Annotated in this window: 42 protein-coding genes and 3 tRNA genes (1 of these 45 running past the window's edge); 14 read left to right on the top strand and 31 right to left on the bottom strand. The window is 68.3% G+C overall.

Going from position 1 to position 57,671, the window contains the following annotated elements:
* Nucleotides 1–228 precede the first annotated feature (228 nt).
* Both glgB and G6034_RS11745 read right to left on the bottom strand, forming a co-directional pair.
* Complete coding sequence (glgB, locus tag G6034_RS11740) at nucleotides 229–3,864, bottom strand: 1,4-alpha-glucan branching protein GlgB (protein WP_176635309.1); 3,636 nt, start codon at nucleotides 3,862–3,864, stop codon at nucleotides 229–231.
* A gap of 67 nt (nucleotides 3,865–3,931) precedes the next feature.
* Nucleotides 3,932–5,932: an alpha-1,4-glucan--maltose-1-phosphate maltosyltransferase gene (locus tag G6034_RS11745; protein ID WP_218063854.1), complete on the bottom strand. Its 2,001-nt coding sequence runs from the start codon at nucleotides 5,930–5,932 to the stop codon at nucleotides 3,932–3,934.
* Between the two features lie 330 nt (nucleotides 5,933–6,262).
* On the opposite strand from G6034_RS11745, the gene glgP reads away from it, so the two are divergent.
* Nucleotides 6,263–8,878: an alpha-glucan family phosphorylase gene (glgP, locus tag G6034_RS11750; RefSeq protein WP_176635311.1), complete on the top strand. Its 2,616-nt coding sequence runs from the start codon at nucleotides 6,263–6,265 to the stop codon at nucleotides 8,876–8,878.
* Between the two features lie 86 nt (nucleotides 8,879–8,964).
* On the opposite strand, the gene glgX is transcribed toward glgP, so the two are convergent.
* From glgX to G6034_RS11780, 6 genes are all read right to left on the bottom strand, one after another.
* A complete protein-coding gene (gene glgX / locus G6034_RS11755; protein WP_176635312.1) occupies nucleotides 8,965–11,112 on the bottom strand; it encodes a glycogen debranching protein GlgX in 2,148 nt (715 codons plus the stop codon).
* Between the two features lies 1 nt (nucleotide 11,113).
* Entirely contained in the window at nucleotides 11,114–12,115 is a 1,002-nt protein-coding gene (gene rlmB, locus G6034_RS11760; protein WP_176635313.1) for a 23S rRNA (guanosine(2251)-2'-O)-methyltransferase RlmB, read from the bottom strand.
* 294 nt (nucleotides 12,116–12,409) lie between these two features.
* Entirely contained in the window at nucleotides 12,410–13,828 is a 1,419-nt protein-coding gene (cysS, locus tag G6034_RS11765) for a cysteine--tRNA ligase (RefSeq protein WP_176635314.1), read from the bottom strand.
* Entirely contained in the window at nucleotides 13,825–14,391 is a 567-nt protein-coding gene (gene ispF / locus G6034_RS11770) for a 2-C-methyl-D-erythritol 2,4-cyclodiphosphate synthase (protein ID WP_176635315.1), read from the bottom strand. Before ispF ends, cysS begins: the two co-directional genes overlap by 4 nt.
* Nucleotides 14,388–15,170, bottom strand: coding sequence for a 2-C-methyl-D-erythritol 4-phosphate cytidylyltransferase (gene ispD, locus G6034_RS11775; protein WP_176635316.1), 783 nt, complete (start codon nucleotides 15,168–15,170; stop codon nucleotides 14,388–14,390). Before ispD ends, ispF begins: the two co-directional genes overlap by 4 nt.
* A gap of 106 nt (nucleotides 15,171–15,276) precedes the next feature.
* Nucleotides 15,277–15,759 carry a CarD family transcriptional regulator gene (locus G6034_RS11780; RefSeq protein ID WP_176616856.1) on the bottom strand — a complete coding sequence of 161 codons (483 nt, stop codon included), beginning with the start codon at nucleotides 15,757–15,759 and terminating at the stop codon, nucleotides 15,277–15,279.
* Between the two features lie 275 nt (nucleotides 15,760–16,034).
* On the opposite strand from G6034_RS11780, the gene G6034_RS11785 reads away from it, so the two are divergent.
* A complete protein-coding gene (locus G6034_RS11785; protein WP_176635317.1) occupies nucleotides 16,035–16,547 on the top strand; it encodes a hypothetical protein in 513 nt (170 codons plus the stop codon).
* Between the two features lie 137 nt (nucleotides 16,548–16,684).
* On the opposite strand, the gene G6034_RS20315 is transcribed toward G6034_RS11785, so the two are convergent.
* From G6034_RS20315 to G6034_RS11805, 4 genes are all read right to left on the bottom strand, one after another.
* Nucleotides 16,685–18,820 (bottom strand): beta galactosidase jelly roll domain-containing protein, encoded by a 2,136-nt coding sequence (locus G6034_RS20315; RefSeq protein ID WP_176635318.1) that lies wholly within the window; start codon nucleotides 18,818–18,820, stop codon nucleotides 16,685–16,687.
* Entirely contained in the window at nucleotides 18,760–20,340 is a 1,581-nt protein-coding gene (locus G6034_RS11795) for a beta-galactosidase (RefSeq protein ID WP_176635319.1), read from the bottom strand. The genes G6034_RS20315 and G6034_RS11795 overlap by 61 nt, the downstream gene beginning before the upstream one ends.
* Before the next feature lie 145 nt (nucleotides 20,341–20,485).
* Nucleotides 20,486–21,166 carry a response regulator gene (locus G6034_RS11800; protein ID WP_176635320.1) on the bottom strand — a complete coding sequence of 227 codons (681 nt, stop codon included), beginning with the start codon at nucleotides 21,164–21,166 and terminating at the stop codon, nucleotides 20,486–20,488.
* 52 nt (nucleotides 21,167–21,218) lie between these two features.
* A complete protein-coding gene (locus tag G6034_RS11805; RefSeq protein ID WP_425485517.1) occupies nucleotides 21,219–22,493 on the bottom strand; it encodes a sensor histidine kinase in 1,275 nt (424 codons plus the stop codon).
* 169 nt (nucleotides 22,494–22,662) lie between these two features.
* Here G6034_RS11805 and phoU point away from each other — a divergent pair, with 169 nt between their 5' ends.
* Entirely contained in the window at nucleotides 22,663–23,325 is a 663-nt protein-coding gene (gene phoU / locus G6034_RS11810) for a phosphate signaling complex protein PhoU (RefSeq protein WP_176635321.1), read from the top strand.
* 185 nt (nucleotides 23,326–23,510) lie between these two features.
* Here the strand turns inward: phoU and G6034_RS11815 are convergent, their stop codons facing one another.
* A complete protein-coding gene (locus tag G6034_RS11815; RefSeq protein ID WP_176635322.1) occupies nucleotides 23,511–24,257 on the bottom strand; it encodes a phosphoglyceromutase in 747 nt (248 codons plus the stop codon).
* 135 nt (nucleotides 24,258–24,392) lie between these two features.
* Between G6034_RS11815 and G6034_RS11820 the strand changes: the two genes are divergently transcribed.
* Nucleotides 24,393–25,268: a class I SAM-dependent methyltransferase gene (locus tag G6034_RS11820; RefSeq protein ID WP_425485518.1), complete on the top strand. Its 876-nt coding sequence runs from the start codon at nucleotides 24,393–24,395 to the stop codon at nucleotides 25,266–25,268.
* A gap of 9 nt (nucleotides 25,269–25,277) precedes the next feature.
* Here the strand turns inward: G6034_RS11820 and G6034_RS11825 are convergent, their stop codons facing one another.
* Both G6034_RS11825 and G6034_RS11830 read right to left on the bottom strand, forming a co-directional pair.
* Complete coding sequence (locus tag G6034_RS11825; protein ID WP_176635323.1) at nucleotides 25,278–25,637, bottom strand: DUF2516 family protein; 360 nt, start codon at nucleotides 25,635–25,637, stop codon at nucleotides 25,278–25,280.
* A 95-nt stretch (nucleotides 25,638–25,732) separates the two neighbouring features.
* Complete coding sequence (locus tag G6034_RS11830; protein WP_176635324.1) at nucleotides 25,733–26,905, bottom strand: trans-sulfuration enzyme family protein; 1,173 nt, start codon at nucleotides 26,903–26,905, stop codon at nucleotides 25,733–25,735.
* 173 nt (nucleotides 26,906–27,078) lie between these two features.
* Between G6034_RS11830 and tmk the strand changes: the two genes are divergently transcribed.
* The 4 genes from tmk (at nucleotide 27,079) to G6034_RS11850 (ending at nucleotide 30,665) form a co-directional block, all read left to right on the top strand.
* The gene (gene tmk, locus G6034_RS11835) at nucleotides 27,079–27,744 is read left to right on the top strand and encodes a dTMP kinase (protein WP_176635325.1); all 666 of its coding nucleotides are present in this window, start codon (nucleotides 27,079–27,081) and stop codon (nucleotides 27,742–27,744) included.
* Nucleotides 27,741–28,916 (top strand): DNA polymerase III subunit delta', encoded by a 1,176-nt coding sequence (locus G6034_RS11840; protein ID WP_176635326.1) that lies wholly within the window; start codon nucleotides 27,741–27,743, stop codon nucleotides 28,914–28,916. The genes tmk and G6034_RS11840 overlap by 4 nt, the downstream gene beginning before the upstream one ends.
* A 19-nt stretch (nucleotides 28,917–28,935) precedes the next feature.
* Entirely contained in the window at nucleotides 28,936–30,492 is a 1,557-nt protein-coding gene (locus tag G6034_RS11845; RefSeq protein WP_176635327.1) for an alpha/beta hydrolase, read from the top strand.
* Between the two features lie 97 nt (nucleotides 30,493–30,589).
* Nucleotides 30,590–30,665, top strand: a tRNA-Thr gene (locus G6034_RS11850).
* A 226-nt stretch (nucleotides 30,666–30,891) separates the two neighbouring features.
* Here the strand turns inward: G6034_RS11850 and G6034_RS11855 are convergent.
* Nucleotides 30,892–31,941 (bottom strand): serine hydrolase domain-containing protein, encoded by a 1,050-nt coding sequence (locus G6034_RS11855; protein ID WP_176635328.1) that lies wholly within the window; start codon nucleotides 31,939–31,941, stop codon nucleotides 30,892–30,894.
* A 309-nt stretch (nucleotides 31,942–32,250) separates the two neighbouring features.
* Nucleotides 32,251–34,269: an MDR family MFS transporter gene (locus tag G6034_RS11860; protein ID WP_246295737.1), complete on the bottom strand. Its 2,019-nt coding sequence runs from the start codon at nucleotides 34,267–34,269 to the stop codon at nucleotides 32,251–32,253.
* A gap of 192 nt (nucleotides 34,270–34,461) precedes the next feature.
* On the opposite strand from G6034_RS11860, the gene G6034_RS11865 reads away from it, so the two are divergent.
* Nucleotides 34,462–35,628 (top strand): low temperature requirement protein A, encoded by a 1,167-nt coding sequence (locus tag G6034_RS11865; RefSeq protein WP_176635329.1) that lies wholly within the window; start codon nucleotides 34,462–34,464, stop codon nucleotides 35,626–35,628.
* A 72-nt stretch (nucleotides 35,629–35,700) separates the two neighbouring features.
* Here the strand turns inward: G6034_RS11865 and G6034_RS11870 are convergent, their stop codons facing one another.
* From G6034_RS11870 to G6034_RS11925, 12 genes are all read right to left on the bottom strand, one after another.
* Nucleotides 35,701–36,852, bottom strand: a complete 1,152-nt coding sequence (locus tag G6034_RS11870; RefSeq protein WP_176635330.1) for an ABC transporter ATP-binding protein — start codon at nucleotides 36,850–36,852, stop codon at nucleotides 35,701–35,703.
* Complete coding sequence (locus tag G6034_RS11875) at nucleotides 36,849–38,447, bottom strand: ABC transporter permease (RefSeq protein ID WP_176635331.1); 1,599 nt, start codon at nucleotides 38,445–38,447, stop codon at nucleotides 36,849–36,851. Before G6034_RS11875 ends, G6034_RS11870 begins: the two co-directional genes overlap by 4 nt.
* Before the next feature lie 5 nt (nucleotides 38,448–38,452).
* The gene (locus G6034_RS11880; RefSeq protein WP_176635332.1) at nucleotides 38,453–39,502 is read right to left on the bottom strand and encodes an iron ABC transporter substrate-binding protein; all 1,050 of its coding nucleotides are present in this window, start codon (nucleotides 39,500–39,502) and stop codon (nucleotides 38,453–38,455) included.
* A 143-nt stretch (nucleotides 39,503–39,645) separates the two neighbouring features.
* On the bottom strand, nucleotides 39,646–40,134 hold the full coding sequence (locus G6034_RS11885) for a hypothetical protein (protein ID WP_176635333.1): 489 nt from the start codon (nucleotides 40,132–40,134) through the stop codon (nucleotides 39,646–39,648).
* A gap of 36 nt (nucleotides 40,135–40,170) precedes the next feature.
* A complete protein-coding gene (locus tag G6034_RS11890; RefSeq protein WP_176635334.1) occupies nucleotides 40,171–40,824 on the bottom strand; it encodes a bacterial proteasome activator family protein in 654 nt (217 codons plus the stop codon).
* A 113-nt stretch (nucleotides 40,825–40,937) separates the two neighbouring features.
* Nucleotides 40,938–41,138 (bottom strand): YbdD/YjiX family protein, encoded by a 201-nt coding sequence (locus tag G6034_RS11895; protein ID WP_176635335.1) that lies wholly within the window; start codon nucleotides 41,136–41,138, stop codon nucleotides 40,938–40,940.
* Nucleotides 41,139–41,140: 2 nt separating this feature from the next.
* The gene (locus G6034_RS11900) at nucleotides 41,141–43,411 is read right to left on the bottom strand and encodes a carbon starvation CstA family protein (RefSeq protein WP_425485519.1); all 2,271 of its coding nucleotides are present in this window, start codon (nucleotides 43,409–43,411) and stop codon (nucleotides 41,141–41,143) included.
* A 255-nt stretch (nucleotides 43,412–43,666) separates the two neighbouring features.
* The gene (locus tag G6034_RS11905; RefSeq protein ID WP_176635337.1) at nucleotides 43,667–43,996 is read right to left on the bottom strand and encodes a hypothetical protein; all 330 of its coding nucleotides are present in this window, start codon (nucleotides 43,994–43,996) and stop codon (nucleotides 43,667–43,669) included.
* Nucleotides 43,987–44,436: a hypothetical protein gene (locus G6034_RS11910; RefSeq protein WP_176635338.1), complete on the bottom strand. Its 450-nt coding sequence runs from the start codon at nucleotides 44,434–44,436 to the stop codon at nucleotides 43,987–43,989. The genes G6034_RS11905 and G6034_RS11910 overlap by 10 nt, the downstream gene beginning before the upstream one ends.
* Nucleotides 44,397–44,741, bottom strand: a complete 345-nt coding sequence (locus G6034_RS20155; protein ID WP_425485520.1) for a hypothetical protein — start codon at nucleotides 44,739–44,741, stop codon at nucleotides 44,397–44,399. Before G6034_RS20155 ends, G6034_RS11910 begins: the two co-directional genes overlap by 40 nt.
* Before the next feature lie 13 nt (nucleotides 44,742–44,754).
* Complete coding sequence (locus tag G6034_RS11920) at nucleotides 44,755–45,375, bottom strand: PadR family transcriptional regulator (RefSeq protein WP_176635339.1); 621 nt, start codon at nucleotides 45,373–45,375, stop codon at nucleotides 44,755–44,757.
* Nucleotides 45,376–45,676: 301 nt separating this feature from the next.
* Nucleotides 45,677–46,660 (bottom strand): NAD(P)H-quinone oxidoreductase, encoded by a 984-nt coding sequence (locus G6034_RS11925; RefSeq protein WP_176635340.1) that lies wholly within the window; start codon nucleotides 46,658–46,660, stop codon nucleotides 45,677–45,679.
* Nucleotides 46,661–46,744: 84 nt separating this feature from the next.
* Between G6034_RS11925 and G6034_RS11930 the strand changes: the two genes are divergently transcribed.
* Nucleotides 46,745–46,832, top strand: a tRNA-Ser gene (locus G6034_RS11930).
* 356 nt (nucleotides 46,833–47,188) lie between these two features.
* Nucleotides 47,189–51,706 carry an ExeM/NucH family extracellular endonuclease gene (locus tag G6034_RS11935; RefSeq protein WP_246295739.1) on the top strand — a complete coding sequence of 1,506 codons (4,518 nt, stop codon included), beginning with the start codon at nucleotides 47,189–47,191 and terminating at the stop codon, nucleotides 51,704–51,706.
* A 41-nt stretch (nucleotides 51,707–51,747) separates the two neighbouring features.
* On the opposite strand, the gene G6034_RS11940 is transcribed toward G6034_RS11935, so the two are convergent.
* Nucleotides 51,748–53,724: an FAD/NAD(P)-binding protein gene (locus tag G6034_RS11940; protein WP_343038031.1), complete on the bottom strand. Its 1,977-nt coding sequence runs from the start codon at nucleotides 53,722–53,724 to the stop codon at nucleotides 51,748–51,750.
* Between the two features lie 140 nt (nucleotides 53,725–53,864).
* Between G6034_RS11940 and G6034_RS11945 the strand changes: the two genes are divergently transcribed.
* The 3 genes from G6034_RS11945 to G6034_RS11955 all read left to right on the top strand — a co-directional run bounded on the left by G6034_RS11945 (nucleotide 53,865) and on the right by G6034_RS11955 (nucleotide 57,081).
* Nucleotides 53,865–56,015, top strand: coding sequence for a prolyl oligopeptidase family serine peptidase (locus G6034_RS11945; protein ID WP_176635341.1), 2,151 nt, complete (start codon nucleotides 53,865–53,867; stop codon nucleotides 56,013–56,015).
* A 102-nt stretch (nucleotides 56,016–56,117) separates the two neighbouring features.
* A tRNA-Ser gene (locus tag G6034_RS11950) sits at nucleotides 56,118–56,205 on the top strand.
* A 204-nt stretch (nucleotides 56,206–56,409) separates the two neighbouring features.
* Nucleotides 56,410–57,081: a FadR/GntR family transcriptional regulator gene (locus G6034_RS11955; protein ID WP_176635342.1), complete on the top strand. Its 672-nt coding sequence runs from the start codon at nucleotides 56,410–56,412 to the stop codon at nucleotides 57,079–57,081.
* 82 nt (nucleotides 57,082–57,163) lie between these two features.
* Here G6034_RS11955 and G6034_RS11960 read toward each other — a convergent pair whose 3' ends face one another.
* A protein-coding gene (locus G6034_RS11960; protein ID WP_176635343.1) for an ABC transporter substrate-binding protein crosses the window boundary here: on the bottom strand, nucleotides 57,164–57,671 show its 3' portion. 467 nt of this gene lie beyond the right edge of the window; the window shows 508 of its 975 coding nt (coding positions 468–975); its start codon lies beyond the right edge, outside the window — the gene reads right to left on this strand; its stop codon occupies nucleotides 57,164–57,166.

The following is a 57,671-nucleotide window of genomic DNA, read 5'->3' on the forward strand; positions in this document are numbered from 1 at the left end:
CCTTACCCGTCAGACTTTCAGGAAGTCAAATCCATGTTTCAGACCCGCATTCAATTTCAGGCAATTCACATTGACTCAATTTGAACACATGTCATCGAGCCTATTTTCAAGGCCTGATGTATGGGTCTTATCCAGGACCGGACTGTTTGCCCGGCGGGGTACTAACTCTAACACCATGCTGCCGGGTTCACCAAACGGCAGGAAGGTGTTCATCCGTACGTGGGCGTGTCAGTCCTGGGAGGGCTGGAGGTAGACCGCGCCGAGCGGCGGAATGCGCAGGGCGAGCGAGAACTCCTGGCCGTCCCGGGCTTCATTCCCTGCGGCGAGCCGGCCCTCATTGAGCACGTTGGATCCGCCAAATTCGGCGCGGTCCGTGTTGAGGACTTCCTCCCAGGGACCCGCCTGCGGCAGGCCCACCCGATAGCCCTCATAGGCGACGCCGGCAAAGTTGACGATGCACACGAGAGGGTTTCCGCTGTTGTCCCACCGGATGAATGACACCACGTTGTGGGCGGTGTCTCCGCCGTTGATCCAGGTAAAGCCTTCCGGCTTGTTGTCCAGGTCGGACAGTGCAGGCGTGCCGGAGTAAACCCGGTTCAGCTCCTTCACCAACAGCTGCACCCCGCGGTGCGGCGGGTTCTCCGCCAGCCACCAGTCCAGCCCGTGCTGCTCGCTCCATTCGGCCTCCTGGCCGAACTCGGTCCCCATGAAGATCAGCTGCTTGCCCGGGTGCGCCCATTGGAAGGCCAGGTAGGCGCGGAGGTTGGCCAGTTGCTGCCAGCGGTCCCCGGGCATCTTCCGCAACAGCGAGCCCTTGCCGTGGACCACCTCGTCGTGGCTGATGGGGAGCAGGAAATTCTCCGTGAACGCGTAGACCATGGAGAAGGTGATCTGGTTGTGGTGCCAGCCGCGGTTCACCGGGTCCTCGGCCATGTAGGTCAGGGAGTCGTGCATCCATCCCATGTTCCACTTGATGCCAAAGCCCAGTCCATTGACGCTCGTTGGCGCCGTGACGCCCGGAAACGCCGTGGACTCTTCGGCTATGGTGACGATGCCCGGGTTGCGGCGGTAGGCGGTGGCGTTCATTTCCTGCAGGAAGCTGATGGCTTCCAGGTTTTCCCGTCCGCCGAAACGGTTCGGGCTCCACTGGCCGTCTTCGCGCGAATAGTCCAGGTACAGCATGGAGGCCACCGCATCCACCCGCAGCCCGTCGATGTGGAATTCCTCAAACCAGTAGAGGGCATTGGCCACCAGGAAATTGCGCACCTCGTTCCTGCCGAAATCGAAGATGAGGGTGCCCCAGTCGGGGTGTTCGCCCAGCCGGGGATCGGAGTGCTCGTACTGTGCGCCGCCGTTGAAGTTGGCGAGGGCCCATTCATCCTTGGGAAAATGGGCCGGGACCCAGTCCATGATGACGCCGATCCCTGCCTGGTGCAGGGAATCGACGAGGAAGCGGAATTCATCGGGGTGCCCAAAACGTGACGTCGGCGCGTAGTACGACGTGACCTGGTACCCCCACGATCCGCCAAACGGGTGCTCGGACACCGGCATGAACTCGACATGGGTGAACCCGAGCCATTTGACGTATTCGACCAGTTCCGCGGCCAGCTCGCGGTAGGAAAGACCCTGTCGCCATGACCCCAGGTGGACCTCATACACGCTCATGGGTGAGTTGTGCGGATCGCGCGCGGCGCGCGCCGCCATCCATGCGGAGTCCTGGAAGGCATAGTTGGACTCCACGACCCGGGACGCCGTCAGCGGCGGGACTTCGGTGCCGTACGCCATGGGGTCGGCCTTCTGAAGCCACTGGCCGTGTTCGGTCAGGATCTCAAACTTGTAGCGGTCCCCTGCTGCCGCATCGGGAATGAACAGCTCCCAGACTCCGCTGGTGCCGAGGCTGCGCATGGCGTGCGACCGGCCGTCCCAGTTGTTGAATTCGCCGATGACCCGCACTGCCCGGACCGCGGGAACCCATACCGCAAAGCTGACGCCTGAAACGGCGCCCAGGCTGGAGTGGTAGCGCTGCACATGCGCTCCCAGGGCCGTCCACAATGTTTCGTGCCGCCCTTCCGCCATCAGGTGAAGGTCCAACTCCCCCACGGTCGGCAGGTAGCGGTAGGGATCGTCGACTTCATGGGTGCCGTCGGCATAGCGGACCTGCAGCCGGTAGTCCGGGACGTGTCCCGCTTCCTCCACCGGCACCACGGCAACCCAAATGCCGCCGAACTCGTGCGTCATGGCGTAGCTTCGACCGTCGGTCAGCACCTTCACGGATTCCGCCAGATGGCGCAGCGTCCGGATGGTGGCGAAGCCGTCAGAGTCCAAATGGGCGCCCAGCACCGAGTGCGGCGCGTAATAGGTGCCGTCGGAAACACTGGCCAAAACGCCTGCGTCGACTGCCAGAGGCGCTGTCTTCTTCGGTCCCATGTCCACACTGCTTTCCCTTGATTCAAACAATTCCCGCACGGCTTTCACCGGCACCCCAACCCAATCGGGCCGGTTCTGCAATTCATAGACAACCTCGTACAACGCCTTGTCCAACCACAAGGACACAAAAAGGATTGAATTTGGATCAATGCTGTTGGGCCGGACACCTTGATATCCGTCGATGAACGCGCCGCTGGCCTCCCTGACCCACGCAGCCGCCTCCTCCTCCGTGGCGTTTCCCTGGCTGGCAGCCTGCGCCCCCGCATAGTCGAGCGAACGGAGCACGCCCACCACGTCGCGCAGGGGCACGTCCGGGTCGCTGCGCCCGGCCATCGGCCGGAGCGGTTCGCCCTCAAAGTCCAGAAAGTACCATTTCACCCCGCCGGGCTCCTCGGCCTGAAGGAGCTGCCCGAGGTGCAAGTCCCCGTGGATGCGCTGCAAGGAGGGAAACTGGTCTATTTGGCGCAACTGTGCCACAACCTCGCCGAATGCCTTCTCGTAGGGCCCGACGGTGGCCCCCGCCAGGCCCCACGCCCACGTAAGCCGGGCGATGAGCGCCTCCACAAACGCGCCGGGCCGGCCGTCCGTGCCGGACGCCCCCAACGAGGTCAGCAGGTCGGCATGCAAGTGGGCCAGGCCCGCGCCGATGGTGCGGGCCTGGCGGGAAAAGTCGCTGCCCCCGGCCGCCGCGGCCAGTGCTGTTTCCCACCCGTCCTTCCCGCCGGAGATGAAGGAGTGGATGACAAACAGCGTGGTTCCCGCGGTTTCGCCGCCCAGCCCGCCGGCGTCCCGCCGAATGCTGGCCGTTGCGTGCAGGGCCGGGACCACGGTGCATCCAACCCGGGCCAGCGCCCGGCCAACTTCCACTTCGGGGTGCGGGCCGGACTGGAGCACGCGAAAGAATTTGGCGACGAGCGGCTGCCCCGCCAGTTCAAAGACCACCGAACTGTTGGACTGTTCAGCCGTCATGGTCCGAACGGCCGCCACGGACACGGGCGTTGGAGCGCCCCCCGCACCCTCCGCACCGGCCGCGGGGATTGCCGCGCCGCTGTTCCACGTCGCGACCCCCTCAAGCGGCGTGGCGCCGGAAACGACCCCCAGCCACGCCGTCATGAAGGCCGGATCGGCGGGGGCGTCGTACACCCAGTCGCCGGAGGCCAGCTGCCCGAGCACCGCGCCGCCCGGCAGCCCGGCAGGGCGGCGCGGGGACACGCCCAGGGGAACCTGCAGCGTGACGGGCGGTCCGGCGTCGCCCGCGGTCGGGGCGGGGACAACGTCAACGAACAGGACGGTGAAGCCGCCGCCCGCCGCGGGCGGGGGCAGCTCCAGGGAGCCGGCGAGGCGCAGGGTGGCGCCGTGGCCGGCGTCGCCCTTGAGGGGATACCAGCGCTGTGCGGGGAGCCAGTCCGCCATCAGGCCAAGGAGTGGATTGTCCATCAGCTGGTGGCCGATCCGGAACCGGCGCTGGGGCGGGTTCCGCGGCGGGGAGACGGGGAGGGCATTCCTACCGCCGAACGTGCAGGATGTGGGCCGGTTCCAGGTGCGCGTCCAGGCGGAAATAGTTTTGTTTGCCCCAGTTCCAGGTGGCGCCGGTGATGAGCTCGTCCACTATGAACGTGCCGTCCGGGGACAGCCCGTCCAGTTCCAGGGCATCCAGGTCGAGGGTGACCTGGCCCTCGCGCATGCTGTGCGGGTCCACGTTGATGACCACGATGATGGTGTCCTTGCGGGCCGGGGCATCCGCCGTGGCCGCGATGGTCTTGTGCTTGCTGAACACAAGCGTGGAATCGTCGGAGCTTTGGTGCAGGGTCAGGTTTTCCAGGTCCAGCAGGGCCGGGTGCGCGCGGCGGATGCTGTTCAGCAGCGTGACGAAGGGCGCCAGCGACTTGCCGGAGGCCTCGGCGCCGGCGAAGTTCCGGTCCTTGTATTCGTACTTTTCGTTGTCGATGTACTCTTCCGAACCGGGGCGGGCCACGTGCTCGATCAGCTCGTAGCCGGCGTACATGCCCCACAGCGGGCTGCCCATGGCCGCGAGCACGGCACGGATCTTGTAGGCCGCGGGGCCGCCGTACTGCAGGAATTCGGTGAGGATGTCCGGGGTGTTGACGAAGAAGTTGGGGCGGAAGTAGCCGGCGGATACGCGGCTGACGTGGTGCAGGTACTCCTCCAGCTCCTTCTTGGTGTTGCGCCAGGTGAAGTAGCTGTAGGACTGCTGGAAGCCGGCGCGGCCCAGGGCGGCCATCATGGCCGGGCGGGTGAAGGCCTCGGCCAGGAAGACGACCTCCGGGTTTTCGGCGTTGACCGTGCCGATGAGCCACTCCCAGAACCAGACGGGCTTGGTGTGCGGGTTGTCGACGCGGAAGATCTTCACGCCGTGGCTGATCCACAGGCGCACGATCCGCAGGATTTCCGCCGACAGCCCGGCGGGATCGTTGTCAAAGTTCAGCGGGTAGATGTCCTGATACTTCTTCGGCGGGTTCTCCGCATAGGCGATGGTCCCGTCCACGCGGGTGGTGAACCATTCCGGGTGCTCCGTGGCCCAGGGGTGGTCCGGCGCGCACTGCAGGGCCAGGTCCAGGGCCACTTCCAGTTCAAGTTCCCTGGCGGCGGCCACAAACGCGTCAAAGTCCGCAAAGGTGCCCAGGTCCGGGTGGATGGCGTCATGCCCGCCGGCGGCGGAGCCGATGGCCCAGGGCGAACCGGGATCCGCCGGGCCCGCGTTTAGCGTGTTGTTGGGGCCCTTGCGGTTGACGGTGCCGATCGGGTGGATGGGCGGCAGGTAGATGACGTCAAAGCCCATGGCGGCGACGGCCGGGAGGCGCCGGGCCGCCGTGGTGAACGTCCCGCTGGTCCACGCGCCGGTGTCCGGGTTGCGGCGGGCGCCCTCGGAGCGCGGGAAGAACTCGTACCAGGCGCCGCGGCCGGCGGCGTCGCGCTCCACCTTCAGCGGGTAGCTTCGGCTGCGGGTCACCAGGTCCCGCAGGGGAAAGCGGACGACGGCGGCACGCACCGCAGCGCCGGTGCCGGCGGCCAGGCGGTCGTTGGTGTTGAGCGAGACGTCCGCGAGCGCCTTGGCCGCATGCTTGAACGTCCTGGCGTCCTCGGGGTGCGGGGTGTCCCGGGCCGCCTTGGACAGCAATTGGTGCCCCTCGGCCAGCATGACCTCGACGTCCACGCCGGCGTTGATCTTGACCTGCGCGTTGTGGGCCCAGGTCGCGTAGAGGTCGGCCCAGCCCTCCACGGCAAACGCCCAGTCGCCCTCCGCGGTGGGCGTGAGCGTCCCGGCCCAGGCGTCCGAGCCCTTGCCCTGCGGCGCCATCCGCGTCCGCTGGACCTCCGTCCCGCAGGGGTCCAGGAGGACGGCGGTGACGCCGACGGCGTCGTGCCCTTCACGGAAAACCACGGCGCGGACCGTCACCCCTCCCCCTCGCACGGCCTTGGCCGGGAACTTGCCGTCCTCGATGACGGGCTGGACGCCGGTGATGGGGATGCGCCCGAAGCGCAGGCCTTCGGCCGGGGACGGAGCGGCCGGGAACGGCCGATTATTGGCCGGCCCAACGGTGGACGGCGAGGCCGCTTCGCCGGCGGGGTGGGGCGCCGCCCGGCGCGCTGGGGGGGCGGCAGTCGGATCGGGCTTCGAGGTAGTCACAAACACGACGTTAGCGACTCCGCCCCCATAATGCGAAGGCCTGCGCCGATATTGGACGTTTCCGTGCCGTCATGAAGGGGCTGCCCGTGCGGGGATGGCGGGCGCGGACGGTTCGTTACGCCACGGAACGATGTTTATGTCACAAGCGTCGCCGGACCGAAACGTTCATGGGCTAGGGTGACCGGCATGAAGGCGATACGCAGGTTCACAGTCCGCACCGTAGTCCCCGGACCGATTGGCGCGCTCGCGCGGCTGGCCACCAACCTGCGGTGGTCGTGGCACCTGCCGACCAGCCAGCTCTTTGAATCGCTGGACCCGGCGCTGTGGGACGAGGTGCGGCACGATCCGCTGGCCCTGCTTGCGGCGATATCCCGCGAAAAATTGGAGGCGCTCGCGGCGGACCCTGACGTGGTGGCGCGCGTGGCAGACGCCGACCGGAACCTCACCGCGTACCTGGGCGAACCGCGCTGGTACCAGTCCCTCGGCGCGGACGCCCCCCACACGATTGCCTACTTCTCCCCCGAGTTCGGCATCAGCGAAGTGCTGCCGCAGTATTCCGGGGGCCTGGGAATCCTGGCCGGCGACCACTTGAAGACCGCCTCCGACCTGGGTGTGCCGCTGATCGGCGTCGGGCTGCTTTACCAGGCGGGCTACTTCAAGCAGTCGCTGTCCAAGGACGCCTGGCAGCAGGAGACGTACCCGCTCCTGGATCCCGACGCGCTGCCGCTGACCCAGCTGCGCGAAGACGACGGCACCCCGGTGCGGATCTCACTGCCGCTGCCCGGGGGCCGCGTGCTCCACGCACACATCTGGCGCGCCGACGTGGGCCGGGTGCCCCTGCTGCTGCTGGATTCCAACGTGGCCGAAAACGACGCGACCGCCCGCGGTGTGACGGACCGCCTGTACGGCGGCGGCGGGGACCACCGGCTGTCCCAGGAGCTCCTGCTGGGCATGGGGGGCGTGAAGGCGCTGCGCATCCACTCCCGCCTGACCGGGACGCCGGAGCCGGAAGTCTTCCACACCAACGAGGGCCACGCCGGATTCCTGGGCATCGAGCGCATCCGCGAGCTCATGGACCCGGCCCTCACGCCGCACCCGCTGTCCTGGGACGAGGCCCTGGCGGCCGGCCGCGCCTCCACGGTCTTCACCACGCACACCCCCGTGCCGGCCGGCATCGACCGCTTCCCCCGAAGCACCATCGAACATTTCTTTGCCGGCGAGCTGGCCCCGGGCGTCCCGGTGGAGAAGATCCTCGCGCTGGGCGCGGAGAACTACGACGGCGGCAACCCCGAGGTGTTCAACATGGCGGTCATGGGGCTGCGCCTGGCCCAGCGCGCCAACGGCGTGGCCAAGCTCCACGGGGTGGTCTCCCGCGAAATGTTTTCCGGACTCTGGCCGGGCTTTGACCACGACGACGTCCCCATCACGTCCGTGACCAACGGCGTCCACGTGCCCACGTGGGTGGACCCCCGGCTGGCGCAGCTGGCCCGCGAGAAATTCGGCGCCGACGTCCTGGACGGCCCGGACTGGTCCAAGGTGTACGACGTCAGCGACGGCGAAGTGTGGGAGCTGCGCCGCCGCCTGCGCACGGCCCTGGTTGAGGATGCCCGGCGGCGCCTGCGCGCGTCATGGAAGAAGCGGGGGGCCGCCGATGCGCAGCTGGCCTGGACCGACTCGGCGCTGGACCCGGACGTGTTGACAATCGGCTTCGCGCGCCGTGTGCCCACCTACAAGCGTTTGACGCTCATGCTGCGCGACCCCGCCCGGCTCAAGGCCCTGCTGCTCCACCCGGAGCACCCGATCCAGCTGGTCATCGCCGGCAAGTCGCACCCTGCCGACGACGCCGGCAAGAAGATGATCCAGGACCTGGTCCAGTTCACCGACGACCCCGAGGTCCGGCACCGGATCGTTTTCCTGCCCAACTACGACATTGCCATGGCCCGCACCCTGTTTCCCGGCTGCGACGTGTGGCTGAACAACCCGTTGCGGCCGCTCGAGGCCTGCGGAACGTCCGGGATGAAGGCCGCCATCAACGGTTCCCTCAACCTGTCCGTCATGGACGGCTGGTGGGATGAGCTGTACGACGGCGAGAACGGCTGGGCGATCCCCACCGCCAACGCGGGCACCGGCGAGGCGGAGCGCGACGACATAGAGTCGGCGGCGCTCTACGAGCTGCTGGAAACGCAGGTGGCGCCGCGCTTCTACGGCGACCTGGTGTCTGCCGGCGCCGGGGCGGCCGGCCCGTCGCAGCCAGGTCGCGGCGGCCTGCCGTCACATTGGATCTCCATGATCAAGCACACCCTCGCCACGCTGGGCCCCGAGGTTGCGGCCGAGCGCATGGTCAAGGAATACGTGCAGCGCCTCTACCAGCCCGCGGCGGCCGCCGGCCGGGCGGCCAGGGCCCGCGACTACGCCGCCACAAGGGACCTGGCGGCGTGGATCGGCAATGTGCGCAGTGAATGGTGCGGCGTCCGGATTGAACACGTGGAATCCCACGGACTCGCGGATGAGCCGCACATCGGACAGTCCCTGCGGGTCCGCGCCAACGTGTACCTGGGCACCCTGAGGCCCGGGGACGTCTCCGTCTCCGTGGCCTACGGCCGCGTGGGCAGCAGCGACGAACTCAGCGACACCCGCTCCCTGGAATTGCTGCACGCCAGGGACCTGGGCGACGGCCGGCACCAGTTTGAGGCGGAGCTGGTCATCGACCGCTCCGGCAGCTTTGGCTACGGCGTGCAGGTCCTCCCCTGCCATGCCGGCCTGGCCAGCCCCGCGGAACTGGGCCTGATCGCCACGGCCTGACGACAGGCCCGGGCCTCGACAGGCTCTGGCCTCGACAGGCTGGACCAGCGGGCCCCGGCCTGAAAGGCTCGACCAGCGGGCCCCGGTCAGCGGCTGGGGAGCAGGTTGCGATAGATCTGGACCGTGTTGGCCTCGACGGGGACCGATTCCCCGGCCGGGACGCGCGGGACGGCGCGGGACAGGCGGAAGGTGGGTTCGCCGTCGTCCGCCAGGTGGGGCGCGGAGGTCGTCATGCGCAGCTTGTAGGGGTGCGGCGCCGCGGCGGCGTCCCCGGAGAAGCGCGGGTTGGCCGGCAGTGTCACGAGTTCGTCGGTGATGCCGGTGTTGAAGACGACCAGTCCGTCCACGGTTCCGTTGGGCGAGCCCATCAGCATGGTGAGGACGCGTTCGTGCGGGTTGGTCCACCGTTCCGGCGTCATGGGCGCTCCGTCGGCGCCAAACCAGTGGATGAAGGCCTCGCCGCCACGGGTGGGGAAGCCGCTGGGCTGCTCATTCAAAAAGTCCCGGCGGATCTGCACCAGCCGCTTGGTTGCCGCCAGCATGGTCCGCGCCTCGGGGTCCATGGACCAGTCCAGCCAGGCGATCTCGTTGTCCTGGCAGTAGGCGTTGTTGTTCCCGCCCTGGCTGCGGCCCAGCTCATCGCCGGCGCCAATGAGCGGGATGCCCTGTGCCAGCAGGAGGGTCGCCATCATGTTGCGGGCGGTGCGGGCGCGCTGGGCCAGGATCAGCGGATCGTTGGTGATGCCTTCGACGCCGTGGTTCCAGCTGCGGTTGTCCCCGTGCCCGTCCCGGTTCCCTTCCTGGTTGTCCTCGTTGTGCTTCTCGTTGTAGGCGGTGAGGTCCGCCAGCGTAAAGCCGTCGTGGGCCGTGATCAGGTTGACCGAGGCCATGGGGCTGCGCCCGGACTGGGCAAACAGGGCGGCGGATCCGCCCAGGGCGTCGCCGAGCTTGGCCAGGCTGCCGTGGTGGTGGCCGTCAAACCTGGCGGCACGGTCGGTCAGCCAGACCTCGCGGACGCTGTCGCGGAAGGAGTCGTTCCAGTCCGACCAGCCGGTGGGGAAGTTGCCCGTCTGCCAGCCGCCGTAGCCCACGTCCCACGGTTCGGCGATCAGCTTGGCGGAGGCCAGGACGCCGTCCGTGGCCGCGGCCAGCAGGAACGGGTGCTGGTTGGTGAATTCGTGGGCGCCGTCGCGGGCCAGGGAGACGGCCAGGTCGAAGCGGAAGCCGTCGATGTGGAACTCCTCCACCCAGTAGCGCAGCGAATCCATGGCCATTTTGATGACGTGGGGATTGCCAAAGTTCAGGGTGTTCCCGCAGCCGGTGGTGTCGACGTAGCTGCCGTCCCGCATGCGGTAGTACTGTTCCTCGCCGAGTCCGCGCCAGCTCAGCGCGGGGCCCCCCGGCCCACCCTCGGCCGTGTGGTTGTAGACCACGTCCAGGATCACTTCGATCCCGGCCAGGTGCAGCAGCTTCACCATGCCCTTGAGCTCGGCCTGCACGGCCTCGGGGCCGCGTTCACGGGCCCCTGCACTTGCATACTTCACGTGCGGGGCGAAGTAGCCCAGGGTGTTGTAGCCCCAGTAGTTGACCATGCCGGTGCCTTGCAGGTGCGGCTCGTCAATGTGGAAGTGGATGGGCAGCAGCTCCACGGCAGTCACGCCCAGCTCCTGCAGGTGCTTGATCACGGCCGGATGCGCCATGCCCGCGTAGGTGCCGCGGATCTCCTCGGGGACGTCCGGGTGCAGCATGGTCTGGCCGCGCACGTGCGTCTCATACATGACCGTGTCGCGCCGCGGGGTCCGCGGGCTCCTGGAATCGCCCCAGTCAAAGTCGGACTGCATGCGCACGGAGGTGTACTTCACGGTGCCGTCGGCGCCCGTGCCCTCGTCAATGTAGCGGCCGTAGGGGTCAAGCAGCAGCTGCACCACGTCGGGGTCGATGTTGCCCGCCGTGCCGTCCGGCGCGCCGGCGTAGAAGCCGTAGCGGCTGCCCACGGGCATGCCGGAGACCAGTCCGTGGTGCACGCCGTCGGTCATGTCCGGCAGCAGAATGGCCTTCCAGGTGCCTCCGGGCGGCTCGAAGCACAGCACCACATGATCCAGGGCGGGGGCGTACACGGCCACGTTGACCGTGTCCTGCCCCGGGCCGCCGGGCCGCGCGGTGACACCCAGGGGGAAGCGCCGCGAGAGCGCCGTCCCCAGCGTGCCCACTTCCTCAACAAGAGTTTCGGGCATGCTACTTCTGGGCCGCCCGCTGCTTGGAAACCTCGTACAGGCTGATCCCCACCGCCATCGAGGCGTTCAGCGACTCCATGGCGGAGTTGATGGGGATGGAGACGATTTGGTCGCAGTTTTCACGCACGAGCCGGGAGAGGCCCTTGCCTTCCGAGCCGACCACAAGGCAGATGGGGTCCTTCGCGAGGGCGAGATCGGGCAGCGAAACGTCGCCGTCGCCGTCGAGCCCCAGGACAAAGTAGCCCATCTTCTGGAACGCGGCGATGGCGCGGTTCAGGTTGGGCGCCTTCGCCACGGGCACGCGCACGGCAGCGCCGGCGCTGGTCTTCCAGGCCGACGCGGTCACTCCGGCGCTGCGGCGCTCGGGGATGACGACCGCCTGCCCGGAAAAGGCCGACACGCTGCGGATGATGGCGCCGAGGTTGCGCGGATCGGTGATGCCGTCCAGCGCCACGATCAGGGGCGCGTTGGTGATGTGGCCCTTTTTCCAGCTGGCCATGATGTCCGCGGCCGTGTCCACCGCGTCCTCGTAGTCGTAGGGCGGGATCTGCAGGACCAGCCCCTGGTGGACGGCGTCCTCCGTGAGGCGGTCCAGTTCCGGCTTGTGGGCCTCCAGCAGCGGGATGCCGCGTTCGGTGGCCAGCTTGATGGATTCACGCACGCGCTCGTCCATGTCGACGCGCACCGCAACGTACAGCGTCTTGGCCGGGATGCCGGCGCGCAGCGCCTCCACCACGGAGTTGCGGCCGGTGACCAGCTCCTCCGTGGCCTTGCCCTTGGGGCCGCTGCTGCGGCGCGGCGCTGCGGTGCCGCCGCCGGGTCCCCGCTTGGCGGCGGACCGCTCGGCCAGCTGCTTGTTCTTGAACGCCTTGTGGTAGGTGCGTTCCTCGGCCTTCGGAGTGGGACCCTTGCCTTCAAGTGCCTTGCGGCCCAGTCCGCCGGTGCCCTTGACGGGGCCCTTCTTGAGCTTGCGGACTGCGCCGGAGCGGGAGCTGTTGGCCATGGTAAAACCCTTACGATTGGTGCGGTGCCGGTATTTGTCCAGGGCCCCGAAGTCGTCAAACTGATGGTCCGTGCGCGCATTTTTGGCACACGACAATACGGGAACTGCAAACCCGTAGCTAACAGCTTACGGCCTGAATCCATATTTCCCGATATGCGGCGCCAAAAGTGCGGACTCTCACGGGTCCCGCCGGCATGGACGTTCGGTTGCAATCGGGGCAAAAAACGGCAACGCTTCCACACCCATTGAGGGAGGGTTGGCGAAAAGTGCCCCGATTGCAACCGAGGGTTGGGGTCAGTGCTTCAGGGACCAGGTGGCGCCTTCGGCCGTGTCGGCAACGTCGACGCCGGCAGCCGCCAGGAGGTCGCGGATCCGGTCCGACTCCGCCCAGTCCTTCTCCGCCCGGGCCCGGGCACGGGCCTCCAGCTGCGCCTTGACGAGAACGTCCAGGGCGGCCGTTTCGGCGCCGGAACCGTTCCCCCGGGCCCAGTGCCCGTCTGTCGGGTTGACGCCCAGCGCCGAGGTCATGCCCATGGCGCCCTGAAGCGCGTGGAGGGTTCCGGCGTCGTCCCTGGCGGCCAGCGCCGTGTTGCCGGCCCTGACGGTCTCATGCAGCACGGCGAGGGCGGCGGGGATGTTCAGGTCGTCGTCCATGGCGGCACGGAACCCGTCCGGGAGCTTCTCCTCCAGCCCAAAATCACCGCCCGGAAAGAGCCTGGCCACCGCCGCGTGCATGAACGTTTCAATGCGTTCGACGGCGGCCGCGGCCTCCCCGAGCGAGCCCGGCCGGTAGTCGAGCACCGAGCGGTAGTGCGCCTGGCCCAGGTAGTAGCGGACCACGAGCGGGCGGGCGATGGCCAGCATTTCGCGCGGGTTGATCGTGTTGCCGATCGACTTGGACATCTTTTCACCCTCGTAGGTGACCATGCCGTTGTGCATCCAGAAGTTCGCGAAGCCGTGGCCGGCGGCCTGCGACTGCGCCATTTCGTTCTCATGGTGCGGGAAGCGCAGGTCCAGGCCGCCGCCGTGGATGTCGAACTCGGTGCCGAGGTACTTGGTGACCATGGCCGAGCACTCCAGGTGCCATCCGGGGCGCCCGGCACCCCATGGCGACTCCCAGCGGGCCGTCTCCGGCTCGCCGTCCTTAAAGCCCTTCCACAGCGCAAAGTCACGGGGGTCGCGCTTGCCCCGGGGATCGGCGTCGGGCGCGGCCTGCATGTCATCAATGTTCTGGTGCGTCAGGGAGCCGTACCTTGCCCAGGAGCGGACGTCGAAATACACGTCGCCGGACCCGTCGGGGGCCGGGTAGGCATGGCCGCGCTCGATGAGCCTGGCGATGAGGGCGTGCATCTCGGGGATGTGCCCGGTGGCGCGGGGCTCGTAGGTGGGCTTGAGGATGCCGAGGGCGTCGTAGGCGTCCTCGAAGGCCTGCTCAAAGCGGTAGGCAAGGGCCCACCAGGGCTCGTTGCTTTCGGCTGCCTTGAGCAGGATCTTGTCGTCGATGTCCGTCACGTTGCGTACCACCGTGACCTCCAGGCCGCTGCCCTGCAGCCACCGGGTCAGCTGGTCAAACGCCAGCGCGGAGCGGACGTGCCCGATGTGCGGCTCGCCCTGCACCGTGGCGCCGCAGTAGTAGAGGGAGACGCGGCCGTCCTGCAGGGGAACAAAGTCACGGACGGCGGCGGTGGCGGAATCATAAAAGCGCAGGGTCACGGCTCTAGGTTATCCTTTCGGGCCGCGGCCCGCCCCTCCGCCGGGCCGCCGCCCCCGACCACGAGCGCCGTGGCGACGGCCGTGATGCCTTCGCCGCGGCCGGTGAAGCCCAAGCCGTCGGAGGTGGTGGCGCTGACGGACACCGGCGCGCCGGCCGCCGCGGTGAGCGCGGCCTCCGCCTCCGCACGGCGCGGGCTGAACGTGGGCCGGTTGCCGACAAACTGGACGGCGATGTTGCCAATGTCAAAGCCCGCCGCACGGACAATGCGCGCGGCCTCGGCCAGCAGGGCGACACCGCTGGCCCCCTTCCATTCGGGCCGGTCGGTGCCAAAGTGGGTGCCGAGATCGCCCACCCCGGCGGCCGAAAACAGGGCGTCCGCGGCGGCGTGGGCCACGGCGTCGCCGTCGGAGTGGCCGGACAGGCCGCGCTCGCCTTCCCACAGCAGGCCCGCCAGCCACAGCGGAACCGGGGTGCCGGCGTCGTCCGCCTCCGGCGCGAAGGCGTGCGTGTCAACACCGATTCCGGTGCGCGGCAGCCCTGCCGGGGGCCGGGGCGCGGTCATCCCTCCACCCAGCGCGGGCGCAGCGGCCCCTGCAACATGGCCTCGGCAAGGAGCAGGTCCAGGGGCGTCGTGATTTTCAGGCTGTGCGTGGACCCCTGGACCACGTAGACGTCCTCGCCGATCGCCTCAACGAGCATCGCATCGTCCGTGATCTGCGCGGCCGCGTCGGCGTCCAGGGTCTGGGCATGGGCGTGGGCGCGGCGCAGCGTGTCGACGTCAAAGCCCTGCGGTGTCTGCACGGCGCGCAGCCGGTTGCGGACGGGGGTGCCGGACACCCTTTCCACGCCGGCGCCGGTGGCAGGCAGTTCGGCGGGGACCACGGTCTTGATGGTGTCCGCCACGGCCAGGGCCGGGATGACGGCCTTGGCGCCGTCGCGCAGGGCCGCCACCACGCGGTCAAAGACGCCGGTGGGCGTCAGCGGCCGGGCGGCGTCGTGCACCAGCACCGTGGAGACCCGGGCGTCGACAAGCTCCAGGGCCGCCCGGACGGAGGCGGCCCTGTCGGCCCCGCCATCCACCACGCTCCACCGCATCTCGGGCCCGGCACCGGATCGTGCCGCCACCTGGTGGCACAGCTCAACCATGGCGTCATCCCCGGCCGGGACGGCGATGCAGATTTGCGCGGCGACTCCCGCCGCCACCACGCCCTGGACGGCGTGGGCCAGCATGGTGGCGCCGCCCAGCGGAACCCTGGCCTTGGGCATGCCGTGCCCCAGGCGCTGCCCGGAGCCGGCGGCAACAATTATGACGGCGCAGCGCCCGCCCACATCCTCGATCATGACTCCACAGTAGTCCCGGCATGAAAAGAACCCCGGCACCGCAGTGCCGGGGTTCTTCCTGGGGTCCATCCCGCCGCGGGTGCGGCCGGAACCCTTCTAGGTGCTGCTATGAGGCCAGGACCTCGTCAAGGACTTCGGCAGCCTTGTCCTCGTCCGTCTTTTCGGCCAGGGCAAGCTCGGAAATCAAGATCTGCCGGGCCTTGGCCAGCATCCGCTTCTCGCCGGCGGACAGGCCGCGGTCGTGGTCGCGCCGCCACAGGTCGCGGACAACCTCGGCAACCTTGATGACGTCGCCCGAGGCCAGCTTTTCCAGGTTGGCCTTGTACCGGCGGGACCAGTTGGTGGGCTCCTCCGTAAATTCGGCGCGGAGTACGTCAAAAACGTGCTCCAGGCCTTCCTTGCCGACAACGTCGCGGACCCCGACCAGGTCAACGTTTTCTGCCGGCACCTCGATGGTTAGATCTCCTTGGGCAACCTTGAGCTTGAGATACATCTTCTCTTCACCCCGAACCGTGCGCATCTTGATCTCTTCGATCTTTGCCGCACCGTGATGTGGGTAAACTACTGTCTCGCCGACCTCAAAAAGCATGTGGATTCTCCCTTTCCAATAGTCCTACTTTACCACGTCCGGCCGCCTTCTCCCTTGAGTTTCCGCAGGTCAGGGCCGCTTGGAGCTACGCCCAAGGCGCAATTGCTCCAACAAGTGGAGATTTTTGGAGGCCTTGACTAAATGCCTCCGGGGTGCAGGGGCGGGGGCACACAATACACTCCTTGTCCGCGAAGCCGCCGCAAAGGCGGGGTTTCGCGACGTTTGCGGATAAGCTGGTGCCAGATATTTGTCTTTTTCCATGAGGAGTTACTGACGTGAGAATCGCCGCCGGCGTCCCCGGAGCCAAACGAGCACAGCGCTTGGGCCTGATTGCCGCCATTGGCATCGGTGCCATGGCATTTACCGGCTGCAGCGCCATCAACGAGCAAAGCACCACCAAGATCGTCGCCGTCTCCGACGGCGTCGAAGCGACCATGGGCAGCCTGGAACTGCGCAACGTGCTGGTCATCTCCAACGGCAATGACGCCCCGGGCCGCGTGCTGGGCACGTTCTACAACAACTCCCAGTCCGACATCACCCTGACCATCAGCGGCGACCAGGGGTCCCAGACGGAGGTCACCGTCAAGCCCGGCGTGCCGCTGGTGCTCAATGGCGACACGGACACCGCCATTCTCAGCACGGTCACGGCCCCCGCCGGCGCCACCGAGGTCCTGCAACTGCGCCAGTCCGGCTCGGACACGGCCGCCAAGTCCCTGACCGTTCCGGTGCTGGACGGCACGCTGGCCGAATACAAGAACCTGGTGCCGACCGCGGCCGCCACCCCGTAAGCGGTCCTCCAAGGCGCCCTTCCCGGAGCGCTGTCCGCGGGCACGCTGTCCGCGGCAAAGCTGTCCGCGGGAACGCTGTCCGCGGCAAAGGCCGGCGGCCCCGTGCGGGGCCGCCGGCCTTTGCCATTGGGAGACCCCTACGGCCGGCGCGCCGCCGTGGAGGTGCACACGTGGTGGATGTTGCAGCTGCCGCCGGCCACGGCCACCGACGCGGTCCCCAGCACAGCCTGCGACACGGCATCCCTCACCGTCGCGACGACCTGGTAGTTGCCCTTCTTCGCGTAGCTGTGGACGGCGCTGAACGTGCCGTCCGAGACCGGCACCGGCACCGGCTCGCTGCCGTCGCCAAAGTCCAGCAGTGCGGTGGTGGCCGCGCCGTCCCCCAGCTTGTCCAGGGTCACCGCCCCGCTCGCGGTGATGGACAGTCCCGGCCCCTTGGACGGGGTGGTTTCCACAGCCTGCGTGCTGACCTTGGCCGGCTCGTAGTTGGGTGCCTCGATCAAGGCGGTGGGCACCCCGCCGAGGCTGGTGCCGCGGTCCACCAGGGTGAAGGAGTCCGGGCCCTCGCCGTCGCGCTCGGACGTCAGCGCCACGGCCAGCGTGTTGGATCCCGCCTTGTCCAGAAACGAGCTGGGGATGGTGAAAACGTCCTGCGGCCCCACATTGCCCACCCAGGTGCCGATGTTCCAGCCGTTGACGTAGATCACGGCCCGGGCGTAGGACTGGCGGCCGGCGTTGAACTTGGCGTCGTTGACCTTCAGGGCAATGGCGGTGTCGGTGCCGGCGGGCACCTGAAGCTCAAAGCTGCTGCGGTACCAGGTGACCACGGCCTTGGCGGGCTTGAAGGAGCCCGCGTCGGCCCAGGCCGCGTCCGGGTAGCCCGGGAGGTACCAGCCGGCCCGTTCGCCGTACAGGCCGCCGGTGTTGTACATGGTCCGGGCCGTATCCACGGGCGCGGCCTTGTCCTTGGCGCCCTGCAGCTTCCAGGTGACAGGCCCTGCACTGGGCAGGATGGCGTCGAACAGGCCGCGGTTTTGGCGGGACAGGCCGTCGTCGGACCAGTCGAGGTTTTGGCCGTTGTTGCGGACCACGGTGGACACCACCGTGTCCGCACCGGCCGTGATGACGCCCGCCGGGACGGCGAACGTCATCACGGTGCCGTTGGCTGCCGCGGCGCCGACGTAGCGGCCGTTGACCCAGACCAGCATGTTGGCGGCGGCGCCGCCCTGGCCCCTGAGCTGGATGCTGGTGGCGCTGGAGGACGCCTTGAAGTGGGCCCTGTACCAGGTGTCGCCTTCATAGAAGCCGTAGTAGGCCGTGTCCAGGACCTTGCCCTGGTTGGGGCCGGGGCCCTGGCGCGGGTTTTCCGCCGTGGTGGCCGTGGCCGCGGTCCACGCGGAATCGTCGAAGGCTGTGGCGGACTCCGGGTTTTCGCCTGCGGCCTTCCAGTGGTCCAGGACCGGGAGGGCGGAGGCCGCCGGCCCGGCCAGCCGCGCCACGAGCTGGCCGTTGGCCCCCCGGGTCGTGGCCACGGGCACGCCGTTCCAGGTGGCCTGGGTGATGGCGGCCGGGACGTAGATGTTCGCGGTGCGGGCCGTGGTGGTGTCTCCCGCCAGCTTGACGGTGCTGCCGTCGAACTGCGCCGTGCGGAGCAGGTCGACGCCGGTGACCAGGACGGTCTTGTTGCCGGTGCCGCCCGTGACGGCCCCGTCGACGCTCCACTGCAGCCCCGTCCGTGTCCGGTCGGTGGTGAGGATGGTCAAATCTGGTGCGCCGCCGCCGGAGATCCGGACGGCCGTGTTGTTGCCGTGGACGTAGTTCAGGCGCAGGGTCTTGGCGTCCGGGTCCCAGGTGGTCTCCACGGGTGTGCCGCCCAAGGTGGTGACCTCGGGTTCGGAGGCGTACTGCAGGACGGTCTCGCCGGCGTCGTTCCTGGCGCCGTTGAGCGCCAGGAGGGTGCCGTTGGCCACGGGCATCCTGGCGAACAGTTCCGAGGTCGTGTACATCAGGCGCTGGCCGTCGAAGGCGTAGTCGGCAATGACCATGCTGGCGTCGCGGCCGTGCAGGCTCATGAAGGTGCCGGCCTTCTGCGGGACCCGCGGGAAGGTGATGGCGTTCCCAACCGGCGGGGCGGTGCCGTCCGGGGCCTCGATGATGTCAAAGGCGTCGATGCTGACGAACGTGCCGGCGCTGGCGGCGTCCTTCTGGCCCGTCACCACAATCTTGATGGTGTGCTCCACGGACGGGTCGAGGCCGTCCTTTTGGAAGGCCACGTACTGGTAGGACGCGTTTTGGCCGCCGTGTCGGTGTCGTCCGTGGTGTAGCTGGCCGCGGCCACGTCCTTGCGCGGGGACAGTGACAGGGGAAAGGAGTATTTCAGCTCGGCCGTGCTGTTGCTGTCGCTCTGGCGGAAGCCCAGAAAGCGCGCGCCGTTGCCGGAGACGGACGCGGCGGCCTGGTCCTCCGTGGCGATGCGCTGGTAGGACTTGACGGTGCCGGCGCCGCCGTCCACCGCGACCGGCACGGGGGCCTGGGGCACCATGGCGGAGATCGGGGCGAAGTCCTTTTGAAAGTAGCCCAGCTCCTTTTGCACCGTGGCCTTGGGGGTCAGCCGGCGGTCCTCGTTGACGGCCGCGCCGTAGTCGTAGGACGTGAAGCCCGACGACGGCGATCCCGTCCAGCCCCAATTGGTGCCGCCGTATTCCATGTAGTAGTTGAACATGGTGACGCCGTTGGCCAGGTTGTTCACCCCGTATTGGCGGGTGAAGGCGGGGTCGACGAAGTCGGCGCACTTGTCGGTGTTGAAGCTGGCGCCCCACGGGGTGAACGCGCCGCCCTGCCCCTCGGCGATGAACAGGGGGCTGGTGGCGGTCAGGGCCCGCACGCGTGGTTCCATGTCCGGGACCTGGCCGCGGCCGGCCGAGCAGTTGAAGCCGAGCGGGTAGTTGTCAAAGGCGTAGTAGTCCAGGCCCACGTTGCCGCCGGCGCTGCCGCTGCCGGGCACGTAGGCGCCGTTCGCTCCGTAGTCGTTGTGGAAGACGGGGACAGTGATGCCGTCGCCCTTGATCTTTGTCACGAGCGCCTTCATGAACGCCGGGCGGTCGCCGCCCTCGTTGAGCAGCTCGTTCTCGGCCTGGTAGGTGACGATGGAGCCGCCGCCGTCGGCCACCTGGTGCTTCCGGGCGATCCGGTCAAAGGCGCCGATCCAGTCCAGCGACTCCTTCAGCACCGCGGGGTCCGTGCTGCGCAGCGAGCCCGCCCCGCTCTTGGTCAGGTACGCCGGCAGCCCGCCCATGGAGATTTCGGCGTTGACGTACGGGCCCGGCCGGGCGATCACGTACAGCCCCTCCTGCTCGGCCATGGTCAGCAGCAGGTCGATGTCCTTGATGCCCGTGAAGTCGAACCTTCCCGGCTCCGTGGAATGCAGGCCCCAGAAGAAATACAGGGACACGGCGTTGAAGCCGCTGGCGCGCATCTTCTGGAACACGTCCCGCCAGTCCCCGGGGCTGGGGAGGCGCCAGTAGTGGAACTCGCCGGAAAACACGTTGAGCCGCCTGCCGTCCACCATCATCGACCGGGCGTCGGTGGTGACGGTGTGGGGCTTGCCGTCGTTGCCCGGGAAGATGACACTGGGCCCGGCGGAGCCCGGCGAGGCGGAGGGCGGTCGCGGCGCGGGGCCGTCGGCCACTGCCGGGCTGGAAATGGCCATGAGCCCCATGGCGGCGGTGACGAGGATGGCGGCAGCCTTCGTCGCACCCCCGCGCCGCGGCCCCTGCGATGATCGGACAGTCATAAAGGTGGATTCCCTTGTCTCGGCGGTCCCCAGTCCCGCGACAAATGTTATCCGTATCACACTAGAAGCTGTCGACGGCAAATACAATCAAAACCAAACAATTTGGCTCAGATGACGCAAGGGGCCCGCCTGGTCCCGCCGGGGCCTAGGGCTCGAACTTGTAGCCCAGCCCGCGGACCGTCACCAGGAACCGCGGCGCGGCCGGATCGGGTTCGATCTTGCTGCGGATCCGCTTGACGTGCACGTCCAGGGTCTTGGTGTCACCGACGTAGTCGGCGCCCCAGACCCGGTCGATCAGCTGCCCGCGGGTCAGCACCCGCCCGGCGTTGCGGAGCAGCATTTCCAGCAGCTCAAATTCCTTCAGCGGGAAGGACACGCCCTCGCCGTGGACGGTGACCACGTGCCGCTCCACGTCCATCCGCACGGGCCCGGCATGCACGGTGGAGCTGACCAGCTCCTCCGGTTCGCCCTGCCGGCGCAGCACCGCCCGGATCCGTGCAATCAGCTCGCGGGAGGAATACGGCTTCGTGACATAGTCGTCGGCACCCAGCTCGAGGCCCACCACCTTGTCGATCTCCGAGTCCTTGGCCGTCAGCATGATGATGGGGACGGTGGAGCGCTGGCGCAGCTGCTTGCACACCTCGGTGCCGCTCATGCCCGGCAGCTGCAGGTCCAGCAGCACCAGGTCGGCGCCGCTGCGCTCAAAGGCCACCAGGGCGTCCAGCCCGTCGTCGGCCACCTCCACCTCGTATCCCTCCCGCCCCAGCAGGAAGGACAGGGGGTCGCTGATGGATTCTTCGTCTTCGACAATCAAGATCCGGCTCACGCGTGCTTGCTCCTTGTGACTGCGCTGCGCCGCGGCGCGGCTGCGGTGTGGGTCAGCGTTGCTGCCGCTCGGCCGGAAGGCTCCGGCCGGCGTCGCTGTTGGACGGGGAAAGTTCGGGCAGGCGCAGGGTGAACGTTGAGCCTGTCTTGGGGGACGACCAGAGCGTGACCTCGCCGCCGTGGTTGCCCACAATGTGCTTGACGATGCTCAGCCCCAGGCCCGTGCCGCCGGTGTGGCGGGACCGTGCCGCATCCACCCGGTAAAACCGCTCGAAGACGCGCTCCTGGTCCTCCGGGGACATGCCGTCGCCCTGGTCGGAGACACTGACGCTGACGACGCCGTCCCGCACCGAGAGCCCGATGCCCACCTGGGTGTTCTCCGGGGAATAGCGCACGGCGTTGTCGATCAGGTTCCGCAGCGCTGTCACCAGCTGGGGCGCGTCGCCGTGGACCCGGGCGGGGATGGGCGGTCCCACCGCAATGGCAATGTTCTTGCTTTGGGCCGGCAGGCGGGTCCGGTCCACGGCCTCGGCGATGACCGCATTCATGTCCACGTCGGTGCCTGCCTGCGCGACGTCCTTGCTTTGCAGCCGCGAGAGTTCGATGATGTCCTGGACCAGCGCCGCCAGCCGGGCGGACTCGGTGATCATGCGGGAGGCGAAGCGGCGCACGGTGGCCTCGTCGTCGGGGGACGACTCCAGCGCCTCCGCGAGCAGCGAGATGGCCCCGACCGGCGTTTTCAGCTCGTGCGAGACGTTTGCGACGAAGTCGTTGCGCACGGCCTCGGTGCGGGCGATTTCCGTGCGGTCGTCGGCCAGCAGCAGGATGTACTCCTCGCCGAGCGGGGCCACGCGGACCTGGATGACCAGGGTGCCCTGGCCGGGCGCATGGCCGGACGAGGGGGGCGCACCGGCGGTGCCCGGGGCGGGCTGGGCGCCCGGGCCGGCGTCCGGCGTCGAACTTGGGGAGGCGCCCTGGCCGGGCAGGACGACGCGCGGCAGGAGCAGGTCGCGTTCCTCAATGACGCCGTCGCGGCGCACCCGGTGCGCCAGGTCCAGCAGTTCCTTGTGGACCACGGTGTGGCCCCGGACCAGGCCGAAGGCGTAGGCGCCGGGGCTGGCGCGGACCACGCCGTCCACCACGTCAAGGACGATGAATGCCTTGCCCACCACCGAGAGGATCTCGGCGGAGCCCTCCGGCAGCGACGGCTCGCGGACGTCCACCGTGCGGCGGCGGGACCGCTCGCTGGCGCTGAAGGCGAGCATGCCGAACACGCCCATGGCCAGGCCCACCAGACCCGCCGCAACTCCAATCAGCAAAGGATTCACACCCCAAGACTATGCGCACTTTCTGCCCCGTTTACCCCCAAGTGTGCCCATGTGGCCGGCCGTTCAGCTAACGTTCACTTGGTAGTGCCGCCGCGTTCATACTCGGATGGCAGGGTAGGTCATGATCGAGCCCACCTCTGTGTTGGGCTGTCCATGAAAGGAAACACGCGTGCGCAAAGTTTTTCAGGCCGAACTTCACCAAATCGGAGAGGGCTTGATTGAGATTTCGTCACTGGTGATTGACGCCATCGAAAAGTCCACCACAGCCTTTGCCGCTGCCGACTTGCAGGCCGCCCAGGAAGTCATCGCCGCCGACGCGCGCATTGACTTCCTGCAGAACGACCTCGACGAGCGTGCCATTGACGTGCTCGCCCTGCAGGGCCCGGTGGCCAGCGACCTGCGCATGATTGTGGGCTCGCTGCGCATGAGCGCCTCCCTCGAGCGCATGGGGGACCTGGCCCGGCACATTTCCCAGCTGACACGCCTGCGCTACCCGAACAACGTGATCCCCGCGCCGCTGGTGGAGACGTTCGCGGAAATGGCCCGCCAGGACATCATCATTGCCCGGAAGGTCTCCGAGCTGCTGGACTCCCGCGACCTGGAACTGGCCAGCGAGATCGCCGCGGCCAAGACCGAGATCAACAAGCTGCACAAGACGGTCTTCTCCGCCATGGGTGCCCCGGACTGGGCGGAAACACCCGCCACCACCGTGGACGTCACCCTGGCCAGCCGCTACTTTGAACGCTTTGGCGACCACGGCGTCTCCGTGGCCCGCAAGGTCTCCTACCTGGTGACCGGCGAGTGGCAGCCTGAGGAATTCCTGGCCGGCTAGTTTTCCGGCGGACCGGACGGACCCGGCGCAATAATGCGCCCGTTCCCCGTTAATGCGCCCCGTAGAGCGGGCGCATTTTTGGGGAACGGGCGCATTATTTGTGGGGTTCGCGCCCGAGGGACCCGCCGCGGGCCTGGGAGTGGCGGGAGGGCGTGGGGATTATCTCGAACTTCGCCGGGGAAGGGCTATTTCTTGCCCTGGTTGGCCACGGCCAGGATGGCGGCCGCTGCGGCGTCCGCGTCCAGGTAGCTGCCGCCCGGGGTGATGGGGGCGAAGTTCTCATCCAGTTCGTAGACGAGCGGGATGCCGGTGGGGATGTTCAGGGACGCGATGGCCTCGTCGGAGATGCCGTCCAGGTGCTTGACCAGGGCGCGCAGCGAGTTGCCGTGGGCCGTGACCAGGACCGTCCTGCCGGCCTTGAGATCTTCCTTGATGTCCGATTCCCAGTAGGGAAGCAGGCGGACCAGAACGTCCTTGAGGCACTCGGTGCGCGGCAGGGCGTCGCCCAGACCGGCATAGCGGGGATCGTGCGCCTGCGAAAATTCGCTGTCATCGGGGAGCGGCGGCGGCGGGGTGTCGTAGCTGCGGCGCCACTGCATGAACTGCTCTTCGCCATATTCGGCGAGCGTCTGGGCCTTGTCCTTGCCCTGGAGCGCGCCGTAGTGGCGTTCGTTCAGGCGCCAGCTGCGCTTGACGTCGATCCAGCCCCGGTCCGCCGCCTCCAGCGCCAGGTTGGCCGTGTTGATGGCACGCTTCAGGCGCGAGGTGTACAGCACGTCCGGGAGCAGGTTGTGCTCCACCAGCAGCTCGCCGCCGCGCACGGCTTCCTGCCGGCCCTGGTCGTTGAGGTCAACGTCCACCCAGCCGGTGAACAGGTTCTTGGCGTTCCACTCACTGTGGCCGTGGCGGAGCAAAATCAGGGTATAGGTCATGATTTCATCCTACCGGCAGGGTCCTGGCGGACCCGTTGCGGTACGAAATGCTACGCCGAACCGGGGGCAGCGCGCCGCCCGTGAGCCGCGCCACGTTTTTTCAGCCGCGCACGGGCGGCCAATTACTCTTGTCCAGTGGTTCAACGCGCCCAAAGGGTCGAAACAGCTTCCACCGGCCCCGCACAGCGCGACATTGTTCCGCGCGGTGCCGGCCGGGCCCGCCGCAAACCCTTCGGCAATCCCACCCGCGGCACCACCAACCCAAACCGCCTCCGCCGGGTCGACCGGTGGCTGGCCGGCCCGGAGGCCTGGCGGCTGCGCCGGGACAGCACCGCCGGCGCACGCCCCCTCGTCGTGGACCTGGGCTACGGCAGCTCCCCCACCACGGCAGTGGAACTCCACCACCGGATCCGCGCCGCCTGCCCGGATGTCCGCGTGACGGGCATAGAGATCGAGCCCGAGCGCGTCCTCACGGCCAAGCCGCTGGAGCACGACGGCCTGGAATTCAGGGTCGGCGGCTTCGAAATCCCGGTCCCCGGACACGCCACCATGGTCCGCGCCTTCAACGTCCTGCGCCAGTATGAAGAGGCCGACGTCCGGCTCATTTGGGGCACGGTCTGTTCGCGGCTGACACCCAACGGCATATTCGTCGACGGCACCTGCGACGAGATCGGCCGCCGCAGCACCTGGGTGGCGCTGGACGCCTCGGGCCCGCAAACCCTGACCATTTCCATGCGGTTCGGCGCTTTCGGCCTGCCGTCGGACGCCGCCGAACGCCTGCCCAAGGCCCTGATCCACCACAATGTGCCCGGCGAAAGGGTCCACGACTTCCTCCAGGCCCTGGACCGGCACTGGCTCGCAGGGGCGCAGCTTGCCCCCTTCGGCAACCGGCAGCGCTGGCTGCTCATGTGCCAACGGATGTACGACGACGGCTGGCCCGTTACGCGCGACCCCTCGCGGTGGCGCCTGGGCGAGCTGACGGTGGCGTGGGCCGCCGTCGACCCTGGCTGAACGCGGCTGCTACCAGGACGAGCCGCGGTTTTGGTGGCCGCGGCCGCGGCCGCGGACCTCCGCGAGGGCGGGGCGGACGTCCGCCAGGTAGACGCCGGCCACGGTTGCGCCGGCCAGGTTGATGATCATGAGCATGCCCATGTCCGGCGCGATGAGGGACGTGGCGGCAGGCAGCAGGTAGAGGAAACCAAAAAACGCTGAGATCCCCGTCAGCGCGCCCCAAAACTGCTTGGAGCGCTTGTAGACCCGCTGGAAATCCGCGGCAGGCGTGCGCAGGCAGTCGCTCAGGGCCCAAATTTGGATGCCAAACGCCACGGCACCCAGCACCGCCAGGATGAAAAAGGTCGCAGCATAGAGGAAGAAGCTCACACCACAAGCCTAGCTGCTGCTGGCGCTCCACAACACGGAGGGCTCGCCGGGACGGCTCGCCGGAAGGGTTGAGGCGGGAGGGTTGAGGCGGGACCCTACCGTGCGGCCGCGTCCAGGGCCTGGGCCAGATCGTTCCAGAGGTCCTCGACGTTTTCGATGCCCACGCTCAGACGCAGCAGGTTCACCGGGACCGAGGCGGGCTCGTTGGCGTGGCGGCGGCGGCGTTCAATGAGGGACTCCACGCCACCCAGCGACGTGGCCGGCGTCCAGAGCCGCAGGGCCCCAACCAACGCGTCGGCGGCAGTTTCGCCGCCCGCCACCTCAATGCAGAGGATGGAACCGAAGCCCTGCATCTGGGCCTTGGCCCGCTCATGGCCGGGATCCGAGTCGAGCCCGGGAAACAGGACCTTCTCGACGCCGTCGTGCACGTCCAGCCGGCGGGCCAGCTCGACGGCGCTGGCCTGGGAACGCTCCACGCGCAGCGCCAGGGTGCGCAGGCCGCGCAGCGCCAGCCATGCCTCGAACGGGCCGGCGATGCCGCCGTGGATGGAACGGTGGTGGAGCAGGGTGTGGCGCAGCGTCTCATCGGAGGTGATGAGCGCGCCCAAGACGACGTCGGAGTGCCCGGCCAGGTACTTCGTAACGGAGTGCAGCACAATGTCGCTGCCCAGTTCCAGCGGCTTTTGGACCAGGGGCGTGCTGAAGGTGTTGTCCGTGACCACGATGGCGCCCACGGCCTTCGCGGAACGGCACAGGACGCGGAGGTCGGCGACTTCCAGCATCGGGTTGGTGGGGCTTTCCAGCCACAGCATGTCCGCCGCTTTTTCGCCGGCGCCCGTCAAGGCGGCGATGACGTCGTCGTTGTTGGCGATGTCCACGGTGCGCAGGGCGAACAGGCCCTTCCCGGACTGCTCCTGGGCCATGACCAGGGCCCCCTGGTAGGAATGCCGCGGCATGACCAGCACGCCGCCCACCGGCACCAGCGACAGCGCCGCGGACACCGCGGCCAGGCCCGAGCTGAACACCAGGCCCGGCAGCGCGGCACCTTCGAGCTCCGAAAGCGCGGCCTCCAGCGGGTCCCAGGTGGGATTCGAGTAGCGGCCGTAGGCCCTGTCCCCATCCACGACCTCGCCGGTGCCCACATAGGTGGAGGACAGCACGATGGGCGGGTTGACCGCGGCATCGTGCTCGCGGGCGGGCCGGCCCGCGGCCACCACCACGGTGTCCGGGCTGAGCTGGTCGGGGTGGGAGGAAGGTTCATGGCTCATGTCCTCCAGATTAGTGCCCCGCGTCACCGCTGAAGAAACTTCATGACACGGAGGTCCGGGCGTGCGGCGCCCTGTGGATACTGCCGGGCCGGGCCGCGCCCTGTGGATCGGGCCGGGCCGCGCCCTGTGGATCGGGCCGGGGTCCTTGCAGCCTTGGCCGGTAGGCTGGGGGGGTGACTTTCCCACGTGCCGCCCAGCCCGGCCTGTTCATTGCCCTGGAGGGCGGCGACGGGGCCGGAAAATCGACCCAGGCCGCCCTGCTGGCCAAGGCCCTCTCCGACGCCGGACGCACGGTCTTGCGGACCCGTGAACCGGGCGGCACCCCCGTGGGCGAAAAACTGCGGTCCCTGGTCCTGGACCACGGGCAGGGCGAGATCGACGCCCGCTGCGAGGCACTGATCTTTGCCGCCTCCCGCGCCGCCCACGCCGCGCAGGTCATTGCCCCGGCCGTGGCCCGCGGCGAGGTGGTCATCACCGACCGCTACATAGATTCCTCCATTGCCTACCAGGGCGCCGGCCGCGGGCTGGGCACCGCCGAGATCCAGCGGCTCAACGAGTGGGCCACCGGCGGCCTGTGGCCGGAGCTGACCGTGCTGCTGGACGTCTCACCCGAGGACGGGCGCAGCCGCCGCACGGCCGGGGAATCGGCCGAAGACCGGCTGGAATCCGAACCCGACCACTTCCATGCGGAAATCCGCCAGGCCTTCCTGGATCTGGCCGCGGCCCGCCCGGAACGCTACCTGGTGCTGCCCGCCGGCCGGCCCGCGGGGGAGCTGGCCGCCGCGGTCCACGCCCGCGTCCGCGAGCTGCTGGCGGCCAGGGAAGCCGGCGCCGCATGAGCGTCTGGGTCGACCTGCAGGGCCAGGGGCCCGTGGTGGAGCAGCTGCGCCGCGCCGCCCAGTCCAGCCGCCCCACCCACGCCTGGCTGCTGACGGGCCCGCCCGGCTCCGGCCGCTCCAACGCCGCCCTGGCCTTTGCCGCGGCCCTGGTCTGCGACCGCGGGGAACTGGCCGAGCGCGGGTGCGGGGTGTGCAAGGCCTGCCACACCACCCTTGCCGGCACCAACGCTGATGTGACCTTCATCGCCACCGAGAAGACCACCATCTCCATTGAGGAGGCCCGGGAGCTGGTCCGCAAGGCCCACGACAGCCCGTCCTCGTCCCGCTGGCGCGTCATGATCGTCGGCGACGCGGACCGCATGGCCGAGCGCACCACCAACGTCCTGCTCAAGGCCATCGAGGAGCCGCCGCCGCGGACCATCTGGATCCTCTGCGCGCCCAGCCCGGCGGACGTCCTGGTCACCATCCGCTCCCGCTGCCGCACGCTCACCCTGCGCCTGCCCCCCGTCGAGGACGTGGCGGCGTTGCTGGTGCGCCGGGACGGGATCGACCCCGCCCTGGCCCTGCACGCGGCCCGGGCAGCCCAGAGCCACATCGGCATTGCCCGCCGGCTCGCCTCCGACGCCGGAGCCCGGGAACGGCGCGACGCCATCGTCCGCCTGCCCTTTTCCCTGCGCGACGTCTCGGCTGCCGTGCGCGCCGCCGGCAACCTGCTGGAGCTGGCCCAGGCGGAGGCCTCATCGTCCAACGAGGAACGCGACATTGAGGACAAGGCCAGGCTGCTCGCCTCGCTCGGCGCCCCGGAGACGGGAGCGCTCCCGCCGCCCATGCGCGCTGCGGTCCGCGCCCTCGAGGAGGACCAGAAGCGCCGCTCCAAGCGCTCGGTCACGGACCAGCTGGACCGCGCGCTGACGGACCTGCTCTCCTTCTACCGGGATGTGCTGGTCCTTCAGCTGGCGGCGCGGGGAGGGTCCGGCGTCGTGCCTCCCGGCGGCGCGGTGGAACTGGTCAATGAATCCCTCCGCGACCACGTGGCCGAGTTCGCGGGGCGGGCCCGCCCGGAGTCCACCCTGGCCCGGATGGACTCCATCAACGCCGTGCGCCGGCGCCTGACCACCACCAACGTCTCCCCGCTCTTGGCCCTTGAAGCCATGGCCGTCAGCCTGCTCTAGCTACGTGAAGGACTCCTCCATGCCCCACGCACCCGTACGACGGCGGCACCGCCTCCGCCTGTCCCTCACCGCTGCCATGGCGGCTGTGGGCGCGCTGCTGCTTAGCTCCTGCGCCCCGGCCGGCCCGGTCCCGAGCGCGACGGTCATTTCCAGCGCCCAGGCATCGGTCATTGGCGACGTGCCGGCGGACCTTGCCGCGTATTACGCGCAGGCGGTGACGTGGACGTCCTGCAGCGGGGGCTTCCAGTGCGCCACGGTGGAGGTGCCGCTGGACTACGCCAAGCCGCGCGGGGCATCGATCAAGCTCGCCGTGACGCGGCTGCCCGCCACCGGAAAGCGGCTGGGAGCCCTGGTGACCAACCCCGGCGGACCGGGTGGGTCCGGAGTGGACCTGGTCATCAACAGCGGGAAGCAATACTTCTCCCCGAAGCTGCGGGCCGCGTACGACATTGTCGGCTTCGACCCGCGCGGGGTCAAGCGCTCGGATCCGGTGAAATGCCTGGATGACGCCCAGATGGACGCCGCCCGGCAGGAGTCCTACGACATGGCCACCGACGCCGGACTTGCGCAGGCGGAACAGGCTTCCAAGGCACAAACGCAGCTGTGCGTGAAGAACTCCGGTGCCATCCTGGCGCACGTGGACACCGTCAGCTCGGCCCGGGACATGGACATCCTGCGGGCCGTGGTGGGCGATCCAAAACTAAATTACATGGGCTTTTCCTACGGCACCAAGCTCGGCGCCACCTATGCGGGCCTGTTCCCGGCGCGGGTGGGAAAGTTCTCGCTGGACGGGGCGCTGGACCCGAACCTGGACATTGACCAGGTGTCCATGGGCCAGGCCGTCGGCTTTGAAAACGCCCTGCATGCCTGGGCGCGGAACTGCCTGGGCACCAAGGACTGCCCCGTGTCGGGAACGGTTGATGAGGCGGTGCAGCAAATCCGGAACCTGAATGCCGTCTACACGAAAACACCACAGCAGACCTCCAGCGGGCGCGTGGTGACGGGGACCGAGTTCACAAATGCACTGGCCTATGCCATGTACTCCACCGACTTGTGGGAACCTCTGGCGGGGGCCTTGAAGCAGGCCTTTGCCGGTGACGCCTCAGGCATGCTGGAGCTGGCCGACTATTCCGCGGACCGCTCCGCGGACGGGAAGTACAACTCCAACACGGCAGCGGCCTTCACCGCCATCAACTGCCTGGACTACCCGATGAACTCGGACACCGCGCACATGCGTACCGATGCGGCAGCGCTGAAGAAGGCCTCCCCCACGTTTGGGGACCTGCTGGCCTACTCCGGGCTGACATGCAAGTACTGGCCACAGCCGGCCACCGGCAAGGCGCAAACCATTGCCGCGCCGGGCGCCGGCCCCATTCTGGTCATTGGCACCACGGGCGACCCCGCCACCCCGTACCCGTGGGCCCAGGCGCTGGCCAGGCAGCTGGATTCCGGCGTTCTGGTGACCTGGAAGGGGGACGGGCACACCGCCTACGGGAGGGCGAACGCCTGCCTGACCTCCACCGTCGACAACTACTTTGTGGATGGCAAGGTGCCCGCGCCAGGCACCACCTGCTGAGGCCCGCCGGGTCGATTTTGTACATGGGGGCCGGGCATATTAGAGTTGTTTCTTGTGTTCGAGGAATGATCCCGCAAGGGGTGCCCCGCGGCCACAGGCCTCCATAGCTCAGTTGGTAGAGCGTTTCACTCGTAATGAAAAGGTCAACAGTTCGATTCTGTTTGGAGGCTCCACAACCCCTGAAATCCGCGGATTTTAGGGGTTTTTTGCTGCCCGGCGCCTGCCGCCCCCTGCGATTGTCCCCCATCATCCCCAGAACACCGCAAAGGTGATCTGGATGCGCGGCGCCTGCTCTGGCATTGGGGACCAGAACCCGGCTAAACCACGTGCAACGACTCATCAGCCGGGTGACATCCGCGGCAAATGCCAGCTCATCGGTCCAAGGACTCGAGCTGCGAGCTATGCCGCCAGCGCTGCCGCGCGGCTCATGAGTCGATACACGAGGGAACGATTCGCCAGCTGGTTCACCGTTCCAGAGACGTAGAGGTCGTGCGACGGCGCATAAAACAACACGGCGCCGGACGACCCGGAGTGTCCGAGAAACTCACGCGGACCGGGTCCCGACAACAGCCGGGGCATCCCGTAGCGCATGATGCCAAGCCCGTACCGCAGTGGGAAGAAGATGCGCCTCCAGTCTTCCTGCATCTCGTGCAGGTAGGTGGAAGGGAACAAAATGCCGCCCAAAACAGCCCGAAGGAAGATTATTCCGTCAGAGGCGGTGGAGACCAGCCCGCCGTGTGCACGGACCGAGGCCATCGCCAGGGGGATGCGCACGGGGGCGGGTCCGTTGAGAATTGCCGCGACCTCGTCGTAGCGGCCCACGACCTCCCTGCTGAACGGCCAGGTTGCCGTCAAGCCCAGCGGCAGGATGATGCGTTCGGTGACAGCCCGCTCCCAACTGTTCCCCGTCACATTTTCGATGATCCGTCCCAGCAGGTGATAGTTGGTGTCCGAATAGAAGGCTTTTCCGGGCGTGCCGGGGGCAAAGTGAGGCGACATGTCCTGCTTTGCAATCCGGATCGCCTCCTCCAGGGTCCAAGCCCGGTCCTGCCCGAGCACCTCGCCAACCACAGTGCCGCCACCGGCCCGCTTCTGGTCAAAGTAGCCGGCAACTCCCGAACTGTGCGCCAGCAAGTCGCGGACCGTGATCCGGTGGCTGTGGTCCGTGCCGCGAAAGGTGTTGAGTCCATCGATCAAATCGGCCTCGAGGTGTGTCCCGAATGGATCCGCAAGGCTCACCGCGCCTTGGTGCCGTAATTGCATGATCACGGCAGCCGTGTAGAGCTTGGTGATCGACGCCGCAAAATACGGTTTCGGTTCAACCTCGCTCTCATACGACCACTCCCATCCACGCCCCGGTGACGACAGGGCAAAGGACATCGGTCCGGTATCGGGGCGGGCCGCGAAACGGTCAAAAAGTGCGGTCAGCTTGCCACCGGTCGTCATCATGGCCCGATGGTACCCAAAAGATGGTACCCAAAGAAGGCGGAGACCACTCCACGGCGGCCCCGGGGCGTATCCACCGATGCGCCGGATGGAAGGCTGCCGTTGCCGTCAGTGCCAGCTTGTTGAAAATGGCCGGCTCCCAAACCGCGCGATAGGCATGCGGTCGCAGGGCCAGCAGGACAAACAACCCCGCGAAGACCACGAATCCCCACAGCCGCCAGGTCTCCACCACTTAGGATGACGGAACGGACTTTTGAGGCCGCTTTTATCGGCCTCAAAAGTCCGTTCCGTCATCCTCCGGCGCCGGTGCGTCTAGCGGGAGTCCCCGCTGTCGCCGGAACGGTCGCTGCCGGCGTGCGCGTGGCGGCCCGGTTCCACGAGCGCACCCATTTCGTCGGCGCAGTGCTGGAGCTTCAGGTCCGCTTCCTCCTCCGCCGCGGCAAGCGTAGCCTTGTCGTCGGCCGCCTCCTGGAGTGCCGACTTCATGCGCAGCGGCGGTGTCTTGAAGAACAGGGCCAACACGAACGCCAGCAACACCACCATGAGTGCCACCCAGTAAATGACGATGGTTGAAGTGGTGAAACCTGTCAGGAACGGCTTGCTCAGGGCCGGATTGGCGCCCTTCAGGAACGAGGTGTCATTGAGCGCACTGCTGCCCGCCGATGAGGATCCCGTGGCCGACTTGAGCTTGTCCGCGATGGTGGGCGCAGCCTGGTTGACCACCCGGGTCCGGACGTCCGGCTTGGAGAAGTCAAGCGGCTGTGCGGGCACCGTGGTCTCGGCCGCCGACTGCGTCACACCCTTGGCGACGAGAGCCTTCACGCCGGCCGCATGGGCCGCCTGCTGGGCACCCCTTTCCACGGGAGTCACGATGTTGGTGTAAATCAACCCCATGATCGCCTTGTTTTCCGGGGCCGTTGCCACGGACGGCGTCATGGCGGCGTCCAGGGCGCTCCTCAACGTGGGCCCGTCCGAAAGCGAGCTTTGGATGTTCAGGGGCATGATCGTGAAGAGCAATGAGAGCATGACTGCCGTGCCCAACGTTCCACCGATCTGCCGGAAGAACGTCGACGCGCTGGTGGCCACGCCCATGTCCCGCAGGCCCACCGAGTTTTGGCTGGCGATGGTCAGTGTCTGCATGAGCTGGCCCAGTCCGAGCCCGATCAGCAGCATGCCGCCGGCGACGAACCAGAAATTCGAATCGTACTTCAGGAAGGTCAGGTACAGGAATCCAGCGGTCATCAGCCCCGTGCCGAGGATGGGGAACATGCGGTACCTGCCCGTGCGGGCGATCAACTGGCCGCTCCCGATTGAGGCGATCATCAGGCCCAGGATCATGGGCAGCATCTGGAAGCCGCTCTCCGTGGGATTGGAGCCCAGCACAATTTGCAGGTACAGCGGGATGGTCATCATGGCACCGAACATGCCAAAGCCCACCAGCACGCCGATGACGGTCGCCATCGAGAACGTCGGCGAGTGGAAGAGCTTGATGGGAATCAGGGCATCGTCCTTCATCCGGACTTCAATGGCAATAAACGCGATGACGCCAATGACGCCAATCACGTAGCAGGCAATGGAAGCCGCGCTGGTCCAACCCCAGGTCTGGCCTTCCTCCGCCACCAGCAGCAACGGCACAAGGGCAACAATGACGGCCGCCGCGCCCCACCAGTCGATGCGCACCGAATGGCGGTCCACCTTGGGCAGGTGCAGGAAGCGCAGCACCATGGCCAGGGCCGCGAGCCCGATCGGCACATTGACGAGGAATACCCAGCGCCAGCCTGCGATGAACAGAATCTCGTTGGTGCCCGCAAACAAGCCGCCTATCAGCGGACCAATGACGCTTGAGACGCCGAAGACAGCCAGGAAATAACCCTGGTACTTGGCCCGTTCGCGCGGTGCGAGCATGTCGCCCATGATCGCGAGCGGCATCGACATCAGGCCGCCGGCGCCGAGCCCCTGCACGGCGCGGAACGTGGCGAGCTCAATCATGGACGTGGAGAAGCTTGCCATGACCGAGCCGAGAATGAAGACGACGATCGCAAAGATGAACAGCGGACGACGCCCGAAGATGTCCGACAGCTTTCCATAAATGGGTGTGCTGATCGTGGACACGATCAGGTAGGCGGTGGTCACCCAGGCCTGGAGGCTCAGGCCGTGGAGGTCGTCACCGATGGTGCGGATGGCCGTGCCGACCACCGTCTGGTCCAGGGCGGAAAGGAACATGCCGGCCATGAGCCCAAAGATCACGAAAAGTATTTGACGGTGGCTCATGACGGCGTTGCCGGCGGGACTGGTCCCGGGCACGGGAGATGATGGTTGTTCGCTAGACATGCGTCCTCAAGAGTCAATGGAGGATGCCGCTGACACCGGCATCACGACGGCGTGGGCGAAACGAAGAATGTTGCGCAGAGTGGAAACGGTACTCCCCTCAACCTCTTGGGGCAATGCCGTTACCCCCGGCAACGGTCTTGTTTCGCGCAGGGTGAACATGGGCACGGGCCGGGGCGGACCTATCATGGGCCAATGACCGAGAAAACGCCGCCGCCCCGGGCACGGTCGCACGAACCCGGACGCGACCCCGCCCGGGTCCATTGGATGGAACTGTTCTTCGACCTGGTCTTCGTGGCCTTTGTGGGCCAGCTGGCCCACGGCATCCACGGCAATCCCGGCTGGGCCGAATTTGGCGCCTTTGTCCTGCTGTTTTTCCCTGCGTGGTGGGCGTGGGTGAACATCGTCTCCGTGGTCAACCTGCTTCCGGGGCTCTCCTCACGCAGCCTGGGCGTGGCGATGCTCGCAGCGATGGCCGCCGCCGGACTGATGGCCGCGGCCGCGCCCGACGCTTTTGGCGGCAGGGCCTGGGCGTTCTCGCTGGCCAATGCCGCCTTGCGCGTGGTGCTGCTGGTCCTGTGGCTGTACCACCACCGCCAGGCGCCGTCCGGCTCGCCCCTGCGCATCTGGCTGTACAACGGGGGGACGGCCGCGCTCTGGCTGATCGCGACGCTGCTGCCGCTTTATGCGGCCGTCTTTCTGTGGGCCGGGGCGATCGCCGTCGAGATTGCCATGGTGCTGCTGGGCGCGCGCCTGTGGCCGGACCGGGGCATCGGCGGAATCAATGTTGAGCACGCTTCCGAGCGGCTGGGCCTCTTTGTGGTCATTGTCCTGGGCGAGTCCATCTATACGGTCGTGAGCGAGCTGGCGTCGGACTGGAGCCGCGGCGGCGGTCTGGCGGCCGGGCTGGGATTCCTGGTGGTTGCGCTGCTCGGCTGGGCCTTCTTCCAGTACGGCACCGGTACCGTCAGCGCCGGCCTGGAGCGGCTGCAGTCCCGCGCCGACTACAGCGGCATCCTGCAGACCACCATGTTCATGCCGTTCCTGCCGGTGGTTGGCGTGACCGCCATGGCCGCGGCCATTGCCACCTCCATTCCGGCGCCCTATGAGCCGCTGCCTCTGGGAGCCCGGACGGCCGTCGGCGGCGGACTGGCACTTTTCTACGGCACCAACGCCCTCGTGACGCTGCGCTACGGCCAGCCGCTGCGTGCCGTGCTGCCGTGGGCCCTTCCGGCAGTGGCTGTGGCCGTGCTGCTCATCCCGTTGGGCGCAGTGGTTTCCGCCGCCGCGCTGCTGGCCGTTGCCGTGGCCCTGCTGCTGGCCCTCACCGCCTACACGGAGATCCGGCACCGGCGGCGGTAGGCGCGGTACTTCGCCCACCGCCGGTGTCCCGCCGCCGGGGCTTGACAGGTCCGACCACCGGGACTGCGCCGGTCAGCCGTCCCAGGGGAAGACGACGCCCTCCCCCACCACCTTCAGCGACAGCTCCGTGCCGGGCCGGGCCAGCATGGCGTTCCAGTGCCGGATGCTGATCACTTCCCCGCCCACGGGCTGGTGCGGGTCCACCGGGCCCGCGGGGTCCACGACGATGGGGGCCAGCTGGATGCGGACGGTGGTCTCGGGCCCAAAGTAGTCGGTGTCCACCACGCGGCCGCGGATGTTTCCGCCTTCGGCGATGCGGATCTGCTCCGGGCGCAGCATGAGGTGGACGCGGCCCTGGACGGGCGGGCGGCGCACCGGGATCCCGCCAAGGGAGCACAGCGCGAGCGAGCCCTCCATCCAGGCCTCAAGGATGACGGCGTCGCCCAGGAATTCCGCAGTGGCCCGGTCCGTCGGGCGCGTGTACACCACGAACGGGCTCCCAATCTGGGCCAGCCGGCCGTCACGCATGACGGCCACCTGGTCGGCGAAGCTCAGCGCCTCGGCCTGGTCGTGGGTGACAAGGATGGTGGTGACCCCGGCGTCGGACAGGGTCTTGGACACGGCCCGGCGCGTGGCCACGCGCAGCCCGGCGTCGAGGGCGCTGAACGGTTCATCAAGGAGCATCAGCTGGGGCTGGCGGGCCAGGGCGCGGGCCAGGGCGACGCGCTGCTGCTGCCCGCCGGACAGCTGCGACGGCTTCCGCCGGGCGTAGGCGGGGTCCATGGAGACCATCTCCAGCAGCTCGGCCACGCGGGGTGCGGCCGTCCTGCCGCGCACAGGCAGCCCGAATTCAATGTTTTGCCCCACGGTCAGGTGCGGGAACAGCGCGCCGTCCTGGGCCACGTAGCCTACGCTTCGCCTGTGCGCCGGCAGCCAGCCGGAGGGCCCGGCGACTTGCACGCCGCCCAGGCAGACGCTGCCGGCGTCGGGCGCCTCAAAGCCGGCAATGACCCGCAGCAGCGTGGTCTTGCCGGAACCGGAGGCCCCCACGATGGCCGTGGTGCGCCCCTGCGCGACCGTCAGGTCCACGCCCTTGAGCACCTCCGTGCCGCCAAACGACTTCCGCACCCCGCCGACCAGCAGGTGGTCCGTGACGTGGTGGGGGTCGGCCGCAAAGGCGGGAACGGGGGACGCGGCCGGGGCCGGCCTGCGCGAAGTTGTCACTGTCCGGCTGCTTTCTTGGATTGGGCAAAAAGGAGGTAGGTCATGGGGGCCGAGAGCAGGATCATCAACAAGGCATACGGGGCCGCGCCGGTGTAGTCGATCTCGCTGCTGAGCGACCAGAACTCCGTGGCCAGCGTGTTGGTGCCGTTGGGCGCCAGCAGCAGGGTGGCCGTCAGCTCGTTCACGATGCCCAGGAACACCAGCGCGGCCCCTCCCGCCGCGGCAGGGGCGGTCAGGCGCAGCGTCACGCGCAGGAAGGCCACGAGCGGCGGCTTGCCGAGGGCCTGCGCGGCCTCGTCCAGCTCCTTGGGCGCCTGCGCCAGCCCGGCGCGCAGGTTCACCAGCGCGCGGGGCATGAACAGCAGCGCGTACGCCGCCACCAGCACGACGGCGGTCTGGTAGACCGCGGGCACGTTGTGGATGGTGATGGTCACCAGGGCCAGGGCCACCACGATGCCCGGCATGGAGCTGGAGATGTAGTTGGCGCCCTCGAGCAGCTTGGTCACGGGGCCGGGGTGGCGAATCACCAGGAACGCCAGCGGGAAGGCCACGACCGTGGTGACCAGGGCCCCGACCAGGCCGTAGCCGAGGGTTTGCAGGAGCGCGCCGGCCAAGGCGCCGCCCGTCCAGATCCCTGGGCCGCCCAGAATGAGCCAGCGGGCAACGTGGAACAGGGGCACCCCGAGCGCCAGCGCGGTCAGCGCCGCCAAGCCGAGCTGCCCGGGGATTTCCAGCCAGCCCGTGGCGAGCCGGGGCGGGTTGGCCTGCACGCCCGAGCCCACCCGCGCATAGCGGGCGTTGCCGCGGGTCTTCGATTCTCCCAGCAGCAGCAGCAGGCAGAAAAGCACCAGCACGCTGGCCAGCATGTTCGCGGCGGCCCCGTCGAAGGTGGACCGGAACTGGTCGTAAATGGCGGTGGTGAAGGTGTCGAACTGGATCATGGCGAAGGCGCCGTATTCGGCCAGCAGGTGCAGTGAGACCAGCAGGGCGCCGCCGGCGGCGGCCAGCCGCAGCTGTGGGAGCACCACCCGGAAGAACACCTTCCACGGGCCCAGCCCCAGCGAGGAGCCGGACTGTTCCAGGGCGGGGTCCATGCGGCTGAGCACGGCGGCCACGGGGATGTACACCAGCGGGAAGTAGGAAAGCGTGGCGATCAGCACGCCGCCAAACAGCCCGCCGAGTGACGGCACCGCACTGACCCAGGCGTAGCTGTTCACGAACGCCGGGATGGCCAGCGGTGCGGCCAGCAGCACGGACCAGATCTTGTGCCCCCGCAGCCGGGTCCGCTCCACCAGCCACGCGCCGGCAACCCCGATCACCACGCACAGGGGCACGGTGACCACCACCAGGCCCAGAGTGTTCAGCAGCAGGTCACCCACGCGCGGGCGAAAGACCAGCTTCTGAATGGTGTCCCAGCCCGCATTGCCCGTCATGAAGGCCACATACCCCAGCGGCAGCAGGGAGAAGGCGGCGATCAGGATGGAAAGGACGACGACAGGCCAGGGACCGGAGCGTGTGCCCCGGCCCCCAGCAGCGTTACCCAAGTTGTCCACGCGCGGCGCGCGTGCCGTCGTCGTGCTGTCTCGAAAAGCCATCAGTACTAGAGTAGACCGGCCTCGGTCATGAGGTCGGTGACCTTCTGGGAGTTCAGCTTGGCCGCATCGACCTTCGGCGCTTCCAGGTCCTTCAGCGGGACCAGCTTGGAATTGGCGGCAACCTGGCTGGCCACCGGGTATTCAAAGGACGTCCCGGTCTGCAGGATGGTCTGGCCGGCCTTGCCGGTGATGAATTCGAGGAACTTCTCGGCGTTGGCCTGGTGCTTGCTGGAAGCCAGCACGCCACCGCCGGAGACGGAGACGAACGCCCCGGGGTCCTGGTTCTTGAAGTAGTGCAGGGCCACGTTGTTCGAGTTCTCGCCGGTCTTGGCCTGGTCGCCAAACCAGTAGTAGTGGTAGATGACGGCCCCCTCGACCTCGCCGGCATTGACCGCCTTCATGGCCGTGCTGTTGCCCTTGTAGGCCTTGGCGTTATCCTTCATGGCCTTCAGCCACGCCAGCGTGGCATCCTGGCCCTTGAGCTCCAGCATGGCGGAGACGATGGCCTGGAAGTCGGCGCCGGACGGCGAGGCGGCCCAGCGGCCATTCCATTCGGGCGACGCCAGGTCCATGATCGACTTGGGCAGCTGCGCTTCGGTCAGCTTGGTCTTGTTGTAGGCAAAGACGGTGCTGCGGGCCGCAATGCCCGTCCACTTGTTGGTGGACGGGCGGTAGGCCGCGGGGACCTGGTCCTGGATCTTGGCACTGATGCCGGTGAACAGGCCGGCATTTTCCACCTGCGTCATTGCGGGGGAATTCTCCGTCAGGAAGACGTCAGCGGGCGACTTCGCACCTTCGGCGATGATCTGGTTGCTCAGCTCGGAATCGTCGCCGTTGCGCAGCGTGACCTTGATGCCCGTCTCCTTGGTGAACGCGTCAACCCAGGCCTGGGTGAGCGATTGGTGCTGGGCGTTGTAGACCGTGATGGCGTCCGTTGCGCCGCCCGGGGCCCCGTCGGAAGCGGCGGGGGCGGTGCCGCCGCCGCAGGCAGCGAGGGCGAGCACCGTGACTCCGGCCAGGGCCGTCAGGGCAGTCCTGTTGATCCAAGTTTTCATGGGGGCCTTTCGGCATAGGAGAATTAGCGAACTGTTATCGATCGTAATGCACGATAGGCGAGGCTACCCTCACAAGCCCTCGATTGTGACGCAGCCCACCGCCATTCCGTCACATTTATGTGACCAAAATGGACCGGGTCCAGCTAAGCGGGGCCGGACGGCCCTTTGTCCAGCAGCTCCGCGGCCCGGTTGACGTGCGCCTGGACCATCCCCGCCCTGCGTACGACGCCGGGGACCTCCCCCGCGCCGAGCCTCACCATGGCGACGGCCTCCGCCGCCGCCGCCAGCGCATTGCCGGCCCTGGAGAGCTCGCGGTGCACGTCGTTGAGGTAGCCGCCGGTGCCGGTGGGGATTTCCATCCCCTCGCTGGGTGCCACCGCATGGGCCCGGGCCGCAATGCCGCGGACCAGGGGCAGCAGCTCCGCCAGGGCGTTGGCCACCGGGACCAGGGCGGCATAGTCGTCGCCCGCGGAGGGCGCGTTCCGGGCCTCCTCCTCCACGCCCTCGAGCATCTGGTGGAAGCGGTCCAGGCCGCGGCGGAACCTGTCGTGGGCGCGCCGCCAGACACCCTTGCCGAGTTCGGCGTCGTCGCGCCTGCCTTGGCGGCTGTCGCCAAAAAGTCCCTTGAGCATGCTGGCCGGTTCCAGTGGTGGCGGGTTTTGGGGATGCTAGAGGTACTGGCCGGGGCCGCCGGCGTCGGACTGGCCCGAGCCTTCGGGGTGGCCCTGCACACGGCTCACGGGGGCCCGTTGCGGTTCGCCGTTCTCGCCCACCACCACGCCGGGGGCAATGACGGTCCCGGGCGGCAGCTGGTGCAATTGCAGCCGGGCGGCCACTTGCTGGTTGGCCATGGCCTGGGCGGCCATGGCGGTTTGGATGCCGTGGAACAATCCTTCCAGCCAGCCGACCAGCTGGGCCTGGGCGATGCGCAGTTCGGCGTCCGACGGGGCCCCCGCATCCGTGAAAGGCAGGTTCAGCCGGTGCAGTTCCTCCACCAGATCCGGGGACAGCCCGTCCTCCAGCTCGGCGATCGAGCGGCCGTGGATTTCGGCCAGGCGCGCACGGGCGGCTTCATCGAGCGGGGCGCTCTTGACTTCATCCAGAAGCTGCTTGACCATGGTGCCGATCCGCATGACCTTGGCCGGCTGGTCCACCATCTCCGCGACGCCGGCATGCCTCGCCTGAGGCCCGCCGCCCTGCCCGTCGATGCGCGGGCCGTCCGTTGCCTCCCCGCGCCCGTCCGCCTTAACGTTTGCGGGATCGTCCATTACCTTGCCCTCGGCCGCGGCTCCGGCGGCCTGCGGGTTCGCCTTGTCAGTCATACGGCCAGTCTCTCACGGCGCCTCGGAATATGTCCGGGAACCCGGGCACGGCCGCCAACCCGCCGCAGCTGTACAGCCGGGCGCAGGCACGCCGAGAGGGCCCGAGCCCGCTGTCAGCAGCACCGGCCCTCGGGGTTGGCGTCCTGGCGGTCCATTCTCTCGCGCCAGAACTCCTTGACAGTCATGGCCGGCCCGGCGCACCCGGTACCGCTGTGGTGGTCCAGATACTTGTCATAGGCGTCTTCCCCCAGGACGCCCTTGAGGTATCTGGTGACCGAGCCCAGCACCGAGGCTGCGCGCCGCAGGCCGCCCATGGCTAATGGCCCTCCCGCGCGGTTTCCCTGCCCGAGCCGGCCCATTCCTGCATGATGGCCCGCTCGGCGGCGCTGGGCGCCACGCCGGCCGGGGCGAAGATGCGCGAGGCAACTGCCGGGTCTTCCATGCTTGGCCCGCCGCCGGTGCGGACGGAGCGGATGGAGACCAGGACCGCCGTCGTAATCACGACGATGGAGAGGACCACGAAGATGATGGACAGCGTCCCCTGCACGGAGGTGTTGCGCACCACTGCCTCCATGGCCTCGACGGTCTTGGCCGTGCCGAAGTGGGTCTTGCCGTCGGCCAGCGCCTGCTTGAACGCGTTGTGCTGCGCCCAGTAGCCTACGGCCGGGACCGTGGAGAAAATCTTCTGGAAGGACGCCACCACGGTCACCACCGTGACGAAGGCGAGCGGCAGGGCCACGAGCCACAGGTACCTGGCGCGCGTGTTCTTGGCGATGATGGCCAGGCACACGGCCAGGGCGATGGCGGCCAGCAGCTGGTTGGCGATGCCGAACAGCGGGAACAAGGTGTTGATGCCGCCGAGCGGGTCGGTGACGCCCATGATGAGGATGGCGCCCCAGCCGGCCACCATGGCGGCGGTGGTCAGCCACGTGCCCGGCCGCCAGGACGTGTCCTTGAATTTGGGCACGAAGTTGCCGATCGAGTCCTGGAGCATGAAGCGGGCCACGCGGGTGCCGGCGTCGACCGCGGTGAGGATGAAGAGCGCCTCAAACATGATGGCGAAGTGGTACCAGAAGCTCATCATGGCCTGTCCGCCGGCCACCTGGTGCATGATGTGGGCCAGTCCCACGGCAAGGGTGGGGGCGCCCCCGGTGCGGGAGACGATGGACTGCTCGCCGACGTCGGACGCGGTCTGGGCCAGGGTGGCCGGGTCCACGTGGACCCCGGTCAGGCCCAGGGAGTTCACGAACGCCGCCGCGCCCTCGACGGTGCCGCCGGTGGCCGCGCCCGAGGCGTTCATGGCGAAGTAGATGCCGCGGTCGATTGACAGCGCCGCGACCAGGGCCATGATGGCCACGAAGGACTCCATGAGCATGCCGCCGTAGCCGATGTAGCGGGCCTGGCGCTCCTTCTCGATGAGCTTGGGCGTGGTGCCGGAGGCGATCAGCGCGTGGAAGCCGGAGAGCGCGCCGCAGGCGATGGTGACGAACAGGAACGGGAACAGGGAGCCGGAGAACACCGGCCCGTCGGAGCGGGAGGCGTATTCGCTGAAGGCGGGCACGTTGATGGTGGGGCGGACCAGGACAATGGAGGCGGCCAGCATCACGATGGTGCCGATCTTCATGAACGTGGAGAGGTAGTCGCGCGGGGCCAGCAGCAGCCAGACGGGCAGGACCGCTGCAATGAAACCGTAAATGATGATGGCCCAGGCGAGCGTGGTCCGGTCCAGGTGGAAGAACGCCGCGCCCCATTCGGTGTGGGCCACCATGCCTCCGCCGATGATGGCCGCGAGCAGCAGGACGAAGCCGATCACGGACACCTCCATGACCTTGCCCGGGCGCAGGTAGCGCAGGTAGACGCCCATGAACAGCGCAATCGGGATGGTCATGGACACGGAGAACACGCCCCACGGGGATTCGCCCAGGGCGTTGACCACCACGAGCGCCAGGATCGCCACGATGATGATCATGATCAGCAGCGTGGCAATCAGCGCGGCCGTGCCGCCGACGACGCCAAGCTCCTCGCGGGCCATCTGGCCCAGGGAACGGCCGCCGCGGCGCATGGAGAAGAAGAGGACCAGGTAGTCCTGGACGGCGCCCGCCAGCACGACGCCGACGATGATCCAGATGGTGCCCGGAAGGTAGCCCATCTGCGCCGCAAGGATGGGCCCCACGAGGGGTCCGGCGCCGGCGATGGCCGCAAAGTGGTGGCCGAAGAGGACGTTGCGGTCGGTGCGGACGAAGTCCTTGCCGTCGGCCTTGTACTCGGCAGGCGTGGCGCGCCTGTCATTGGGCTTGAGCAGATACCTTTCAATGACCTTGGAGTAGAAGCGGTAGCCGATCAGGTAGGTGCACACCGCGGCGAACACGAACCAGATGGCGTTGACTGATTCACCCCTGACCACGGCCAGCACCACCCAGGCCACGCCGCCCAGCAGGGCAATGGCCGCCCAGATGGCGATCTTCAGCGGCGTCCACTTGTGGCTGGCGGCCTCCGCTTCGAGGTCCACGGCCACCGGTGGCAGCTCTGGATCCTGGAGGAGGGGTCCCGCCTGGTCTGCGGTCCCCTTTGACTGCTGGGTCATCATATTCCTTACTCAGGCCTGAATTCTGGCCCCTTGACGGTAGCAACATGGCCCGGCCCACATCGCGGATGTGGGCCGGGCCATACCGGTCAATCTGCCAACGGCCCCGTTTATGCGACGAGCGGGGCGTACGGACCCTCGGTTGCAAGCGGGGCACTTTACGCGAACCCTCCCGCGCAACTGGGGCTGCGGCGCCCCGGTCGCAACCGAGCGATGGGATAAAGTGCCCCGGTCGCAACCGAGCGATGGGCGGGCAGGTCAGGCGAGCGTCTGCCTCCTCGTCATCGGCAGCGTGCCCTTGGTCAACAGCCACGCCGCGGCCGCGCCGAAGAGTGGCACCAGCACCACCAGGGCCGCCATGTGCGGCCGCGGCAGCACCATCGGGTACCCGCGCTGGAGGGACAGCACCACGATCACCGGGATGGCCCCGGCGACAATGCCCAGCATGGTCCCAAGGAGCGCGGTCATGAGGATCTGCGAGGCGGCAGGCGCCTTTCTCAGCCGTGTGTCGGCGCCGATGCCAGCGGGCGTGGCGTGGTCGCTGCGGCCGTCGACGACGGCGGGCAGCACCTTGGTGCTCAGCGGCAAGAAGTCCGGGCGCAGGTAAGTTGGGCCGGCAGGCTGCGACCCGGCCCCGGTGGCTGCGTAGACCCGTTGCTGCGGCTGGACCCTGCGGCGTAGTCAATGCTGAGGACGGCAGCCTTGCCGGCGCCGTCCACATGGATCCTGTGGGTGGCGACGATCCCGCCGGACCCCAGTGCCTCCTTGGCGGCAGGTTCCGCCAGCACCCAGCCGGTGCAGGGCGCCGGAAGGTAGTCGCCATTCTCGGCCGTCGTGCCGCTTGGGCACGACTTCATCGAGAGGGCGCCCCGGGGCACGTTGGTGGCCACATCCGCACCGCTGGATGAGTTCAGGGCTGCGGTGCCCTTTTCGGGGTCGACGGGTACCTTTTTGCCCCGGCTCAGGGCCACGGCCCCAGCGTTGCCGTTCATCTGCCCGTAGTCCTCATAGTGGAGGGGGATGGCCACCTGGTTGCGGTCATTGTCCCGCACCGGCCGCGCGGCCAGCGTCGGCGGATTGAGGACCAGGCTTCGGGAGGCGATAGGGAGGCGGCCATGGACGCTGGAATCTGGTCCCGCTTGAGGTACGGCACGGCGTTCCCGTCCGCCACCCCGGCATCCCGGACGGTGCCGACCAGCTCAAAGGTGCCGGTCTCCGCGCGCCCGCCCAGCACCTCCAGGTTGCCGTCGCCGGTGGCGGCGTCCAGCGCGCCCGTGGATTCGTCGGCCAGGATCAGGCGGCGCTGGCCCACGATGGCGCGGCCGATCGCCATGCGCTGCTGCTGCTCATCTGGACACCGCCCGGCTCTCAACGGGAGCCGCAACTGGGTGTCCGGCCACCGGGCGCCCCGCGGCACGCTGCGCCATCCAGCCCTCGCAGTGGTCCAGCCAGCGCACCTCTGCCTCCGTGGAAAAGATCAGCGAGTCCAGGACCAGCAGCCAGGCGGCGTCGTTGGCCCCTCCGGAGGGTCCCTGCCCGGTCGCCGGGGTGCCCGCATTCGACGCGGCGGTCCGGCGCTGGCGGGTGTAGTCCTGCAGCAGCCGCATCGACGCGGTGCGCTGAGCCTGCACGACGGCGGCCACATCGACCCCGTCCAATGTCAAGGCCAGCGCCAGCTTGATGGCGAGCTGGTTGCGGGGCGGATTCGTGGCGGCGACTGGCTGCGCGAACCAGCCCATCACCTCGGCGCGCCCCGCGGCAGTGATGCTGTAGACCACGTGGCCCTCGCCGTCGTCCCCGTCCTTTTCCACAAGGGCGTCCCGCTCCAGCCGGTCCAGGGTGGTGTAGACCTGCCCGATGTTCAGCGGCCAGGCCGCCCCCGTCCGCTCCTCAAACTCCCCGCGCAGCTGGTAGCCGTAGCGCGGCCCCTCCTGCAGCAGGGCCAACAGTGAATGCCTGATTGACATGTAAGGCTCCCCACGTTTGTCGCGGGCGCCCCCAACGGCCGGCCGCGACAGCGGCATACATACCGCGTATGGCAAACTCTAGCTACGGGGTATGCAATGCGCAAGGGGTCGCTGGCGGGGCTTGTCCCGGGGATTCATGGGGCTCGGCCTGACGACCCGATCATGGGCGTTGCGGGCCGATTCGATGGTGCACATGATGCGGGCTCACGGCGGCCCCAACCGCAGAAGCTGCACCACCGATTTGGGCAACCGCAGGAATTCGGCTCCAGGGCCTGGACCGGCTCGACCACCGGGGACGGGGCTACAGCGTCAGGAGGACCTTGCCCACGTGCGAGCCGGAATCGAAATAAGCGTGCGCCGCGGCGGCCTGCGCCAGCGGAAAGGTCTTGTCCACGATGGTCTTGACGGCGCCGGAGGCCACCAGCGGCCACACATTGCTGCGCACGCCGTCCATGATGATGGACTTTTCCTCCGTCGGGCGGGCCCGCAGCGTGGTTCCGATAACGGCCGCGCGCTTGGCGAGCAGGACGCCCAGGTCGAGCTCCGCTGTCGTGCCTCCCTGCAGCCCGATCACCACCAGGCGCCCGTACAGCGCCAGGGCGGAGAGGTTTTGGGCCAGGTACTTGGCGCCGACGACGTCGAGGATCACGTTGGCGCCCCGGCCGTCGGTGTGCTCCTTCACCAGTTCCACGAAGTCCTGGCTGCGGTAGTTGATGGCCGCATCGGCGCCCAGGAACCCGGTGAGCATCGCCGCCTTCTCGTCGCTGCCGGCCGTGGCGATCACCCGGGCGCCGGCGGCCTTGGCGAGCTGGACGGCCATGACGCCGATGCCGCCCGTACCGCCATGCACCAGCACGGTCTCGCCGGCCTGCAGCTGCGCGGTCATGAACAGGTTGGAGTAGACGGTTGCCGCCACTTCCGGCAGGGACGCTGCCGTCACCACGTCGACCCCGTCCGGAAGCCGGAGCACCTGTCCGGCCGGAACAGCTACCTGCTGGGCGTAGCCCCCGCCGGAGAGCAGGGCCACCACCTTTTCACCGACCGAGAACGGCCGTGTGACATCCGGCCCGAAGCCTGCAATGCGCCCGGACACCTCGAGCCCCAGGATGTCTGTGGCGCCGGCGGGCGGCGGATAAAAGCCGCGGCGCTGCTGGACGTCGGCCCGGTTGATGCCGGCGGCCACCACATCGATCAGGATCTCGCCGGGGCCGGGCACGGGCGCGGGGACGTCGGCCAGGGCCAAAACCTCCGGGCCCCCGGGAGCCCGTGCAACAATCGCCTTCATGAAACTCTCCTCCGCTGCGCAGCATTTCGCGGGGGGCGCCCGCTTTGGTGGCACCGCCCCGCTTATGAAACACTACTAGCGTAAGGAAGGTTGTCCGAGCGGCCGATGGAGCTGGTCTTGAAAACCAGTGTGCGGTGACCCCGTACCGCGAGTTCGAATCTCGCACCTTCCGCTCTTCGAGGGAGGCACCCCGCTGGGGGTGCCTCCCTTTTCGCTGCCCCGCAGCCCACCGGCACGCGAACCCGCACACCCGCATTTCCGGCCGGACGCCCGCAGGTCGAGCCGCCCCGGCCGCCTTTCCAGCCGCACGCCCTGGCGTCGCCCTACACCCGTTACCTGTGAACAAACTGAATTTACTTGACCAATACCCTGTGTTCATGGATGATTCACAGCTACGTGTTTAGCTCAAAAACGTAGCTGCACGAGCCGGCCGGGGGGCCGGCTTTTGGCCCTGCGGAATCCAGCCGGGCCGGCAGATCATCACCACAGGCAGCACAACGATGTGCCGAAAATCCGAGAGTTGGAGATATGAAGAGCAACACCCTTATGAAGGCGGGGATCGGTGCCATGCTGGCATTCGGGCTCGCCGCGGCCCCGCTGGCACTCGCGCCGGCGCAGGCCGACCCTGGTTCCGCAACGGCGGACCCAACCACGACGGCGGCCCTCGCGCCCACAGGCGCCCTCCCGGCCGCCGTCACCGCCCAATCCCACGTAGTCATCAATGAGGCCTACCTCAACGGCGGCAGCGCGGGGGCCAGCTACAAGAACAAGTTCGTTGAACTGTACAACCCGACCAACGCCGACGTCAGCCTCGACGGCTGGTCGCTGCAGTACCGCCCAGGAACCGGAACTGCGGCTCCCGCCAACGTGGCGCCGCTGGCCGGCACCATCAAGGCCGGGGGCTACTACCTGGTCAACGGCGGCTCGAACGGAGCCAACGGCCGGGACCTGCCCGCCACCGACTACGCCGCGACCACCATCAACCCGGCGGCCGGGGCGGGCACCGTCATCCTCTCCGACCAGGCCGCGAAGCTGCCGGCCGACCTGCCCACGGGATCGCTGCTTGGACAACCGGGCATCGTCGACCTGCTCGGCTACGGCACGTCCAACACCTTTGAAGGTGCCGCCGCCACGGCGGCCAGCGTCTCGACCTCCCTCAACCGCGCCGGCGGTGCCGACACGGACAACAACGCGGCTGACTTCACCCGCGACGCCGCCACCCCCACCGGCACGCAGGGCGGCGACGCCCCGCCGCCGCCTCCCGTGGACGCTGGCGCAATGAGCATCGCCGACGTCCAGGGAACCGGGGCCGCGAGCCCGTTCGAGGGCTCGCTCGTCACCACCGCGGGCAAGGTCACGGCCGTGTACCCCGACGGCGGCTTCAACGGCTACTTCATCCAGACCCCCGGCACGGGCGGCGACCTGGACCTGGCCACGCACACGGCCTCGGTCGGCGTCTTTGTCTTCTCCCCCGCCACCGTCCGCAGCGTCAGGATCGGCGACTACGTCCAGGTCAAGGGCCTGGTGACCGAGTTCGGCTCCGCCACGGACACCAGCAGGACCACCGAGATCACCGTTTCGGCCGGGGACATGACGCACCTGGCGGATCCTGCACCGGAAGTCAAGGCGACCGTCCTGAAGACGCTGCCCGCCACCGACGCGCAACGCGAAACCCTCGAGGGCATGCTCGTCGCCCCCCAGGGCACCTTCACCATCACCGACAACTACTCCCTCAGCAGCTACGGGGAGATCGGCCTGGCCGCTGGCACGACGGCGCTCGTCCAGCCCACCGCCGTGGCCCCCTACGGTTCCGCGGAGTACACCGCCCTGGTGGCAGGCAATGCCGCCCGTGCCATCAAGCTCGACGACGGTTCCAGCACCAACTTCTCCACCACCGGATCCGCCATCCCGCTGCCATGGCTCAGCGCCGGCACGCCGATGCGCGTGGGCTCGCAGGGCGAGTTCAGCTCCAACGTGATCCTTGACAACCGGAACAGCTCCTACAAGTTCCAGCCACTGGAACCGCTCACTGTCGCCAACGCGGCGTCCGTGCAGCCCATCGCGTTTGGCAACAACCGCGAGGCGACCCCCAAGGACGTTGGCGGCAACCTCAAGGTGGCCTCCTTCAACGTGCAGAACTACTTCCCCACCACGGGCGACGCGGACCCTGCCTGCCAGTTCTACACCGACCGCGAAAACAATCCCCTGACGGTCAAGGGCGGCTGCCTGCAGCGCGGCGCGGCAAACGCTGCCAGCCTGAAGCGCCAGCAGGACAAGATCGTCTCCGGCATCCTCGCCTCGGGCGCCGACGTCCTCTCGCTGGAGGAGATTGAAAACTCCGCCAAGTTCGGCAAGGACCGGGACAACGCACTCTCCATCCTGGTCGCCGCCCTGAACACAGCGGCCCCGGGCACCTGGGACTACGTCCGCTCCCCCGCGACCCGGCCGGCAGTGAACGATGAAGACGTCATCCGCACGGCCTTCATCTTCAAAAAGGCCGTGGCCGAGCCCGTGGGCGCCTCCGTGATCCTGGACGATGCCGCATTCACCGGCATTGCCCGCCAGCCGCTGGCCCAGGCGTTCAAGCCGGCCGGCGCACCGGACGCCTCCAAGGTGCTCATGATCGTGAACCACTTCAAGTCCAAGGGTTCAGCCATCGGCAACGACACCGACAAGGGCCAGGGCAACTCCAACCTGGCCCGCACGGCGCAGGCCAAGGCTCTGCTGGCATTCTCCGACACGCAGCAAAAGGCCCAGGGCACCGAGAAGGTCCTCCTGATTGGCGACTTCAACGCCTACCTGCACGAAGACCCCATCAACGTGCTCACCGGCGCCGGCTACGTCGACCAGGACGCCAAGACCACCAAGCACTCCTACAGCTATGGCGGCATGGTCGGCTCGCTTGACCACATCCTGGCGTCGCCCGCCGCCGAGGCCATGGTCACCGGCGTGGACATCTGGAACATCAACTCGGCCGAGTCCATCGCCATGGGCTACAGCCGCTACAACAACAACGTCACCAACTTCTACGACACCTCGGCCTTCGCCGCCTCCGACCACGACCCCGTGGTGGTGGGCCTGAAGATGCCGGGGGCCGCCGGAAGCACCCAAAATGTCAACCTCCTGAACATCAACGACTTCCACGGCCGAATCGACGCCAACACGGTGAAGTTCGCCGGCACGGTCGAGCAGCTGCGGGCAGCGGCCGGCGACGCCAACACGGCGTTCCTCTCCGCGGGCGACAACCTTGGCGCAAGCCTGTTCGCCTCGGCATCCCAGGACGACCAGCCCACCATCGAGGTGCTGAACGCGCTGGGACTGGCGGCATCCGCCGTCGGAAACCATGAGTTCGACAAGGGCTACGCCGACCTGGACGGGCGCATCCGCGCCGCCGCCAAGTGGGACTACCTGGGCGCCAACGTGTACGCCAAGGGCACCACCACCCCGGTCCTTGACGAATACAAGGTCATCACCGTCAACGGCGTGAAGGTGGCCGTCATCGGCGCCATCACGCAGGAGACCCCCACGCTCGTGACGCCGTCCGGCATCGCCAACCTCGACTTTGGCGACCCCGTGGCCGCCGTCAACCGCGTGGCTGCGAAGATCGCCGACGGCAAGCTCGCCGACGTCATCGTGGCCGAATACCACGAAGGAGCCGGGGCCGGGACGCCCGACGGCGCCACCTTGGGCCAGGAGATCGCGGCAGGCGGCGCCTTTGCAGACATCGTGGACAAGACAGCGCCCTCGGTCAACGCCATTTTCACCGGCCACACGCACAAGCAGTACGCCTGGGAGGCACCCATCCCCGGTGTTTCCGCCGACGCCACACTGAAGACCCGCCCCGTGCTCCAGACCGGAAGCTACGGCGAATTCATTGGCCAGATCCAGCTGTCCGTGGACGCCACCACCCACCAGGTGAAGTCGTACACGCAGGGCAACGTGGCACGGACCACCGAGGCTGACACCACGCTCGTCGCGAAGTTCCCGCGCGTGGCCGCCGTCAAGGCGATCACGGACAAGGCGCTCGCGGACGCCAAGGTGGCGGGCAGCGTGCCGGTGGGCAGGATCTCCGCCGACATCACCACGGCACAGACGTTCAACGCCGGGACCGGCCAGTACGTCCGTGACGACCGCGCCAGCGAGTCCACCCTGGGCAACCTGGTCGGCAACGCACTCCTGGACGCACTGAAGTCGGGCCCCGCCGGCGGGGCCGAGATCGGCGTCGTCAACCCGGGCGGCCTCCGCGCCGACCTGCTCTACAAGAACGCGGGGATCCCCGACGGCGTGGTCACGTATGCCAACGCCAACGCGGTCCTGCCCTTCGTGAACAACCTGTGGACCACCACGCTCACGGGCGCCCAGGTGAAGACCCTGCTGGAGCAGCAGTGGCAGACCAACGCGGACGGCACCATTCCCAGCCGTCCGTTCCTGAACCTTGGCCTGTCCTCCAACATGTCCTACACCTACGATTCGACCCGGAAGCTCGGCGACCACATCACCTCGGTCACCATCAACGGCGCGGCCCTGGACGCCGCCCGCGAATACCGCGTGGGCACGTTCAGTTTCCTGGCGACCGGCGGCGACAACTTCCGCGTGTTCACCGAAGGCACCAACACCAGGGATTCCGGCCTCATCGACCGCGACGCCTGGATCACGTACCTCGGCAAACAGTCCGCCAAGGCCCCGATCGCCCCCGACTTCGCACGCCGCGGCGTCGAGGTTGTGGGCAACCCCGCCACGGTGGATGCCAAGGGCACCGTCAGCTTCCAGCTCAACAAGCTGGACCTGACCTCCCTGGGCAGCCCGAAGAACACCTCCGTCAAAGTCGAGTTCACCGACGGCAAGGGCAAGCGCACCGTGGTGGACACGGCGGGTGTGACCAACGGCTCCGCGAAGGTCTCCTTCACGCTGCCGTCCGACGCCCGCACCGGCGGCACCATCGCCGTGAAGGCCGCGCCGAGCGGGACAACGGTGGAGCTGCCGATCAGCATCACCAACCCGAACGAGCAGTGCAAGCCCAACCCGGGCAGCAAGGCCTGCCTCTGACGCCGGCCGGCACATAGGAATCTCAGCTGCAGTGGGGGACGCTACGCCAGGATGTCCGCCGCGATGGCGTCGGCATCAAGCACGGTGCGGTAGCCGCTGCGGTATTCGGCGTTGGCCTGGGCCGCGATGGCCGTTCCCCACTGCACCGAGGACAGCTGGAGCCCCAGCACATACAGCCCCTCCACCGGCCGGCCCACGCCGTCGAGCGGGCGGTAGGGTGGGGCGGAGACGTCCAGGCCGCTCGTGACGACGGGCCCGCCGTCGGATGCCAGCATGACACGGGGCCGGACCAGTCCGTCGGCCTGCAGGTTGTTCAACAGCCGGGACGCCGTGCCCTGAATGCGGTTGGCCGGGGCCAGCGCCTCGACAAGGTGCCTGGCATGCCACGGCTGGTCCGCCACCCACGGGGAACTGGCCGTAAAAAGCCCGCCCTGGATCCTGAAAACCGGGTCCGGTCCGGCAAAGTGGACCACTCCGGCCCGCACCAGTGCGGCCAGCTGCTCCACGCGGAGTGCCGGCGGGCCGCTGGCCAGGCCCTCCACGAACCCTTCGAACCAGCCGCGCAGCTCGCCCAGCCAGGACTCCTGCGTGATGCCGTGGTCGGCAACGAGGGACTTGATCACGGCCCGCCCGGCATTCAGCGCGCCGATGGCCATCTTGACGGGGTCGTCCTCCCCGCGCGCGGAACCGGCGGCATCATCGGACAAATAGGCAAGCACGGCGTCGTCCAGCTCGGCCTGCGAGGCGAAGCGGTGTTTGCCACCGGGGCGCAGCGGCTGGCGGGAGAGCGGCCGGGCCAGGGCGGGCAGGTCCAGCGCGCGCCCGGCCTCCACATGGCGGGCCTCCAGGACCTTGAGCTTCTCAGCCCAGTCGCGGGCCTCGCCGTCGAGCCCGGCATGCAGCAGCGCGTCGAGGCCGGGCAGGAAGCCCGGGGACACGGCGCCGGGACTGGTCCGTGCCAAGGTGGTGTAGTAGGCCCAGAGCGCGTCGCGGTGCAGCAGCGGCCAGATGTCGTGGTCGAAGCCGGCGGTGGCGCCCATGTCGTGGATCCTGGTGACGGCGTCCTCGCACAGAAACCGCAGCTCCACCCCGGCCGGGTAGTAGCTGTCCAGCTCGGCCTTGGCCCGGTACGGAGTGCCCCGGCGGGAGGCTCCCACAATTACCGGTTCCCTGCCGCTGGCAAGGTAGGCGAGGGCGTCGCCGGGGCCGCGTCCCGTGGGCTCAAAGCGGCCGCCGCGCCCCTCCGTCAGCTGCCCGAGCACGTCGAAAAAGTTCAGCCCCATGCCACGCACCAGCACTGTGTCCCCGGCCGGAAGCTGCGTCCAGTCCACGTCGTTGGGCACGGCCGGGGGCAGGTAGGCCAGGCCGTGGGCGCGGGCGTCGTCCCGCAGCTCTCGCTGCGCCGGGCTCAGCCGCGATTCCACGTGCCCCAGCGCCAGGACCACGCTGTCCGCGCGCAGGCTTTCCCCGCCGAGGAGTTCGACGGCGAACCCTCCCCTCTCGTGGTCCCGCGCCACCCGCTTCGCCTCGTCCGCATGGACCGTGACCTGGGCGCCGCGCGGCAGTTTTTCCAGCAGCCGGGCGAAGCACCAGGAAAGGTAGCGGCCGTAGAGCGCGCGGCTGGGAAAGCCGGTGGCGGCGAGCGTGGCCAGTTCGGTGCGGTCGGCGCCGCTGAGCGTGGCGTCCGGCTCGGCACGCATCGCCCCACGCCAGTCATTGAAGCTGCAGCCGGCAAGAGGCGCGGCGGCCACGCCCTGGTCCGGGATGAGGGTGGGGAAGAACGATTGCGTGTTCATCAGGTACAGCCTGGACTGCCCCGTGCGCCACACGTGGCCCGCCCCCGGCGGGAAGGGGTCCACCAGGTGGATGTGCAGTGGACGCGGCGGCGCGGCGGCGTTCCGGGCATCCCTGGTGCTTTCGGCCGTCGCGGCGTGGCGTGCCAGCAGGCGTTCCATGACGGATGTCCCGCGGGGCCCGGCCCCCACGATGACCACGTCCTGCCCGCCCAAGATTTCCACCCCTTGAGCTTAACCGATGGCGCCCGAGTGGCGGCACGGCGCCCCGGGCTGCAAGCGGGTGGCCGTCCGGGCGCCGGGTGGCCGTCCGGACGCCGCCGGCCGGACGCCGCATCCCGGATGCGACTGCCTAGGATGGGACCATGACCCCTCCCAGTCCCGATGCGCCAGTGCCGGCAGGCCCCGCGGAACCGCCCGCCGCCGTTGCCGAACAACCCTTTGATGAGAACCTGTGGCTGGAGGACATCCACGGCGGCGACGCCATGGACTGGGTGAGGGGGCACAACGCCCGCACCGACGCCGCCCTGGTGAACCCGGCCTACACAGCCCTGGAGGCCTCCGTCCTGGAAGTGCTCGACTCCAAGGACCGCATTGCCATGGTGTCCAAGCGCGGGGACTGGTACTACAACTTTTGGCGGGACGGGGCGAACCCGCGCGGGCTGTGGCGCCGCACGGACTGGGAAAGCTATGTGTCCGGCAGCCCGGACTGGGAGCTGCTCATCGACGTCGACGCGCTCAGCGAAGCCGAGGCCTCGCAGTGGCTGTGGGCCGGCGCCTCGTTGCTGCGCCCGGCGGCCGGGGAGGACTACCGCCTGGCCATGGTGGCTCTCTCCCCCGACGGCGGCGACGCCGTCACCTACCGCGAGTTTGACCTGCAGGCCCGCTCCTTTGTGCCGGGCGGCTTCGAGCTGCCGACGGCGAAGACGCGCCTGAGCTGGGTGGACGCGGACACGCTGTATGTGGGCACGGACACCGGGCCCGGGTCCATGACGGCCTCCTCCTACCCCGCCGCCGCCCGGGTGCTGCGCCGCGGCGAATCGCTGGAGCAGCTCGCGGCGAAGGAGCCCGTGTTCGCAGTGCCGCAGGACCACCTCAGCGGGGGCGTTTCGCATGACAGCACGCCCGGTTACGAGCGCGACGTGGCCCACGACGTGATCGACTTCTTCAACGCCCGCAGCTACCTGCGCGTGGGGGACGAGTGGGTGCACATCGACGTTCCGGATGACATGAATGTCTCCCTGCACCGGGAGTGGCTGCTGCTGCGCCCCCGTACGGACTGGGCGGTTGACGCTGCCGTCCATGCCGCCGGGACGCTGCTGGCCATCGGACTCGAGGCATTCCTGGCCGGGGACCGCGGTGTGCGCACCGTCTTTTCGCCCACGCCCTCGCAGTCCCTGCAGTCGTGGAGCTGGACAAAGGACTTCCTGCTGCTCAACCTGCTCGAGGACGTCTCCTCCAAAATCCTGGTGCTTGATCCGGCGGGCGGCTGGACCGCCGCGGAGCTGGATGCCTGCCCGCCGCTGCACTCCGTTGACGCTTATGCCGTCGACGACGAGGATGCGGAGTCCGGCAACGACTACTGGCTCGTTGCGACCGGCTTCCTCACCCCGTCCACGGTGTACCGGGGAACACTGCCGGGCGGCGGGCCGGCCGCGGCCGTGCGGGAGGCGCCGTCGTTCTTCAACGAGGCGGAGTACACGGTGGAGCAGCACTTCGCGGTGTCCCTGGACGGCACGCGGATCCCGTATTTCCAGGTGGGCCCGAAGGATTTGGTGCTCGACGGCGGCAATCCCACCCTGCTGGGTGGCTACGGCGGGTTTGAGGTCTCGCGGACACCGGCATACAGCGGGGCCGTGGGGCGCAGCTGGCTGGAGCGCCGGGCCGTGGTGGACGGGCTGGAGCGCGGCGGGGTGTACGTGGTGGCGAACATCCGCGGCGGCGGGGAGTACGGGCCGGACTGGCACACGGCGGCGCTGCAGGGGAACCGGCACCGGGCGTACGAGGACTTCGCCGCCGTGGCCCGCGATCTCGCGGCGCGCGGCGTGGCCCGGCCCGGCCACTTGGGCTGCACCGGCGGCAGCAACGGCGGGCTGCTGGTGGGCAACATGCTCACGCGGTACCCTGAACTCTTTGGCGCCGTCTCCTGCGGGGTGCCGCTGCTGGACATGCGCCGGTACACGAAGCTGTCGGCCGGGGCGTCGTGGATTGCCGAGTACGGCGACCCCGACGTGCCGGCGCAGTGGGAGTTCATCAAGACGTTCTCCCCCTACCACCAGCTGCGGGCCGGCGTTTCCTACCCGCCCACGTTCATTTGGACGGCCACCTCGGACGACCGCGTCGGACCCGTGCAGGCCCGGAAGATGGCCGCCCGGATGGAGTCCCTCGGGATTCCCGTCTGGTTCCACGAGGCGCTGGAAGGCGGCCACGCGGGTGCCGGAAACAATGCCCAGGCCGCCCGGCTGCACGCGGCCTCGCATGAATTCCTGTGGCGGGCACTGACCGGCGCGCTGTAGGCGCCGGGCGCCGCCGGGGCGGCGGATCCCGTTTTGCTTTGTACCCCTTTCACTAGGTAAAGTTTGGGATGCTGGTCGGGGGCTTCTACCCCGGCCAGCGCTGGAGACGTGCCAGAGCGGCCGAATGGGCTTCACTGCTAATGAAGTGTGGGGCACAACTCCACCGGGGGTTCAAATCCCCCCGTCTCCGCCGAACACGTAAGCACCCCCGACTGGTTCAGGGGTGCTTACTTGTGTCCGGTTCAGGGGTGCTTACTTGTGTCCGCCGGGCCGCCCATGGTCGGGCAGCGGGACCCGGATTTCGACAGGCTCAATCACCGGCGGACAGGCTCAATCACCGGCGGTCGAGCCTGTCGGGACCCCGGAACAAACGTCTGACCAATACACTGGGGTCATGGCCGTCACCGATGAAGCAATCACCAAGATCAAGGACATGCTCCTCTCCGGGGAGCTCTCCGCCGGCGAGCGGCTGCCGCCGGAAAAGGAGCTCAGTGAAAAGCTGGGCCTTTCCCGCAGCTCACTGCGTGAGGCCGTCAAGGCCCTGGAAATCATCCGGGTGCTGGACGTGCGCCGCGGGGACGGCACCTATGTGACCAGCCTGGAGCCCCAGCTGCTCACGGAGGCCATGACGTTCATCGTGGACCTGCACCAGGACAAGTCCATCCTGGACATCTTTGAGGTGCGCCGCATCCTCGAACCGGCAGCGGCGGCGATTGCGGCCGGACGAATCACGGCCGACCAGCTTGCCGCCCTGCGCGCCACCATGGCGGACATAAGCGAGGCCACCAGCGTCGAATCCCTGGTGGAGCACGACCTCGTCTTCCACGGCCTGATCGCCGCCGCGGCCAACAACTCCTACCTGGGCAGCGTCCTGGATGCGCTCTCCAGCGGCACCGTCCGGGCGCGCATCTGGCGGGGGCTGACGCAGGAAAAGGCGGTGGACCGCACCCTGGCCGAGCACGCGTCCATCATCGAGGCGCTGGAACGCGGGGACGCCGAGCTCGCCCGGGCCCTGCTCACCGTCCACATCAGCGGCGTGGAGCACTGGCTGCGCCAGGCATTGTAGGGGCGTCCCGGCACTGTCGAAGCTGCCCTTTGGGACCGCCGGCCCGCCATTTTCGCAAAGGGCGGGCCGGCGCGCGTGACGCCTACTCGTAGAGGTTCGCGGCGATCTTGGGATCGGCAATGTTGGTCTTGTCGTACCAGTAAAAGCCGGTGTCGATGACCTTCTCCACCTTTTCGCCCTTGATGGCGGCGACGGCGGCCTTGACGGTTTCGTAGCCGATGCCCACGGGGTTCTGGGTGACGGCGCCTGCCATCAGGCCGTCCTTGATGGCGTCCGTCTGGGCCTTGCCGGAGTCGAAGCCGACAATGACCAGCCCGCCGGTCTTGCCGGCTTCCTTGACCGCGTTGACGACGCCGATTGCCGCCCCCTCGTTGGTGCCGTACATGCCGGCCAGGTTGGGGTGGGCGGTCATGATGGACTTGGCGGCGTCGGTGGACTTGGCCTGGTCGCCGTCCGCGTACTGGATGTCAACAATCGTGATGTCGGGTGCGTTGGACTTCAGGTAGTCCACGAAGCCGTCGCGCCGGTCCGTGCCGGACGTGGCGGTCTGGGAGTGGCCGATGATGGCGACCTCGCCCTTGTTGCCCAGC

This window comes from Arthrobacter wenxiniae, from assembly GCF_013376105.1.
GTDB lineage: Bacteria > Actinomycetota > Actinomycetes > Actinomycetales > Micrococcaceae > Specibacter > Specibacter wenxiniae.

Bases quoted from the DNA above. Each gene is read 5' to 3' on its own strand.
- G6034_RS11795 (WP_176635319.1), bottom strand. From the start codon at position 20,340: ATGACTGTCCGATCATCGCAGGGGCCGCGGCGCGGGGGTGCGACGAAG.
- G6034_RS11860 (WP_246295737.1), bottom strand. From the start codon at position 34,269: ATGTCTAGCGAACAACCATCATCTCCCGTGCCCGGGACCAGTCCCGCC.
- G6034_RS11885 (WP_176635333.1), bottom strand. From the start codon at position 40,134: ATGCTCAAGGGACTTTTTGGCGACAGCCGCCAAGGCAGGCGCGACGAC.
- rlmB (WP_176635313.1), bottom strand. From the start codon at position 12,115: ATGGCCAACAGCTCCCGCTCCGGCGCAGTCCGCAAGCTCAAGAAGGGC.
- G6034_RS11935 (WP_246295739.1), top strand. From the start codon at position 47,189: ATGAAGAGCAACACCCTTATGAAGGCGGGGATCGGTGCCATGCTGGCA.
- G6034_RS11895 (WP_176635335.1), bottom strand. From the start codon at position 41,138: ATGGGCGGCCTGCGGCGCGCAGCCTCGGTGCTGGGCTCGGTCACCAGA.
- G6034_RS11845 (WP_176635327.1), top strand. From the start codon at position 28,936: ATGCCCCACGCACCCGTACGACGGCGGCACCGCCTCCGCCTGTCCCTC.
- G6034_RS20155 (WP_425485520.1), bottom strand. From the start codon at position 44,741: ATGGCGATCGGCCGCGCCATCGTGGGCCAGCGCCGCCTGATCCTGGCC.
- ispD (WP_176635316.1), bottom strand. From the start codon at position 15,170: ATGATCGAGGATGTGGGCGGGCGCTGCGCCGTCATAATTGTTGCCGCC.
- glgX (WP_176635312.1), bottom strand. From the start codon at position 11,112: ATGCCCGAAACTCTTGTTGAGGAAGTGGGCACGCTGGGGACGGCGCTC.
- G6034_RS11840 (WP_176635326.1), top strand. From the start codon at position 27,741: ATGAGCGTCTGGGTCGACCTGCAGGGCCAGGGGCCCGTGGTGGAGCAG.
- G6034_RS11955 (WP_176635342.1), top strand. From the start codon at position 56,410: ATGGCCGTCACCGATGAAGCAATCACCAAGATCAAGGACATGCTCCTC.
- G6034_RS11815 (WP_176635322.1), bottom strand. From the start codon at position 24,257: ATGACCTATACCCTGATTTTGCTCCGCCACGGCCACAGTGAGTGGAAC.
- G6034_RS11890 (WP_176635334.1), bottom strand. From the start codon at position 40,824: ATGACTGACAAGGCGAACCCGCAGGCCGCCGGAGCCGCGGCCGAGGGC.
- G6034_RS11865 (WP_176635329.1), top strand. From the start codon at position 34,462: ATGACCGAGAAAACGCCGCCGCCCCGGGCACGGTCGCACGAACCCGGA.
- G6034_RS11920 (WP_176635339.1), bottom strand. From the start codon at position 45,375: ATGTCAATCAGGCATTCACTGTTGGCCCTGCTGCAGGAGGGGCCGCGC.
- G6034_RS11855 (WP_176635328.1), bottom strand. From the start codon at position 31,941: ATGATGACGACCGGTGGCAAGCTGACCGCACTTTTTGACCGTTTCGCG.
- G6034_RS11875 (WP_176635331.1), bottom strand. From the start codon at position 38,447: ATGGCTTTTCGAGACAGCACGACGACGGCACGCGCGCCGCGCGTGGAC.
- glgP (WP_176635311.1), top strand. From the start codon at position 6,263: ATGAAGGCGATACGCAGGTTCACAGTCCGCACCGTAGTCCCCGGACCG.
- G6034_RS11900 (WP_425485519.1), bottom strand. From the start codon at position 43,411: ATGATGACCCAGCAGTCAAAGGGGACCGCAGACCAGGCGGGACCCCTC.
- G6034_RS11880 (WP_176635332.1), bottom strand. From the start codon at position 39,502: ATGAAAACTTGGATCAACAGGACTGCCCTGACGGCCCTGGCCGGAGTC.
- glgB (WP_176635309.1), bottom strand. From the start codon at position 3,864: ATGGACAATCCACTCCTTGGCCTGATGGCGGACTGGCTCCCCGCACAG.
- G6034_RS11925 (WP_176635340.1), bottom strand. From the start codon at position 46,660: ATGAAGGCGATTGTTGCACGGGCTCCCGGGGGCCCGGAGGTTTTGGCC.
- G6034_RS11945 (WP_176635341.1), top strand. From the start codon at position 53,865: ATGACCCCTCCCAGTCCCGATGCGCCAGTGCCGGCAGGCCCCGCGGAA.
- ispF (WP_176635315.1), bottom strand. From the start codon at position 14,391: ATGACCGCGCCCCGGCCCCCGGCAGGGCTGCCGCGCACCGGAATCGGT.
- G6034_RS11780 (WP_176616856.1), bottom strand. From the start codon at position 15,759: ATGCTTTTTGAGGTCGGCGAGACAGTAGTTTACCCACATCACGGTGCG.
- G6034_RS11830 (WP_176635324.1), bottom strand. From the start codon at position 26,905: ATGAGCCATGAACCTTCCTCCCACCCCGACCAGCTCAGCCCGGACACC.